The sequence below is a fragment of the Streptomyces sp. NPDC043878 genome (assembly GCF_056435735.1).
The window spans coordinates 1-47,847 of sequence record NZ_JBWKDW010000041.1; the positions used below are offsets into that span (position 1 = coordinate 1).

37 protein-coding genes, 1 tRNA gene and 1 pseudogene are annotated in these 47,847 nt (G+C 73.5%); 24 read left to right on the forward strand and 15 right to left on the reverse strand.

Annotated features, from left to right (window positions below):
• The 4 genes from AC07AZ_RS36045 to AC07AZ_RS36060 all read right to left on the reverse strand — a co-directional run.
• A partial coding sequence (locus AC07AZ_RS36045) for a homocysteine S-methyltransferase family protein (RefSeq protein WP_478854978.1) occupies positions 1-921 on the reverse strand: 921 nt, incomplete at its 3' end.
• Positions 918-1,901: a carbohydrate kinase family protein gene (locus AC07AZ_RS36050; RefSeq protein ID WP_478854979.1), complete on the reverse strand. Its 984-nt coding sequence runs from the start codon at positions 1,899-1,901 to the stop codon at positions 918-920. The genes AC07AZ_RS36045 and AC07AZ_RS36050, both read right to left, overlap by 4 nt.
• 1 nt (position 1,902) lies before the next feature.
• The gene (gene metK / locus AC07AZ_RS36055; protein ID WP_478854980.1) at positions 1,903-3,150 is read right to left on the reverse strand and encodes a methionine adenosyltransferase; all 1,248 of its coding nucleotides are present in this window, start codon (positions 3,148-3,150) and stop codon (positions 1,903-1,905) included.
• A gap of 393 nt (positions 3,151-3,543) precedes the next feature.
• Positions 3,544-5,334, reverse strand: coding sequence for an MFS transporter (locus tag AC07AZ_RS36060; protein ID WP_478854981.1), 1,791 nt, complete (start codon positions 5,332-5,334; stop codon positions 3,544-3,546).
• 131 nt (positions 5,335-5,465) lie between these two features.
• On the opposite strand from AC07AZ_RS36060, the gene AC07AZ_RS36065 reads away from it, so the two are divergent.
• Positions 5,466-6,149 carry an N-acyl homoserine lactonase family protein gene (locus AC07AZ_RS36065; RefSeq protein WP_478854982.1) on the forward strand — a complete coding sequence of 228 codons (684 nt, stop codon included), beginning with the start codon at positions 5,466-5,468 and terminating at the stop codon, positions 6,147-6,149.
• Between the two features lie 14 nt (positions 6,150-6,163).
• Positions 6,164-6,547, forward strand: a complete 384-nt coding sequence (locus AC07AZ_RS36070) for an antibiotic biosynthesis monooxygenase family protein (RefSeq protein ID WP_478854983.1) — start codon at positions 6,164-6,166, stop codon at positions 6,545-6,547.
• 227 nt (positions 6,548-6,774) lie between these two features.
• Here the strand turns inward: AC07AZ_RS36070 and AC07AZ_RS36075 are convergent, their stop codons facing one another.
• From AC07AZ_RS36075 to AC07AZ_RS36095, 5 genes are all read right to left on the reverse strand, one after another.
• Positions 6,775-7,188, reverse strand: coding sequence for a cupin domain-containing protein (locus tag AC07AZ_RS36075; protein WP_478854984.1), 414 nt, complete (start codon positions 7,186-7,188; stop codon positions 6,775-6,777).
• 4 nt (positions 7,189-7,192) lie between these two features.
• Complete coding sequence (locus AC07AZ_RS36080) at positions 7,193-9,052, reverse strand: acetate--CoA ligase (RefSeq protein ID WP_478854985.1); 1,860 nt, start codon at positions 9,050-9,052, stop codon at positions 7,193-7,195.
• Positions 9,052-12,375, reverse strand: coding sequence for an FAD/NAD(P)-binding protein (locus AC07AZ_RS36085; protein WP_478854986.1), 3,324 nt, complete (start codon positions 12,373-12,375; stop codon positions 9,052-9,054). Before AC07AZ_RS36085 ends, AC07AZ_RS36080 begins: the two co-directional genes overlap by 1 nt.
• Positions 12,372-12,827 (reverse strand): cobalamin B12-binding domain-containing protein, encoded by a 456-nt coding sequence (locus AC07AZ_RS36090; RefSeq protein ID WP_356042614.1) that lies wholly within the window; start codon positions 12,825-12,827, stop codon positions 12,372-12,374. Before AC07AZ_RS36090 ends, AC07AZ_RS36085 begins: the two co-directional genes overlap by 4 nt.
• Positions 12,828-13,112: 285 nt before the next feature.
• The gene (locus tag AC07AZ_RS36095; protein WP_478854987.1) at positions 13,113-14,060 is read right to left on the reverse strand and encodes a hypothetical protein; all 948 of its coding nucleotides are present in this window, start codon (positions 14,058-14,060) and stop codon (positions 13,113-13,115) included.
• A gap of 202 nt (positions 14,061-14,262) precedes the next feature.
• Here AC07AZ_RS36095 and AC07AZ_RS36100 point away from each other — a divergent pair, with 202 nt between their 5' ends.
• From AC07AZ_RS36100 to AC07AZ_RS36110, 3 genes are all read left to right on the forward strand, one after another.
• A complete protein-coding gene (locus AC07AZ_RS36100) occupies positions 14,263-15,018 on the forward strand; it encodes an SDR family NAD(P)-dependent oxidoreductase (RefSeq protein ID WP_478854988.1) in 756 nt (251 codons plus the stop codon).
• 248 nt (positions 15,019-15,266) lie between these two features.
• Entirely contained in the window at positions 15,267-16,706 is a 1,440-nt protein-coding gene (locus AC07AZ_RS36105) for a multicopper oxidase family protein (protein WP_478854989.1), read from the forward strand.
• A gap of 53 nt (positions 16,707-16,759) precedes the next feature.
• Positions 16,760-18,028: a cytochrome P450 gene (locus AC07AZ_RS36110; protein ID WP_478854990.1), complete on the forward strand. Its 1,269-nt coding sequence runs from the start codon at positions 16,760-16,762 to the stop codon at positions 18,026-18,028.
• Here AC07AZ_RS36110 and AC07AZ_RS36115 read toward each other — a convergent pair.
• On the reverse strand, positions 18,003-18,521 hold the full coding sequence (locus tag AC07AZ_RS36115; RefSeq protein WP_478854991.1) for a MarR family transcriptional regulator: 519 nt from the start codon (positions 18,519-18,521) through the stop codon (positions 18,003-18,005). The genes AC07AZ_RS36110 and AC07AZ_RS36115 overlap by 26 nt on opposite strands.
• 96 nt (positions 18,522-18,617) lie before the next feature.
• Between AC07AZ_RS36115 and AC07AZ_RS36120 the strand changes: the two genes are divergently transcribed.
• From AC07AZ_RS36120 to AC07AZ_RS36135, 4 genes are all read left to right on the forward strand, one after another.
• Positions 18,618-19,106 (forward strand): hypothetical protein, encoded by a 489-nt coding sequence (locus tag AC07AZ_RS36120; protein WP_478854992.1) that lies wholly within the window; start codon positions 18,618-18,620, stop codon positions 19,104-19,106.
• A 294-nt stretch (positions 19,107-19,400) separates the two neighbouring features.
• The gene (locus AC07AZ_RS36125) at positions 19,401-20,744 is read left to right on the forward strand and encodes a hypothetical protein (RefSeq protein ID WP_478854993.1); all 1,344 of its coding nucleotides are present in this window, start codon (positions 19,401-19,403) and stop codon (positions 20,742-20,744) included.
• A 41-nt stretch (positions 20,745-20,785) separates the two neighbouring features.
• On the forward strand, positions 20,786-21,580 hold the full coding sequence (locus tag AC07AZ_RS36130) for a hypothetical protein (protein WP_478854994.1): 795 nt from the start codon (positions 20,786-20,788) through the stop codon (positions 21,578-21,580).
• Positions 21,580-23,355: a hypothetical protein gene (locus tag AC07AZ_RS36135; RefSeq protein ID WP_478854995.1), complete on the forward strand. Its 1,776-nt coding sequence runs from the start codon at positions 21,580-21,582 to the stop codon at positions 23,353-23,355. The genes AC07AZ_RS36130 and AC07AZ_RS36135 overlap by 1 nt, the downstream gene beginning before the upstream one ends.
• A gap of 139 nt (positions 23,356-23,494) precedes the next feature.
• Here the strand turns inward: AC07AZ_RS36135 and AC07AZ_RS36140 are convergent, their stop codons facing one another.
• Both AC07AZ_RS36140 and AC07AZ_RS36145 read right to left on the reverse strand, forming a co-directional pair.
• On the reverse strand, positions 23,495-25,087 hold the full coding sequence (locus AC07AZ_RS36140) for an FAD-dependent oxidoreductase (protein WP_478854996.1): 1,593 nt from the start codon (positions 25,085-25,087) through the stop codon (positions 23,495-23,497).
• Positions 25,084-26,052: a methyltransferase gene (locus AC07AZ_RS36145; protein WP_478854997.1), complete on the reverse strand. Its 969-nt coding sequence runs from the start codon at positions 26,050-26,052 to the stop codon at positions 25,084-25,086. Before AC07AZ_RS36145 ends, AC07AZ_RS36140 begins: the two co-directional genes overlap by 4 nt.
• Before the next feature lie 392 nt (positions 26,053-26,444).
• Between AC07AZ_RS36145 and AC07AZ_RS36150 the strand changes: the two genes are divergently transcribed.
• From AC07AZ_RS36150 to AC07AZ_RS36180, 7 genes and pseudogenes are all read left to right on the forward strand, one after another.
• Positions 26,445-26,945, forward strand: coding sequence for an SgcJ/EcaC family oxidoreductase (locus AC07AZ_RS36150; RefSeq protein ID WP_478854998.1), 501 nt, complete (start codon positions 26,445-26,447; stop codon positions 26,943-26,945).
• A 210-nt stretch (positions 26,946-27,155) separates the two neighbouring features.
• Positions 27,156-27,650 (forward strand): MarR family winged helix-turn-helix transcriptional regulator, encoded by a 495-nt coding sequence (locus AC07AZ_RS36155; RefSeq protein ID WP_478854999.1) that lies wholly within the window; start codon positions 27,156-27,158, stop codon positions 27,648-27,650.
• 97 nt (positions 27,651-27,747) lie between these two features.
• On the forward strand, positions 27,748-28,317 hold the full coding sequence (locus tag AC07AZ_RS36160; RefSeq protein ID WP_478855000.1) for a DUF4865 family protein: 570 nt from the start codon (positions 27,748-27,750) through the stop codon (positions 28,315-28,317).
• 90 nt (positions 28,318-28,407) lie between these two features.
• The gene (locus AC07AZ_RS36165) at positions 28,408-30,588 is read left to right on the forward strand and encodes an MMPL family transporter (protein ID WP_478855001.1); all 2,181 of its coding nucleotides are present in this window, start codon (positions 28,408-28,410) and stop codon (positions 30,586-30,588) included.
• A 545-nt stretch (positions 30,589-31,133) separates the two neighbouring features.
• Positions 31,134-32,675 carry a peptide MFS transporter gene (locus tag AC07AZ_RS36170; protein ID WP_478855002.1) on the forward strand — a complete coding sequence of 514 codons (1,542 nt, stop codon included), beginning with the start codon at positions 31,134-31,136 and terminating at the stop codon, positions 32,673-32,675.
• 1,357 nt (positions 32,676-34,032) lie between these two features.
• Positions 34,033-34,752: pseudogene (locus AC07AZ_RS36175) on the forward strand (transposase); the annotation flags it as partial.
• The gene (locus tag AC07AZ_RS36180; protein ID WP_478855003.1) at positions 34,713-35,036 is read left to right on the forward strand and encodes a PIN domain-containing protein; all 324 of its coding nucleotides are present in this window, start codon (positions 34,713-34,715) and stop codon (positions 35,034-35,036) included. The pseudogene AC07AZ_RS36175 and the gene AC07AZ_RS36180, both read left to right, overlap by 40 nt.
• 50 nt (positions 35,037-35,086) lie before the next feature.
• Here the strand turns inward: AC07AZ_RS36180 and AC07AZ_RS36185 are convergent, their stop codons facing one another.
• The gene (locus AC07AZ_RS36185; RefSeq protein WP_478855004.1) at positions 35,087-36,217 is read right to left on the reverse strand and encodes a hypothetical protein; all 1,131 of its coding nucleotides are present in this window, start codon (positions 36,215-36,217) and stop codon (positions 35,087-35,089) included.
• Positions 36,218-36,418: 201 nt separating this feature from the next.
• Between AC07AZ_RS36185 and AC07AZ_RS36190 the strand changes: the two genes are divergently transcribed.
• A complete protein-coding gene (locus AC07AZ_RS36190; protein ID WP_478855005.1) occupies positions 36,419-36,808 on the forward strand; it encodes a hypothetical protein in 390 nt (129 codons plus the stop codon).
• Positions 36,809-37,174: 366 nt separating this feature from the next.
• On the opposite strand, the gene AC07AZ_RS36195 is transcribed toward AC07AZ_RS36190, so the two are convergent.
• Positions 37,175-37,250 (reverse strand) — tRNA-Arg (locus tag AC07AZ_RS36195).
• 322 nt (positions 37,251-37,572) lie between these two features.
• On the opposite strand from AC07AZ_RS36195, the gene AC07AZ_RS36200 reads away from it, so the two are divergent.
• From AC07AZ_RS36200 to AC07AZ_RS36230, 7 genes are all read left to right on the forward strand, one after another.
• Positions 37,573-39,177: a dynamin family protein gene (locus AC07AZ_RS36200; protein ID WP_478855006.1), complete on the forward strand. Its 1,605-nt coding sequence runs from the start codon at positions 37,573-37,575 to the stop codon at positions 39,175-39,177.
• Between the two features lie 3 nt (positions 39,178-39,180).
• A complete protein-coding gene (locus tag AC07AZ_RS36205) occupies positions 39,181-41,607 on the forward strand; it encodes a YfjP family GTPase (protein ID WP_478855007.1) in 2,427 nt (808 codons plus the stop codon).
• Between the two features lie 282 nt (positions 41,608-41,889).
• Positions 41,890-42,354 (forward strand): single-stranded DNA-binding protein, encoded by a 465-nt coding sequence (locus AC07AZ_RS36210; protein ID WP_478855008.1) that lies wholly within the window; start codon positions 41,890-41,892, stop codon positions 42,352-42,354.
• A gap of 265 nt (positions 42,355-42,619) precedes the next feature.
• Positions 42,620-44,026: a Cys-Gln thioester bond-forming surface protein gene (locus tag AC07AZ_RS36215; RefSeq protein WP_478855009.1), complete on the forward strand. Its 1,407-nt coding sequence runs from the start codon at positions 42,620-42,622 to the stop codon at positions 44,024-44,026.
• Positions 44,027-44,212: 186 nt separating this feature from the next.
• Positions 44,213-45,877, forward strand: coding sequence for an energy-dependent translational throttle protein EttA (ettA, locus tag AC07AZ_RS36220; RefSeq protein WP_478855010.1), 1,665 nt, complete (start codon positions 44,213-44,215; stop codon positions 45,875-45,877).
• A gap of 5 nt (positions 45,878-45,882) precedes the next feature.
• Positions 45,883-46,353: an acyl-CoA thioesterase gene (locus AC07AZ_RS36225; RefSeq protein ID WP_033951780.1), complete on the forward strand. Its 471-nt coding sequence runs from the start codon at positions 45,883-45,885 to the stop codon at positions 46,351-46,353.
• Positions 46,350-47,069, forward strand: coding sequence for a DUF8185 domain-containing protein (locus AC07AZ_RS36230; protein WP_033951782.1), 720 nt, complete (start codon positions 46,350-46,352; stop codon positions 47,067-47,069). Before AC07AZ_RS36225 ends, AC07AZ_RS36230 begins: the two co-directional genes overlap by 4 nt.
• A gap of 39 nt (positions 47,070-47,108) precedes the next feature.
• Here AC07AZ_RS36230 and AC07AZ_RS36235 read toward each other — a convergent pair.
• On the reverse strand, positions 47,109-47,847 hold a 739-nt coding region (locus AC07AZ_RS36235), incomplete at its 5' end, for an ABC transporter ATP-binding protein (protein ID WP_478855011.1).

The following is a 47,847-nucleotide window of genomic DNA, read 5'->3' on the forward strand; positions in this document are numbered from 1 at the left end:
CACCAGCTGCCGCAGGTGCTCCGGCGTCGTACCGCAGCAGCCGCCGACCAGTGAAAGGCCGTAGTCGCGGACGAAGTTCTCCTGCGCGTCGGCCAACTCCGCTGCGGGCAGCGGATAGTGGGCGCCGTCCCGGCCGAGGACGGGCAAACCGGCGTTCGGCATGCACGACAGCGGGATGCGGGAGTGGCGGGCGAGATGACGCAGGTGCTCGGTCATCTCGGCGGGCCCCGTGGCGCAGTTGAGGCCGATCATGTCGATGCCGAGCGGCTCCAGCGCGGTCAGCGCGGCGCCGATCTCCGAGCCCAGCAGCATGGTGCCGGTGGTCTCGACGGTCACCGACACGATCAGCGGCAGGTCCAGGCCGGAGATCTCCCGCGCGCGGCGGGCGCCCAGCACGGCGGCCTTCGTCTGGAGCAGGTCCTGCGTGGTCTCCACGATCAGCGCGTCGGCGCCGCCCGCGACGAGACCCTCGGCGTTGCGCTGGTAGGCGTCCCGCAGCACGCCGTACGACACGTGCCCCAGCGTCGGCAGCTTCGTCCCCGGCCCCATCGAGCCGAGGACCCAGCGCTGCCGGCCGCTCGACGCGGTGGACGCGTCCGCCGCCTCACGGGCGATGCGGGCGCCCGCCTCGGACAGCTCGTGGACCCGGTCGGCGATGTCGTACTCGCCGAGCGCCGAGTGGTTCGCCCCGAAGGTGTTCGTCTCCACACAGTCGACGCCCACCTCGAAGTACGCCTCGTGCACCGAGCGCACGATGTCCGGCCGGGTCACGTTCAGGACCTCGTTGCAGCCCTCCAGCTGCTGGAAGTCGTCGAGTGTGGGGTCCTGCGCCTGGAGCATCGTGCCCATCGCCCCGTCGGCGACCACCACCCGTGAGGTGAGGGCCGCGCGCAGCGCGGCCGCGCGGGCCGCCGCCGTCATGACCGGGCCCCCAGCCACGGAACGAGGTGCGTGAGCGCGCCGGCCCCGTAGGCGGTGGCCAGCCGGTCGAGGAGGTCGTCGCCGTCGAGCGCGTACGTCTGGGTGCCGCTGCTCTCCAGTACGACGGACGCGACGGCGCTGCCCAGCCGGGCGGCGTCCTCGTCGGCCAGGCCCCAGGACAGGGCGGCGAGGAAACCGGCGCGGTAGGCGTCCCCGGCACCCGTCGGGTCGACCGCGCCGCGCGCCTCGACGGCCGGGACGAGCGTGGTGGTGCGGCCCGCCCGGGTGATCCGGGAACCGCCGGCGCCCTGCGTGGTGACCCAGGTGCCGACCCGGCCCAGCACCTGCTGCTCGGTCCAGCCCGTGCGTTCCTGGATGAGCAGCGCCTCGTACTCGTTGGTGAACAGGTAGCGCGGGTGGTCGAGCAGGGCCCGCGCCTGGGCCCGGTCCAGCCGGGCGAGTTGCTGCGACGGGTCGGCGACGAACGGCAGGCCGAGCCGCGCGCACGCCCGGACGTGCCGGACCATGGCCTCCGGGTCGTCGGGGGAGACGACCACCAGATCGGCCCCACCGGTGCTCTCCAGCAGCTCCGCCAGGTCGATGTCCCTGGCCTCCGCCATCGCGCCCGCGTAGAAGAAGCCGATCTGGTTCTGGTCGGTGTCGGTCGCGCACACGAAACGCGCGGTGTGCAGGGTGTCGCTGATCCGCACGCCGGCGGTGTCGACCCCGTGTTCCTTCAGCCACACCTCCTGGGCGGCGAAGTCCGCGCCGGCCGCGCCGACCAGCAGCGGCGTCAGCCCGAGCGAGCCGAGCCCGAAGGCGATGTTCGCCGCGACGCCGCCGTAGCGGATCTCCAGGTCCTCCGTCAGCAGCGAGAGCGAGATCCGGTCCAGCCGTTCCGCGATGAGCTGGTCGGCGAACCTGTTCGGGAAGGACATCAGGTGGTCGTTCGCGATGGACCCGGTCACGGCGACGCGCATGTCAGTGTCCCCCCGTCGCCGTGGCGTCCGTGAGCCCGGCGGCCTTGCGCAGGGCGTCGACGCGGTCGGTGCGCTCCCAGGTGAAGTCGGGCAGCTCGCGGCCGAAGTGGCCGTAGGCGGCCGTCCGGGCGTAGATCGGGCGGAGCAGGTCGAGGTCGCGGATGACGGCGGCCGGGCGGAGGTCGAAGACCTCGTCGATCGCCTTCTCGATGCGGTCGGTGTCGACCTTGGCGGTGCCGAAGGTCTCGACGAACAGGCCGACCGGCTCGGCCTTGCCGATGGCGTAGGCGACCTGGACCTCGCAGCGCGAGGCGAGGCCGGCGGCCACCACGTTCTTGGCGACCCAGCGCGTCGCGTAGGCGGCCGAACGGTCCACCTTCGACGGGTCCTTGCCGGAGAACGCGCCGCCGCCGTGGCGGGCCATGCCGCCGTAGGTGTCGATGATGATCTTGCGGCCGGTCAGGCCCGCGTCGCCCATCGGGCCGCCGATCTCGAACCGGCCGGTCGGGTTGACCAGCAGCCGGTAGCCCTCGGTGTCCAGCTTGATGCCCTCGGCGGCCAGCCGCGCCAGCTCGTGGTCCACGACCTGCTCACGGACGTCCGGGACGAGCAGCGACTCCAGGTCGATACCGCTGGCGTGCTGCGAGGAGACCACGACCGTGTCGAGCCGGACCGGCTTGTCGCCGTCGTACTCGATGGTGACCTGCGTCTTGCCGTCGGGGCGCAGGTAGGGGATGGTGCCGTTCTTGCGGACCTCGGACAGGCGGTTCGCGAGGCGGTGCGCGAGGAAGATCGGCAGCGGCATCAGCGTCGGCGTCTCGTCCGTCGCGTAGCCGAACATCAGGCCCTGGTCACCGGCGCCCTGACGGTCCAGCTCGTCGTCGTCGCCCGCGGCGGCACCCTCGACCCGGCTCTCGTACGCCGTGTCGACGCCCTGCGCGATGTCCGGGGACTGCGCGCCGATGGACACCGACACACCGCACGAGGCGCCGTCGAAGCCCTTCGCCGACGAGTCGTAGCCGATGTCGAGGACGGCCTCGCGGACCAGGGTGGGAATGTCCGCGTAGGCGGACGTGGTGACCTCGCCGGCCACATGGACCTGACCGGTCGTGATCAGCGTCTCGACCGCGACGCGTGCCGTGGGGTCGTTGCTCAGGATCGCGTCGAGGATCGTGTCGCTGATCCGGTCCGCGATCTTGTCGGGGTGGCCCTCGGTGACGGACTCCGAGGTGAACAAGTGCAGGGACACGGACCCTCCAGGGGAAAGACAGCCGGACCTCGGTTGTCCGGCCAGCGTGGGACCCCCTTCTGCAAAGCGACTCGAAAGGCTCTACAGCCGACGCGACGCGACGCGACGCGGCGCGACGCGGCATGGCACGGCACACGCGGCACGGCACGGCACGGCATGGCACGGCACACGCGGCGCGACACGGCGAGGCCGCCGCACGCGTGGCGTACGACGGCCTCGGCCGGGTGTCTCCGGGGGCTGGTCGGGAGCGGCTCGGCAGCGCCCCGAAGGGGGCGCGGGGCCGCGTGCGATCTGCGGCTCCGCCGTCTGCGGGCGCGACCAGCCGCGACGCGCCCGCAGGCGGACTGCGTACCGGACCCCGCGGACCGCTGGCCGCGATCCTCCCGCCGTCCGCTATCCGCGATCCTCCCGCGGCCCCGCGGACACCTCCGGCCCCCTCTGCGAGGGCACGGCACCGTCGCCGTCGCCCTCGGACGCGCCGTCCTCACCGGCGGCCCACTCCGGCTGCCGCGGCCGCTTCGGCAGCATGAACGTCAGCAGGAACCCGAGGCCGATGATCCCGACCTCGTACCACAGGACGTCACCCGTGGCCTTCGCGTAGCCCTCCTTGCGGGCCTTGTCGGAGGCGTCGGCGAGCGCCTTGCCGACCTGCTTCTCCTGGCCGGCGGGCACCGCCCCCGCGGGGATGATCCGCCGGCAGGCGGCCGGCGGCGCACCGGCGTCCTCGTTCTTGCCGCTCTCCTTGGCGCAGACACGGAAGTTGGCGACGATCGTGTCCTGCGCGGGCGCCGCCACCCCCGCCGCGGCCAGGCTGCGGCGCAGCTCCGGCACCGCCGTGTCGGCGCCCGGCACGGCCTGACCGGCCAGCAGGTTGAAGAACAGCACACCGATGACGGCGACGCCGGCCGCGGCGCCGAGCTGGTCGGCGGTGCTGAGGACACCGGAGCCGGAGCCCGCGTGCTCCACCGGAACCCCGCCGAGCACGATGTCCACCACCGGCGAGATGACGAACCCGAGGCCGAGGCCGAGCACGCCCAGCGCGGGCGCCAGGTCCCAGCCGCCGACGCCGGAGCCGAAGTGGTCGATGGTCAGGATGAGGGCGACCATGCCGACGCCCATGATCACCATGCCGATGCTCAGCACCTTGCGCCCCATCTTGAGGGCCAGGACCGCCGAGAACGATGAGGTGATCATCGCGCCGAAGGAGAAGGGCACGGTCGCCAGGCCGGCCGCCAGCGGCGAGAAGCCGAGCCCCACCTGGAGATACAGGGTGAAGGGGAAGAACAGGCCCGCGATGATCGCGAAGAAGCTCAGCATCACCAGCAGGCCGGCCACGAAGGACCGTTCCTTGAACAGGCTCGGCTCCACCAGGGCGGAGCCGTCCCGTGCCGCCTTGCGCCGCTCGTACAGGCCGAACACGACGAACAGCGGCACCGAGCAGGCCATCGCGGCGAACGACCAGGTGGGCCAGCCGGCCTCCGCGCCCTGCACCAGCGGGTAGAGCAGGGACAGCAGGGCCAGGGTCACCAGGGCGACACCCACCAGGTCCAGGCGCTTGACGTTCGGCGAACGCGACTCGCGTACGAAGGCGCCCACCCCGAGCAGGGCGAGCAGGCCCACGGGGACGTTCACCAGGAAGATCGGACGCCACGACCAGCCGAAGAGGTCGGCGTCGACGAGCACCCCGCCGAGCACCGGACCGAGCATCGCGGCGACACCGGACAGGGCGCCGAACATGCCGAAGACCGCAGCGCGTTCCTTGGGCGGGAAGGCCACCTGGAAGATCGACAGGCCCTGTGTCATCACCACGGCACCGCCCAGGCCCTGAAGCACCCGGGAGGCGATCAGCATCTCCGTGCTCTGCGCCACCCCGCACAACAGCGACGCGGCCACGAACACGACGATGCCCACGCAGATCATCCGCTTGCGGCCCAGCATGTCGCCGATGCGGCCGACGGTGATCAGGCTCAGCGCGAAGGCCAGCGTGTAGGCGGCCGCGACCCACTGGAGCGCCGCCTTGTCGGCGCCCAGGTCGGTCTGCAGCACCGGAAGCGCCACGTTCACGATCGTCGTGTCGATGAGGTCGAGGGCGATGGCGACGAGAATCACTGCGGCGGCGCGCCACCGCTGCGGGTCCGGCACCCCCTCCCCTTCCAGGTACGTCTCCTCAGTTGCGTGCGTCACGGTGCTCTCTCCTCTGTCCGACGGCGCGCTTGCGCCGAGTGTGATCGGTTCCGCTTGAGCGCCGCTCGAGCGGGCCCGCCGACCATTCCGGCGGCAGCGGCACCCGTCGCGCCGGAAGGGAACGCGCAGACATGAGGCTGTACTTGCTGAGGCTGGGCACCGTCCCGGGGCTCGGGGCGCCGGTGCCCGGCTATCTCATCCGCACCGACGACGGGCGCACGGTGCTGGTCGACACCGGGGCCGCGCCCGGCGGCCCCCTCCAGGTGGAGGAGGGCCAGGACGTGGTGTCGGCGCTGGCCCGCGTCGGCGTGCACCCCGAGGACGTCGACCTCGTCGTGTGCTCCCACCTCGACCCCGACCACGTGGGCGGTCACGCCGCCTTCCCCGGCGCCGAGTTCGTGATCCAGCGTGCCCACCTCGACCTGGCCCGTTCCGGCACCGTGCCGAGGCTGGCCGCGTCCCGGCCGCTGTGGGACGTGCCCGGGCTGCGCTACCGCGCCGTCGACGGCGACACCGAACTCCTGCCCGGCATCGAGCTGGTGGCCTCCGGCGGACATGTGCCGGGCCACCAGTCCGTCCTGGTCCGGCTGGAGCGGACCGGTGCGGTGCTGCTCGCGGTGGACGCCATTCCGATGAGCGCGGCCCTGGACCCCGACGACCGTCCCGTCCTCCCCTTCGACCTGGACGAGAAGGAACTGCGGGAGAGCACCCGCAAGTTGGTGGAGCTGGCGCGCGCCGAGAACGCCCTGATCGTGCACGGCCACGACGCGCAGCAGTGGCGGACGCTGCGGGTCGCGCCCGAGTACTACGACTGACGAGAGGCACCCCGATGACGAGCACCGAAAGCCCCGCGAGCTCCACGAGCCCCGCGAGCTCCACGAGTCCCGAGAGCTCCCATCCCACCGAGCGCGTCCGCGTGGTCGTGTACCTGCGGGCCCCCGAGGACGGCACGGAACCGTTGGAGCGGGCGTACCGGGAGATCAGCTGGGTGCGGCCCGACACCGTTCCCGGCCTGCTGCGCAGCGAGCTGCTGCGGGACGTGGACCGGCCCGGCGAGTTCGCGCTGCACGGCGAGTGGGAGAGCCTGGAGGCGTACCGCGCCTGGCAGTTCGGCCCGGACCACAAGGACAACCCCTCGGCGCTGAGGACCTTCCAGGACCGCTCCCGCGGCCGCCACTACGCCGTCTACGGCATCACGTCCGAGGAGGTGTGAGGCCGGTGACCCCGGCCCCGACCCGCGACCCCGGCCCACGACCCCGGCCCACGACCCCCGCCCCTGACCCCCGCTCCCGACCCGCGACCCCCGGGCCCCGGCCCCTGACCCCGACCCCTGATCTCTGACGCGCCCGGCAGTCGAACACAGGACCGCCACCCCCGCCCGGTGTTCCGGACGGGGGTGGCGGCCGGTGTTCCGGACGGGGGCGGTGCCCGGCGTCCGGGTCAGCCCTCCGTCGCCGTCACCGCTTCCGCCGGTTCCACCGGCGCCTCCCACACCACCAGCATCAGCGCGCCCCGCTCGGTGCGCGGGGCGTGGACGCTGCCGGGGGCCATCACCAGCAGGGAGTTCTTCGGGTGCCGTCCGTCCTCGGTGATCAGTTCGCCGTCGAGGACGAGGATGATCTCGTAGCCGGTGTGGCGGTGCGGGTCGGCGCTCGCGCCCGGGTGGTACCGCACCAGCGAGGCCGCGGGCCCGGACGGGCCGGTCTGCTCGGTGCCGTAGAGCGGGAACACCTCGACACCGACGCGGCCGTCCGCGGTCAGCGGAGTGAACCGCAGGCGGCGGGCGAGTTCCTCGGGCCGGTCGAGCCCCTCGACGAGCAGCGGTGCCGCCACCGGCACCTGTTGTGCTGACATGTCGTCAACTCCTTGTCGCAGCAGGGGAATCAGGGGATACGGAGACGGGGGAGGGTCCGGCGGTGGTGGACGCGGGGCCGAACGGGGCGCCGTACTCAGGCAGCCGTTCGCGCACCACGCGCCGCTGGATCTTGCCGGAGGTGGTGTGGGGCAGCCGTTCGGCGAAGCACAGCCGCTCGGGGCGCCCCACCGGCGACAGGGCGCGTCCGGCGTGTGCGAGCAGCAGCCCGGCCAGCGCCGCGTCCGCCGTCCGGCCGGGTGAGGGGACGACGACGGCGAGCGGCAGCAGTCCGGCCCGGTCGTCCGGCACCGGCACCACCGCCACCTCGGCGACCGCCGGGTGGGCGCGCAGCGCGGCCTCCGCCTCGTACGGCGAGACCCGGTGGCCGTGGGACTTGAACACGTCGTCGCGCCGGCCCAGGACCCGTATCCAGCCGTCCGCGTCGCGTTCGCCGAGGTCGCCGGTGGCGTACCAGCCGCGTCCCAGGGCCTGTTCGGTGCGTTCGGGGTCGTCGGGGTAGCCGGCCATCACACCGACCGGCCGCCCGGCGTCGCCGCACGCGTCCGCCCCGGCGGGCCCGCCCGCGTCGAGTTCGACGCAGATCTCGCCCGTCCGGGACCCGTCCGGCGTCCCCGGCCCGCCCGGCAGGTCCTGGCGGGCCCCTGTCTCCGGGTCGCGCAGGGTGATGCGGTAGCCGGGCAGCGGGCGGCCGAGCAGCCCCGGGCGCGGTTCGGTGCCCGGCGTGGTGCCGATCAGCGCGGTCGTCTCGGTCTGCCCGTACCCGTCGCGCACCGCGACCCCCCAGGCGTCCCGGACCGCCTCGGCCAGGTCCGGTGGCAGCGGCTCACCGGCACTCGTGGCCTCCCTCAACCTCGGTGCGCGCGAGCCGAGATGGGGGCGCAGGGCCTGCCAGACACCCGGCGGCGCGCAGAAGGCGGTGGCCCGCAGGCGGTCCAGCAGGCCGGGCAGCCGGACGGCGTCGACGGGGCCCTCGGGCAGCGCGACGATCGTGGCCTCGGCGTTCCACGGCACGAACAGGCTGCTCCAGGAGTGCTTGGCCCAGCCCGGCGAGGAGACGTTGACCTGCCGGTCGCCGGGCAGCAGGCCGTTCCAGTAGAGGCTGGAGAGGTGGCCGGCCGGATAGCTGAGGTGGGTGTGCGCGACCAGCTTGGGTGCCGAGGTCGTACCGGAGGTGAAGTAGCAGAACGCCACGTCGCCGGCCGGGGTGGGGCGCTCGGGCACGAACCGGCCGGCGGCCCGCTCGCTGCCGCGGTAGTCCGTCCAGCCCGCCGGCACCGGGCCGTCCGGGCCGGGGACCGCGATCCGCGTCCCGGGGACGGTCAGGCCGGCGAAGGCCGGGGTCGCGGCGGCCCGGCACACCAGGTGCGTGAGCCGCCCGCGGTGCACCCGGTCGGCGGCCTGGGCGGCCGTCAGGTCCGGATGGCTGGGCACCACCACGGCCCCGAGTTTCAGCGCGGCCAGCAGCACCTCCCACAGCTCGGGCTGGGTGCCGAGGACCACCATCAGCCGGTCGCCGCGCGCCACCCCGAGGCCGGCCAGCCAGTTCGCCACCGTGTCGGAGCGGCGGGAGAGTTCGGCGTACGAGAACGAGCGCACCCCACCGTCCCGGCCGGCCAGTTCCAGCGCGGGCGTGTCGTTGCCGTGCGCGATCACGTCGAACCACTCCAGCGCCCAGTTGAAGTGCTCCGGCCGGGGCCAGCGGAACAGGGCCGCCGCGGTGTCCGGGTCGGTGCGGTGGCGCAGCAGCAGGTCGCGGGCCGCGCGGAACTCGTGGTGCGCGGGCGTCCACCGGGCCGCCCGGTAGGCGTCCCGGGCGGGTGCCGCCTGGGTGCGCGAGGGCATCAGCGGTCTCCTTCGTCGTCGGGCGAGCCGAGTTCGGCCCGCCACCGGGCGCTCAGCACCACACCGCTCAGGGCGGCGCCGCTCAGCGTCCGGCCGCCGGTGCCGGTGCGCACCCCGGCCAGGGCGTCCTCGGCGATCGCGTCGGCGTCGGCCGTGAACTCGCCCCACACGCCCGGGCGTCCACTGCCGACCTGGGTGAACCACCGGGTGAACTCGCTGGGGATGCCCAGCACGTACATCCCGTTCTCCGGGCGCCCGTCGGCCCGTACCGGATGGAACGGCGACCCGGTGACCGTCACGCCGCCGGTGGCGAACTCGGTGCCGTCCGCGCCCCGGTTGACGTACGGCGTGAGCAGGCCCTGGTCGCGGAGCCGGGCCGTCAGGTCGCCGTGCGCCCGCCGCAGGTCCGGCTCGGGTATCCGGGCGTCGATCAGCACGTCCAGCGCGGTGCGGCTGCCGGCGACCTGCGGCGACTCCACGAAGAACCGTCCGGTGTCCGGGTCGGCGCCGTACCGGGCGTCCGGGCCGGCGATCCGCAGCAGCCCGGTGTCCAGCAGGGCGAGGAGCTGACGCAGCCGCACCATGGGCGGTCCGGTGGTGAGCCGGGACACCGTCGGCACGAAGTCCCGCAGGAAGTCCTCGCGGTGCGAGCCGGGGGCGAGACCCGAGAAGTCCACGGCGGAGCGCAGCACCCCGCGCACGTCCCGGATGGTGTCCAGGCAGGCTTTCACGGGCCCCTCGGCATTGCCCTCCTCGGCCAGCTCCAGGTCCCGGCGCAGCAGCGCGGCCAGCTCCTCCTGGAAGGCCGCCCCGCCGGGGAAGCGGCGCCCCCGGAACGGCCAGGCCCACTCCTCCAGGTCCAGGGGGCGCAGCCCGCGCAGACCGCAGCGGGCCGCGGCCCGGAACACCGCCTCCCGCGGATCGGCGTCGCCGGCCCGTACCGCCTCCTCGGCCTCGTGCCGGAACCGCTCGGCGATGTCGGGCCCGTAGTCGCGGTGCAGCGCCGTCGCGCAGCGCACCAGTTCCACCTCGGCCAGCAGCCAGGGCTCGACGTCCGCCCGGAAGTCCAGCTGCCCGCGGCGGCGCAGCGCGCGGACCCGCTCCCGGGTGAACAGCCGCGGCCGGTAGGTGTGCTGCGGTCCCTTCTGGTTGCGGCCGCGGGCCAGCAGCGGCACCCCGCTGCGCGACCCGGCGACCAGCAGCGGCTCCCGGCCGCTCGGCTCGTACCGGAGGCCGTCCCCGGCCGGCACGAAGCGGCCGCCACGCCCGGTGGTGAGGGCGGCGACGACGTCGTAGAACGACAGGCCGAGGCCGATCACGCCGACGGTGCTGCCGGGTTCGACGTCCGCCAGCGGCATGTCGATCGCCGAGTCGCCGCGCACGTACCGCAGGTGCGGCCGCTCCGCGGCGAAGTCGGCCAACGCCCGCTGGTCGGGCCGCAGTCCGGGCAGCGGGTGGCCGGTGGTCAGCACCACCCGGTCCGCGCGCACCCGGCGTCCGTCGCCGAGGGTCAGCAGGTACCGTCCGTCGGACTCCCGGGTCAGCGTCCGGACGTACTGGCCGGACAGCCGGCGCAGCCGCAGCGCCCCGGCCGGCAGGCTCCGCTCGATGCGGTCCACGGCGTACGCGAGGTACTGGCCGTACAGGGCGCGCGGCGCGCAGGCGTCCGGGGCCGCCCGCTCCGGGTCGACGACCCGCCACCACTCGTACAGCGAGGGGCCCGCACCGGCGCGGGCCGGACCGCTGTCCGGGGGCCCGGAGAAGATGGTGACCTCGCCGGAGACGGTGTTCATCATCGACCAGTGCGGCTGGCCGGTGCGCCAGATGCGGCCCGGTCCCACCTCGGTGGCGTCGATCGCGCAGACCTCCACCGGGCGCGCGGCCGGCTCCTCGGCCAGCCGGGCGGCCAGCCGCTCCAGCACCGAGGTGCCGCGCGGGCCGGTGCCGACCACGGCGATCCGGTACGGCTCCGGCGGCGCCGCGTCGGGCGGCTGCCCGGGCAGAGCCTCCCAGCCGGAGTCCGGGGCGCCCTCCAGGGCCAGCAGGTCGTGCCGGTCCGCGGTGTAGCGCAGCATCTGCAGCAGCCGGCCCGCGGTGACGGAGCCCGGCGCGGAGCGCGCCGCCCCCGCGCGGCGGGGCAGCGGCAGCCGTCCGGTCCGGGTCCAGCGCAGCCGGCCCTCCCCGTCGACGGCCGCCTGGGTCAGCCCCCGGTTGTCCTCGTGCAGACAGAACGGCACGTCCAGGATTCCGGCCGCGAAGGCGCGGGTCAGCGCGGTGCCCACGTCGTCGTGCAGCTCCAGCGTCGCCTCCACCAGCGCCCGCGCCTCGGCCAGTACCTCACCGGGGTCCACCTCGTGGGCCCGCGGGATGCGGCTGTCACCGCGGGTACGCAGCGCGGTGCGGGCCGCCGACCGCAGCGCGGCGACGTTCTCGGCGACCGTCGGCAGCCGCACCGCCTCGACCGGCGTCTTCACGATGAGCCGCTGGGCGCCGCCGCGCACCGCGAGTTCCGCGCTGCGGTCCATCAGCAGCTGCGCGCCCTGGGGGCTGCCCGGGAAGACCCCCATGTACGTGTAGAGCACCAGGTGGCGGTCGACGTGGTCGGGCAGCCACTCGTCGGCGAGCAGCCGCAGCGCGGCGAGCGCCTCGACGTCCTGGCGGGCGTCGGTCTGCTGCGCGTAGCTCAGGGACACGCTGGTCGTGCCGTGCTGCACGAAGAACAGGGCCTCCAGCACGCTCGTCGCCACCAGCAGCGAGGGCGGGCACAGCTGGCCGAGCAGGCAGCCGCCGAACGTCTCCAGATGCGCCCGCAGTCCGCGGGCCCGGCTGAGCTCCGCGAACTCCGCCGTCGCCGTACGCCAGTTGGCGACGGACTCGGCGAGCGGGGTGCGGCCGTAGGGCAGGCAGTACGACACCGGGCCGCCCTCGCTCGCGGACAGACCGGCGGCCGCCATCGCGCGGAAGATGTCCCGCGGCAGAGCCGAGCCGTGCCGCACCTGCACCGCGCGGTCGGCGGCCGCCGCGGCGACCCGCGCGGTGACCCGCGGTCCGTGCGCCACCAGCGGGAAGCCGTTGAGCGCGTCGCCCGCGGCGAGCGCGGCCCGCGCGTGGTCGTGGTCGCCGACCCGCGTGTAGCTGTCGAGGGTGAGGGTGCCGACGGTCGGGTAGGGCAGCGAGCACACCGCGCGCAGCCCCGCCGCCATCGCGTCCGGGGCGGCCATCCCCATCCTGGGCTGCACCACGAGCAGGCCCATGGCGGCGGCCCGGCGCACCTGGGTGCCCAGATCGACGGACGGGCGGTCGCTCGACGACTGCCGGGTCATACCGCCCTGCCCTCCGGAGCCCGTTGCGGCAGCGCCCCGAGGATCCGGCCGATCAGCGCGGTGTCCGCGGTGTCCGTGAACACCGCGTCGAACCCGGCGTCGACCAGCGCCCTCGCGGTCGTGGTGCCGTCGTCGCCGGTGATCCCCAGTTTGCCGCCGATGACCGCGGGTGTGTCCCGGGCCACCGGGTCGGCGCGCAGCTTGCGGATCATCCGGGCCCCGTCGAGCTGCCCGTGACCGTTGACGGTGCTCACCACCAGCAGGTCGGGCCGGATCCGGCGCACGGAGTCGAGGAGCAGCCGGTCGGGTACGCACGGCCCGAGACTGACGACCTCGTGGCCCATCTCCTCCAGCAGCAGCCTGAGGAAGACCAGGTTCCAGGTGTGGGCGTCCGAGGAGACCGTGGACAGCAGGACGCGCCGCCGCCCGTCTCGATGGGCCACCGTCCTCATAGGTGTTCATCTCTCTCTCGTAGGACTGGCGTGGGATTGGCGCTGGACCGGCGTGGGACCGGCGCTGGACCGGCGGGGGACCGGCGTGGGATCGCGCTGGACCGGCGTGGGATCGCGCTGGACCGGCGTGGGAACGGTGCGGGTCCGGCGCTTGACCGTCCGCCGGACCGGTCCCTTCCCGGCTCGGACCGGTCCCTTCCCGGCTCGGACCGGTCCCTTCCCGGCCCCGACCGGCCCCTTCCCAGCCCCGGACCGGACCGGCTCGGACCGGCCGCCGAAGGGCCGTCAGCGCAGGGTGACCAGCTGCCACATGCCTTCGAAGGCCCGCTTGACCAGCGTCTGCCGGTTGCTGATGAAGGAGGTGAGGAGATAGCGGCCCGGCTGGAGGGAGTGCGCGAACACCGCGGACGAACCGGGCTGCAGCGGGGTCAGACCCGTGGGCACGCCGGTGAACGGGTAGACCGGGGGGTTCTCACCCCTGCCCAGCGCCTCCATGCACGCGGTGACGTCCGCGTCGGTGGCCCCCGCCACGGTCCGCAGGAACATCACCTCGTTGAGCTGCGCGGTGTGGTTCACGACCTGGAACACCCCGGCGGCGGGCAGGGTGCCCGCGGTGAGGTACCGGCCCCGGTCGCCGTCGTCGTACGGCGTGATGACGTGCGGCGCGACCCGGGGTCGGCCCTGCGGACTGGTGCCGGTCACCCGCAGCGTGCGCACCCGCTCCGGGTGCGCGGGGTCGACGGTGGTGTAGTCGAGCAGGTGGTAGGTACCGGGGGCGAGGATCCAGGTCACCTCCACCGCCCCGCCGGCCGCCGTCACGGCCGGTCCGCCGAAGTAGCGCGCCTCGCTGTCGATGAGTTCCAGTCCGGCCCGCCGCTCGGCCGGGTCCTTGGCGGTGGCGGCCTGCCGGTAGTGCGTCAGGAAGGCGTCCAGGGACACTCCGGGCAGCAGCCTGATCAGCCCGAGGGGGTGCTGCAGCGCGGGGTCCGGCGTGGTCGCGCGCAGGGTGACCACGCCCGCGGGCACCGTGTCGGCGCTCAGGGCCAGACCGTCGGGCGCGGCCACCGCGCCGACGACCGTCCCGGCCCGTGGTCCTTGGTGCCTGCCGGACTCCTGGGCCACCGCCGTGCCGGGCAGCAGCGCGGTCGCGCCGCCCGCCAGCCCGAACAGCACGCCGCGCCGCCGCGGACCGCGCCCGACGCCCGAGGGTCCCGCTGGGTTCGCGTCTCTCACCGGTTCCTCCTTAGTTCTGAGGCCCGGATGCTCCGCAGACCGGCTCAAGGGTGGCTTCAGGCCGTATCGAGAGGGCGCGTCCGCCGGTGGCCGGGAACGGGCGGCGGCACGTTCCCGCGCCGGCGGCCATAGGCGTATTCGAGCGGGACGCGGCACCCTGCCCCGGTCGTCCCGCCCAACGGCACCACCTGGAGGAGCCCTCATGGACACTGCTGTCGCCGTCGTCACCGGAGCAGGCAGCGGCATCGGCGCCGCGACCGCGCGCCGGCTGGCCGCGACCGGCCACCGGGTCGTTCTGACCGGCCGCCGCAAGGACCGCCTCGAAACGGTCGCCGCACAGATCACGGCGGCCGGCGGCCAGTGCTCCGCGCACCCCCTGGACGTCACCGACCAGCAGGCCGTACGGGACTTCGCCGACGGTCTGGAAAGGGTCGACGTGCTCGTGAACAACGCGGGCGGCGCGCTCGGCACCGAGTACGTCGCCGTCGCCGACCCGGCCGACTGGTCCGCCATGTTCGAGGTCAACGTGCTCGGCACCCTGCACGTCACCCAGGCACTGCTGCCCCTGCTGGTGGCGGGCGGCGGCGGCACGGTCGTGGTGCTGTCCTCCACCGCCGGGCACGTCGCCTACGAGGGCGGCGGCGGATACGCGGCGGCCAAGCACGGGGCGCACGCCCTCGCGGCCACGCTGCGGCTGGAACTGTGCGGCGAACCCGTGCGCGTCGTCGAGATCGCACCCGGACTGGTGCGCACGGAGGAGTTCGCCCTCAACCGTTTCCGGGGCGACGCCGACGCCGCGGCCCGCGTCTACCGGGGCGTCGAACAGCCCCTCACCGCGGAGGACGTCGCCGACGCCGTGACCTGGGCCGTGACCCGGCCGCCGCACGTCGACGTCGACCTCATGGTCGTCCGCCCGCGAGCCCAGGCGGCCCAGCACAAGGTCCACCGCACCGGCTGAGCGGCCACCGGCCCCGGTGTACCGCCGCTCAAGCGGGCGCCTAGCCCACTGCGGCTGAATGTGCGCGGACCCCGACCCACCGGACACGGACCCACCGAACGCGGGCACGGCCCCACCCGAGACCGACCCCACCGGACACGGCCCCACCCGACGCGGACACGGCCCCACCCGACGCGGACACGGCCCCACCCGACGCGGACACGGCCCCACCCGACGCGGATCCGGCCCACCGAACAAGGAGAGAGCGCGTGCTGACTCGCAGGCAACTCATCAGGGCGAGCGCTGCCACCGGTGTGCTGGCCGCCGCCTCCGGCGCGGGCGCGACGGCGCTCGCGACCGGGTCCGGCGGCGGGAACGCCGAGGAACTCTTCGCCGTACCGCTGCGGCCGGCACGGGTGCTGCGCCCGCTCGGCGGGGGACGCGGCCGGCACGGCGCGGGCTACGACGTCTACCGGCTGACCGCCCGCGAGGCGGACGTGTCCGTCCTGCCCGGCACCACGACCCGGATGCGCCTGTTCAACGGCGAGGTCGCCCCGGTCATCCGGGCCACCCGGGGCCGGCCGGTGATCATCGAGCAGACCAACGCCCTCGGCGTGCCCTTCTCCATGCACCTGCACGGCGGCCACGTCCCGGCCCGCCACGACGGGCACCCCGACAACGAGGTGCTGCCCGGCGGCACCCGCGTCTTCAACTACCCCAACGAGCAACGCGCCGCGACCATGTGGCTGCACGACCACTCCCACCACGCGCACGCCGAGAACGTCTACCTGGGCACCGTGGCCGGCTATCTGCTGACCGACGCGTTCGAGGAGAAGCTGCCGCTGCCCAAGGGGCGGTACGACGTGCCGCTGTACCTGCGGGACGCCAAGTTCGCCGAGGACGGCTCGCTCGTGTACGCCATGGACGGCTTCATGGACCGACCCACCGTGCTGGTCAACGGCCGTCCCCGCCCGTACTTCGAGGTCGCCGCCCGCAAGTACCGCATCCGCCTCACCAACACCTCCAACGAGCGCGCCTTCCTGCTCCGCCTCGGCCAGGGCGACGAGATGACCCACATCGCCACCGACGGGGGTCTGCTGCCCGCCCCGGTGCCCGCCCGGGTCCTGGAGATCTGGCCGGCCGAGCGGCAGGAGGTCGTCATCGACTTCTCGCGCTACCCGGTCGGCTCCCAGGTCGTCCTGAGCAACGCCATCGCCTTCCCCGGCGAACTCCCGGAGGTGATGCGCTTCGACGTGGTGCGCACCGCGCACGACCCCTCCCGGGTGCCGGACGAGCTGCGCCCGGTGCCGGACCTCGGTACCCCCACCGTGGAGCGGACCCTCGTCATGTCCTTCGACGCGGCCACGGGGCAGCACCTGATCAACGGCCGGCCGTTCGACCCCGAGCGCGTCGACCTGCGGCCCCGGCTCGGCACCACGGAGGTGTGGACCGTCCGCAACACCGACACGCGGTTCGGCATCCCGCACTCCCTGCACACCCACCTGGAGCACTTCCAGGTGCTGGACCGGGACGGCACGCCCCCCGCGCCGGGCGAGGCGGGCCTGAAGGACACCGTCACCGTCATGCCGGGCAAGAGCGTGCGCTTCAAACTCAGGTTCACCGACTACACCGGCAGGTTCATGTACCACTGCCATCTGCTGGGCCACATGACCATGGGAATGATGGGCCAGATGGAAGTCGTCGAGTGACCCGGGCTCCGCACCGCCCGCCGCGCCCTCAACGAGACTTCTGGAGGACCGTCTTGTCCGACGACATCTCCGACGACATCTCCGACGACATGCCGGACGCCCCGTCCGGCGACCACCCGGAAGCCGTGTCCGACGACCTCCCGGACGACGGCCTGCGCTTCCCCTTCGAACACCCCCGGCTGTTCGACCCGCCGCCCGAGTGGCGGCAGCTGCGCGGCGGGTGCCCGGTGGCCCGCGCCCAACTGCCCACCGGGGACCATGCCTGGCTGGTGACCCGGTACGAGGACGTGCGCGCGGTGCTCAACGACCCCCGGCTCAGCCGCGCGGCCGCCACCCGGCCGGACGCGCCGCGACTGGGCCCGGCCCGGCCCGAACCGGACTCCATCATGGCGATGGACCCGCCCGACCACACCCGGCTGCGCCGGCTGCTCGCGCCCGCCTTCACCGGCCGGCAGGCCGAGCTGTTGCGGCCCCGGATCGCCCGCACCACCGAGCGGCTGCTCGACGCCATGGCCGCGATCGGGCCGCCCGTGGACCTGGTGGAGCACCTGGCCAGGCCGCTGCCCATCATCACCATCTGCGAGCTGCTCGGCGTGCCGGACGGCGACCGGGAGTCCTTCAAGGAGTGGACGGACGCGGCACTGACCCTCGCCCCGCACGCGGCGGGCACGGTCACCGGCGCCCGGCAGCGGCTGGCCGACTACCTGCGGCACCTGATCGCCGAGAAGCAGCAGACGCCCGGTGACGACCTGCTCGGCACCCTCATCGCCGCCCGCGACGGGGACCGGCTGCGGCCCGCCGAACTGGTGACCGTGGCCGCCACGCTGATCACCGCCGGCTATCACACGGTCGCCAACTCCCTCGCCAACTCCGTCCTCGCGCTGCTGCGGCACCCCGGGCAGCTCGACCCGCTGCGGGGCGCCGAGTTCCCGGCCGCGGCCGTGGAGGAGCTGCTGCGCTGGACGCCGGGCCCGGTCAGCGGCGGCACCATCCGGATCGCCACGGAGGAGCTGAAGATCGGCTCCACGGTGGTACGGCCGGGGGAGGCGGTCATCCCGTCCACGGCCTCGGCCAACCGCGACGCGGACATGTTCCCCGGCCCCGACGTCCTCGACCTCGGCCGCACCGAGAACCGGCACATCGCCTTCGGCCACGGCATCCACCGCTGTCTCGGGGCGCCGCTGGCCCGGGTGGAGCTCCAGGTGGCGTTCGAGGCGCTGCTGCGCCGGTTCCCCGGGCTGCGGCTCGCGGTCGCCGAGGAGGAGCTGACCTGGGGGGCCGGGATGATCCGGGGGCTCAGCTCGCTGCCGGTCGCGTGGTGAGCGGCTGCCCGCCGGCCGCCGGTGTCCCGGGCAGCGTGCGGGTCAGGTCCCGCAGCAGCTCGTTGACGCGCAGCGAGAACCCCGCGATGACCTCCAGCTGGTCGTCGTCGTACGACTGCAGTACGGCGGTCATGGCGTCCGCGAGCGGGGCGAAGGCCGCGGCGAGTTCCTGCTCGCGGCGGCCGGTGGAGGCCACGATGACCCGGCGCCGGTCGTCGGGGTCGCGGACCCGCTCGATGAAGCCGGCCTTCTCCATCCGGTCCAGCACGGCCGTGGTCGCCGAGGTGCTCATGCCGGTGATCTCGGCGAGCCGGCCGGCGGTCAGGCGGGGCTCGCTGCGGGCCAGGTCGACGCACTTCATGTCGGTGGGGTTCAGCCCGAACCGCGCGGCGATCGCCTGGTGCAGCAGCTGTCCGCGGCCACCGTTGTCCCGCACCGCGTCCTCGATCGTGGCGATCAGTTCCGGCCTGCGGTGACCGTGCGGGGTTGACATGGCGTACCTCCGGGAGCAAAGTATTTCGACGTATCGAGATTTCCGAAGCATCGAGAATTCCTGTCTGTAGGACGAGCTTAGCGGTGAGGGATGGGCATGAACACATCTGCGGGTGACCGGGCCGGGTGGCGCGTCGAGGGAGTCGTCGAGGCGCCCGTGGAGCAGGTGACCGAGGCCCTGCTGAACGTGCGGGAGGGCGCGGCCGGGGTGGACGGCAACGCCCTGGTGCTGGCCGGCGACCACGTCCGGGACAGCGGCGCGGTGACCCTGGAGGGCGGCCCCGAGAAGTTCACCGGACGCTTCGGCACCTCCGGCGAGGACTATCTGGAGCTGACGGTCGACCGCGCGGCCGGCGCCGTCGGCGTGCAGACCTGGTTCGGCGGCACCTACACCGTCGAACCGGCGGACGGGGGCAGCCGGGTGGTGCTGCGGGTGCACAACCTGGTCCCGGGCGCCGGACGCCTGGGCCGCAGGGTCGCCGAGATCGGCATCGACGCCCGCCTCGAACGCCTCCTGCTCTCCGTCCTGACCGCCCTGTCCGCCCACCTCGGCGCCCCCACGCCCACCGGGGCCACCGTCAAGTAGCCCCGCCTCACCGGGCCGCCGTCAAGTAGCCCGCCCCGGCGTGGATCCGCGCAGTAGCCCGCCCCTGCGTGGATCCGCGCCTCCCCGAACCACAGCCACCCGGTGCCCCATCCCCCGCGGCCCCGGGTGGCTGTGCTGTCGCCGGCCGTCCGCGCGTGCCCCGGCCGTTTCCCCCGACACCGGTGCCCTTCAGGCCAGTTGGCCGGTTCGAGGCCCATTGGAGCAGTGCGCGAGGCGTGGGTGTGACCCTCTCCGCGACCGTGCGCCACCCGGCGCCGGGCACGAGGAGGCAACATGAGAACGGACCGAACGGCCCGTGCGCGGGCCACCCGCGGGGCGCTGCTGGGCAGCGCGCTCGCCCTCGTGGCGGTGGGCGCCGCGCCCGGCCCCGCCGGGGCGTCCACCGCCGGCGAGACCGTCCTGGTCAGCGTCGGCCTGGGCGGCGCACCGGCCAACGGCCCCAGCGAGCGGGCCTCCGTCAGCGCCGACGGCCGCCTGGTGGTGTTCACCTCGCACGCGAGCAACCTGGTCCGCGGCGACCACAACGACTGCAGCGACGTGTTCCTGCGCGACCTCCGGCGCGGCACGACGGTCCGCGTCGGCCGGGGCGTGGACGGGCGGGAGCCCGACGGCTGCACCGGCATCGACCCGACCATCAGCGCCGACGGCCACTACGCGGTGTACTCCGCCGACTCCACCAACCTGGTCCGCGGGGTCCGCGACGGCCGTTCCCACATCTACCGCACCGACCTGCGCACCGGCGCCAGCGTCCTGGTCTCGGCCGCCGCCGACGGCACCCCCGGCAACGGCGACAGCATGCGCCCGACCCTCTCCGCCGACGGACGGTACGTGGCCTTCGCGACCTCCGCCGACAACCTGATCCCGGGCGACACGCCGGCGAGCACCTGGGACACGGTCGTACGCGACATGGTGACCGGCACGACCGTCCGCACCAGCGCCGCCGACGACGGCACCCCCGGCAACGCCGCCAGCGACGGCACCCAGCTCAGCGCCGACGGCCGCTACGCCACCTTCTTCTCCAACGCCACCAACCTCGCCCCGGGCGACACCAACAAGAAGGTGGACGAGTTCCTGCGCGACCTCGGCACCGGCCGCACCACCCGGCTCAGCGTCTCGGCCGCCGGAATCCAGTCCGACCAGATCACCATCGGCGGCACCATCAGCGACGACAACCGTTACGTCGTCCTGAACTCGCACGCCACCAACCTCACGGCCGACAGCCCCACCACCGGCCAGAACCACATCTACCTCCAGGACCTCCAGGAGGGCACCCTGCGCCTCGTCGACAAGGGCGACGACGGCGTGCCCGCGCCGGGCGGCACGTTCTGGGCCAGCATCTCCGGCGACGGCCGGCACATCCCGATGGCGTCCGCGGGACCCCGTCTGGTGCCCGACGACACCAACAACGTGCGCGACATCTTCGTCGCGGACCTGCCCGGCGGCGAGCTGCGGCGGGTGAGCGTCGGCGCGGGCGGGACGCAGGCCGACGCCGCGAGCTACTTCCCCGACGCCGACCAGCACGCCGACACCGTGGTGTTCGCCTCGTACGCCACCAACCTCGTGACCGGCGACACCAACGGACAGCCCGACATCTTCGCGCACCGCGAGAAGCCGTGAACCGCCCGTCCGGGCAGCAGACGCAGAGAGGGAAGCACACCATGGGAATCACAGTCGGCCGCTACCGGCGCACGACGGCGCTCGCCGTGACCGCGGCGCTGACCCTGGGCGGACTCGCCCTCGGCGTCACCCGGGGCGCCACCGGATCGACGGCGGCCGACCGGACGGTGCCCGGCACCGTCGTGGTCGAGGAGAACGCGCACGGGCGGGTGCTCACCGCCGACCCGTCGGTGCGCGACAAGCGCGGACTCGTCGCGGCCGTCCACCAGGAGCGCCTGGCGCGGCAGCAGCCGGCCGGCGAGCCCACCCCGGCGCCCACCGCCACCGGCGGCGGCGGGCACGGCGACCAGTCCGGGTTCCCGGTCCGCGACCAGTGGCTGAACTCCTCGAAGCGCCGCCAGGTCGCGGTGTCCGGCGGACAGGGCGTGCTCGGCGCGGCCGGCGCCAGCTACGTCAAGGTGCCGTACATGGAGTACTACGCCCTGTTCACGGACACCTCCTCCGACGTGTCCTGGCTCGGCGACAGGCCGTTCACCGCCGACAGCATCGAGCACACGGACACCTGGGACGTCGGCTCCGTCGGCGCGCCCTTCTGGGTGGTCGGCGCGCCCCAGGGAGCCGCGGTCAAGAGCACCGGCAGTACCGCGGAGGCGTCCTGGACCACCACCGTCCAGGACAACTGGTACAGCGAACACGCCTACGACCAGGTCGCGTTCTACCCCCCCAGCCAGGACGACTACTCCAACGTGTTCCGCATCAGCCACTCGGTCACCGGCACCTTCCAGTTCGGCTCGTCCTTCTACACCGTGACCAGCCGCGACCGGGCCTACAGCTGATGCCCTGGCCCGCCCCGCGGCGCCCGGGCCGCGCGCACCGGGCAGGACGGCTGGCGGCCTTCACTGCGCTGCTGGCCATGGCCGGCGCGTGCGGCCCGGCCGCCGCCGGCCGGGCGCCCGGACCGGGCGGCACGTCCGGTCCGGACGCCGCGGCCGCGCCCGTCCGAGTCGACGCGCGCGCCCTGCTGCTCGACTCCTGGGTCACCGACGGACGGCGCGGCTGGTTCGTGGACGGCGCCGGCGCGGCCGTCCCCTCCGCCGGATCCGCCCCGGCGCAGTCGGCGTTCTCCCTGTACGAGACCGACTGGCGGCTGCGGATCGCCGCCCTCCCCGGCGCCCGCACCGATACGCGGGTCGACCCCGGCCGGCTGCGGGTGTGGGCCGCGTCCGCGGAGACCGGCCGGCTGGCCTCCTCCGGGCTGCCCGCCCTCGCCCAGGTCGACCTGGCGGTGGACGCCCTCCGTACGGTCGGCGGCACGGTCGACACTGCGGCCGTCGCCCGCACGCTGGAGTCGCTGCGCAGTGGCGGCGGCTACCGCACCGGGCCGTCCGCGCACACCCCCGACCCGGGCGGCACGGCGGTGGCCGTCCGCGTCCTGACCCGGCTCGGACTGCCCGTCCCCGCACCGGTACGGACCGCAAACTCCCGTGCCCTCAAAGGCCTTTCGACCCGGGACGCGGTCACCGCGCCCGGCGGGGTGGTGCCGGTCCTGGAGACCGCGGCCGCCCTGGGCGTGACCGGCGCGGACCGGGACCGCGCGGCCACACTCGCCGTGGCCGCCGAACGCGCCCTGACCCGCCTCGACATCGACCCGGTGCGGCTCGCGTCGGAGGCGGCGCTGCGCACCGCGGCGAGCCGCCTCGGGGCACGGCTGCCGCGCTTCGCGCCCTCGGCGTGCGACGGACGGACGCTGCCCGACGGCGGCATCGGACTGCCCGGCGCCGGACACGGCGACCCGCAGGCCACGTACTGGGCGCTGCGGCTCGGCTGTTCCGCCGTGCGCGCGCCGGCGGCCGGGGCCCACTCCCGGGCCGGCTGGCCGACCGCGGGCGCCCGCGAGTCGGCGCTGAGCGCCTCGGCGGCGGCCCTGGCGGTGGCCCGTTCCACCGGTCTGACGGCCGGGTTCGCCCGGCCGCTGGCCCGCCAGGTGCGCGAGGTGTGGCTGCCCCGGGTGGACGGCCCCGCGCCGTACGACACGGCGGACCTGGTGGACCGGGTGAACCTGCGGCTGATCGCCCGCGCGCTGGGCGGACCGGTGCTGCGCGACGTGGACCGTGGACTGCCGGCCCCGACGCCGCGCGCGGCGCGGCCCGGGGACGACGCGGGGCTCCTGCTGAGCTCGCTGGACGCCCGCGGTTCCACGGCCGCGGAAGGCGCCCTGTGCGCCGGGAGCTCACCGCTGCGTACGGCGGCCCGCCGCACCGGCGGCTCGATCCTCCGGGCGACCTGGCTCGCGGCCGCGGCCGACCTGTGCCACGACCCCGACCTGCGCGCCCGCGCCGTGGCCACAGCCCGCGCCCGGCGGGTCACCGGCGGGGTCTACCGAGCCGGCCCGGACCCGTCGTTCGAGGCGTCGGTCCTCGGTACGTGGATCGAGCGCCCCGCCACGGACGCGCTCACCGCCTGGACCCGCGCCGGCCTGTGCCGGGGTGACCGCTGCGCGGAGACGGCCCGTCTCCTGCCGGCCACGGACCGGACCCCGCTGCGTACCCTCGCCGTCCTCCTCACCGCCCGCACCGGCCACTACGAGGACCTGTTCCCGGTGTCCTTCTGACCGGGCGGGCACTGGGCGAGGCGAGCGGGGAGCGGGGAGCGGCCGAGCGGGAGAAGGGCCGATCACCCATCGCCGTGCACGCGAGCGGGGCCCGTCCACTTCGGTGGGCGGGCCCCGTGGGTGTGCGGGCGGGGAGCGGTCAGGCCAGGACCGCCGCCACATGCCGGTCGAGGGCCGCTCCGTCGCGGACCCCGCCGCGGAAGGAGACGTAGCCGTCGGGGCGGATCAGGAACAGGGCGCCGGCGTCCGCGCCGAGCCTCGCGCGCAGGGTGCCCGACCGGTCGGCGAGGGTGCCGTCCGAGCCCCGCCCGGCGGTGACCACGCGCACCGGCACCCCGGCCCGGCCGGCCCCCGCGGCGGCCTCCTTGGCGGCGACCTCGGCGGCGGCCGGGTCGGCCGGGTCCTCGGGGAACGCGAGCAGCGTCCAGTCGCCCCGGCCCAGCAGCCGGAACAGCCGGGCCGCGCCCCCCTCGCCCTCGACGTCCGGAACCCGCGCACCGGGACCGGGACCGCCGGCGGCGGGAACGCTCCCGGCACTGAGCGGACTGTCCGGGTAGGCCAGCGGCAACCCGGTGTGGCCCGCCCCCGCCTCCCCGGCGCCCCCGGCTCCGGTGAGGCGGGAGCGCAGCAGCTCGAAGGGCGGCACCGGCCCTGCCCCGCCCCAGTACGTACGCTCGTTGCGCTCGGCCAGCGCCAGGGCGATCGGCCTGCGCTCCGCCTCGTAACTGTCCAGCAGCCGCGCGGACGCCCGGCCCCGGACCACCGCCGCCAGTTTCCAGCCCAGGTTGAACGCGTCCTGCACGCCGGTGTTCATGCCCTGCGCGGTCACCGGCATGACGGTGTGCGCGCTGTCGCCGGCCAGCAGACACCGCCCGGCCCGGTAGCGGCCGGCCACCGCGTTGTACAGCCGTACGCGCCAGTTGAACCGTCCGTCGTGGAAGCGCAGGTCGGACACGCCGCTGACGCGCCGGACAGCGTCGAGCACCTCGTCGGCGTCCGGGTCGCCGGACCGGGTGGGATCGGGGTCGGCGACACCGGCGTAGAAGCGGTGCCGTCCGTCGGGCAGCGGGGCGGTGCCGAGGGAACCCGCCTCGCTGAGGAACAGGTGGCAGTGCGCCGGGTCGCCGGGCAGCGAGCCCGTCCAGCGGGCGTCGATCTGCAGCAGCTGCGTCCCCGGGCAGGGCCGTTTCTCCCAGCTCGCCCCGATCGCGTCCCGCACCGTGCTGTGCGGGCCCTGCGCGCCCACCACCCAGTCGGCCCGTACGGTGTGCGAGCCGCCGTCGGCACCGGCCAGCCGGACCGTGACCCGGGCCGGCCCCTGCTCCAGGGCGACCGCGGTCAGGCCCCGCTCGACCCGCACGCCGAGTCCGGCCAGATGCCGGGTGAGCATCTCCTCCGTCTGCGACTGCCCGATCAGCAGCGGCCGCGGGTAGCGCGTGCCCGGCTGCCCGGCGGCCCTGACCAGTGGCGGCCGGCCGGCGAAGTGGTGGGTGCGGTGGGTGTAGTCGACGCCGGAGTCCAGGTAGGCGTCCACCGGCAGGCCCATCAGGTCGAAGACCTCCAGGGTGCGCTGCCACACCGTGCAGGCCCGCGTCCCCCGCCGCGGCTCGGTGCGCCGGTCCACGATCCGCACCCGCACCCCGCGCCGGGCCAGCTCGATCGCCGTGCACAGGCCGACCGGCCCGGCACCGACGACCAGCACCTCGGGATCTGTCTCCACGGCCGTGCTCACGCGCGCTCCCACAGCAGCAGCGAGTGGTGGGACGCGAGCCGGGTGACGCCCGCCGGCCGCAGCCCGGCCGCGGCGGCGAGGGCGGTGAACTCCTCGACCGTGCGCTCGCGGCCCTTGTTGAACACCAGCATCCGCAGGTCGTACTCGGTGTTGAGCTGCTTGCCCTCGTCCTCGGCGATGACCCGCTCGACGACCATGACCCGGCCGCCCTCGGGCAGCGCCTCGGCGCACCGGGCGAGGATCGCCACGGACTCCTTGTCATCCCAGTCGTGCAGGATCTGGCTCAGCACGTAGACGTCGGCGCCCGCGGGCAGCGGGTCGAAGAACGACTGCCCGACCACCTCGGTGCGCTCGGCGAGCCCGGCGGCCGCGAACCGTCCGGCGCCGCCCTCGACGGTGCCGGGCAGGTCCACGAGCGTGCCGCGGGAGTCCGGCGCGCTCCGCAGGATCGCCTCCAGGAGGGCACCCGTGCCGCCGCCGACGTCCGCGATCCGGCGGGCCTCGTGCCAGGGATGGGCGCCGGCCACCTCGGGGGCGAGACGGCCCTGGACGGCGGCCATCTGGGCGTTGAAGGAGTCGGCCAGTTCGGGCCGGCGCTCCAGGTCGTCCCAGAAGGGGACGCCGAAGACCGCGTCGTAGCCGGGCTCGCCGGTGCGCACGGCGTGCAGCAGCCCGCCGCAGGCGGCCAGGTCGATACGGCCGCTGGCGCCCTCCAGGTCCAGCCAGTGCCGCATTCGTGAGGGGTGCGCGTCGAGCAGCAGGCGCGAGGTGGCGGTCAGGCCGTACACGCCCGGCTCGTCCTCGCTGAAGACGTCCCGGCAGGCGAGGAAACGCAGCAGTCGGCCCAGCGCGCCCGCCTCGGTCGACGTCTTCTCCGCCAGTTCGTCGCGGGTGCGCGCGCCCGCCTCGATGTGGTCGGCGATGCGCAGCGTGGCCGCCACGCGCACCGCGATGGGGGTGAACACGTCGACGAAGGCCGGACGCCCGCCCGGCCCCCGTCGCGTGGGCTGCTGCGTGTGCTCCGTGTGCGTGTCGATGGCAATGCACCTCTTCCGGAAGTCCCGTGTGCGGACCCGTGTGCTCCGCGGGCGGTGCGCCGATGGTCCTGACGACGCCTCGACGGGCGCTCAAGCGCGGCTGGGCGCCGCGGCTGCGGGGAGGGGCCGGGGACGGCCGGGGGCATCCGCGGCCGGGGACGGCGGGGGCATCCGCGGCCGGGGACGGCGGGGGCATCCGCTTGACACCTCCGCCATATCTCTCTAAATTAGAGATGCACGGAAAGAGAGAAGCACTAAATTAGAGCGTTCAAGCAAGGTGCCGCCGCACGCGGCCCACCGCCGACCGAAGGAGAACGGACATGAACACCACCCGCCAGACGCACGGGACCCGCGTCGCCGGCCTCGACGCCCGCGCCGTCCTGACCGGCCTCGCCGAGCGCTGGGACGCCGCCGACGGACCCGGCTACGGCGCCCTGTTCACCCCGGACGCCAGCTACGTGCAGTTCAACGGCGTCCTGCTCGACGGCCGCCAGGAGATCGCGGACATGCACGGCCTGATGTTCCGCACGATGCTCTACGGCACCCGGCTGGTGACCCACGAGATCGAGAGCGTCCGCCCGGCCGGCGAGGACCGCGCGATCGTCGTCTCCACCGGCGCGGCCCTCTACCCCTGGCAGAAGGAGGTCACGCCCAAGCGGTTGTCGAGGCAGACGCTGATCCTGGAGCGCGTGGACGGGCGGTGGCTGGTCGCCGGCTTCCAGAACAGCCGGATCAAGCCGTTCCCCACCAGCGGACCCCTCTTCGGGGTGGCGAGCAGGGCCGTCCGCCTGCGCGTCGACCGCTCCCGGCGCACCGCCTGACCCACGACCGGCGTCGGCACGGGCGACGGCGGACGCGACACGGCGGACACGCGACGTCAACGCCCGACCGCGGAACCCTGACGTCACCGCCCGACCTCGGAAGCGCCCCGCCCGACCGGGGAACCGTGACGGCGACGCCCACGCCGGACGCGGGACGGCACACGCGCCAGTACGCTGGCCGGAACCGAACGGCAGAGAGGCGACGCGACGATGCGACCGCACGGCGAAGAGGACCGCGAGGACCGCTCCCTGGGCACCCTCATGTCGCTGGCCACGGCCCTGCGGGTGCAGGCGGCCAGGACGGTTCTGTTCCAGTCCGCGGTGGCCCAGTCGGTCGGGCTCAACGCCACCGACTTCAACTGCCTCAGCCTGCTCGACCTGGAAGGCCCGATGACGCCCGGTCAGCTGGCCGAGCGCGCCGGACTGAGCCGCGGCGGAGCCATCACCACGGTGATAGACCGCCTCCAGAAGGCCGGCTTCGTCCGCCGCAGGCCCGACGCCGGGGACCGCAGACGCGTCATCGTCGAAACCGTCCCCGAGACCTTCGCCGAACGGGTCGACACCGTCTTCACCGACTACCGCGCGGCACTCGGCAAACTGCTGTCCGAACTGACCCCCGAACAGCAGGAACTGCTGCTCGACCTGACCAACCGCGGCAACGAGATCTTCCACGCCGAGACCCTGCGGCTCCAGACACGGGCCTGACGGCCTGCCCCACCGCCGCACTAGCGCGGCACGCCACACTCCGGGCGCCCGGCAGCACCACCAGCCGGACCACGCGACCCGGACGAGGTGACCCGCCGTGCTGACCGCCCACTACTCGATCCCGCTGCCCGCCGACTACGACATGAACGTCATCCACCGGCGAGTGGCGGACCGCTCGGCCCCCTGGGACACGCGGACCGGGCTGCTCCTGAAGGCGTTCTGCGTCACCGGCGCCACCGACGGCGACGGCCACAACAGCTACGCCCCCTTCTACGTCTGGGCCGAACCGCACGAGTTCGGCCGCTTCCTCACCGGCGCCGAGTACGCGGGACTCTGCGCCGCCTTCGGACCGGTGCCGGTACACACCGGCACCGTCCTGCAGTGCCACCTCGGCTCCGGCCCCGCCGGACACCTCGTCAGCGAGAGCGAGCCGCTCGGGCCCGTCACGGACCTGCGCGACACCGTCCACGCGGAGGCGGAGCGGCACCGGGCCGTCCTGGCCGACCCGTCCGTCCACTCGCACGTCGTGGACCTCGACCCGGCCACGATGACGCTCACCCGCCGCACCCTGCTGCGCGCCGGGGAGCAGACCCCCCGGCCGAAGAACGGCGAGCGGGTCCTGCGCGTACTGCACCTGTCCCGACCCCCGCACACCACCACCGGCTGACGCCCCGTCACACGGTCGGCTCCACCGCGGCTCCAGCCGCACCCGACGCCGTCGTGACACCTCTGGGCGCACTGTCTCAACAAGGAGTGCATGGTGACCACTACTCCGGTCCGGGGCGACACCCCCACCACGCCGCCACCCCCACACAGCCGCTCCGTCCTCGAGCGCACCGCCGGCTTCGCCCAGCACCACCGGTGGACGGCCCTGCTGCTCTGGGTCGTCGTCCTCTTCGGTGTCTGGGCCGCGGCCTCCGCCGTCGGCGACGCCTACCGCGACGACTTCTCCCTGCCCGGCACCGAGACCCAACAGGCGCTGGAGACCATGGAGAAGCACGGCTCGGCGCAGGCCGGCGACACCCTGGAGATCGTTCTCCACGACCGGCAGGGCATGACCGGCACCGACACCCGCGGCCGGGTCACGGCCATGCTGGGCAAGGTCGCGAAACTGCCCCAGGTCGCCGAGGTGCGCAGCCCCTACGACGACAAGCAGGCCGTCTCCCGGGACGGCACCGTCGGCTACGCCACCGTCGTCCTCGACGGCAAGTCCGAGGACATGGCCAAGGCGGACACCCAGCGGATCTACGACACCGCCCGCACCGCCCGCTCCGGAGCCCTCACGGTCGAACTGGGCGGCGACGCGGCCCGCAAGCTCGCCGAACCCGCGGGCGGCGCCGCCGAGGGCATCGGCATGCTTGCCGCGCTGGTCATCCTCGGCCTGATGTTCGGCACCGTCATCGCGGCCGGACTGCCCGTCATCGCCGCGGTGTTCGCCGTCGGCAGCACCCTCGGCGTGATCATCCTGCTGTCGCACGTCTTCACGATCGCCAGCTACACGCCGTACATCATGATGCTCGTCGGTCTCGGCGTCGGCATCGACTACGCGCTGCTGATCTTCGCCCGCTACCGGGCCGAGCTGGTGCGCGGCGCGTCCCCCGAGGAAGCCGGCCGGCGCGCCCTGGACCTCGCGGGCCGCACCGTGTTCTTCGCCGGGTGCACCGTGATCGTGGCCCTGCTGGGCCTGGTCGCCCTCGGCCTCGGCTCCCTCCAGGGCACCGCCGTCGCCGTGGCGCTCACCGTGCTGGTCACCATGATCGCCTCGCTCACCCTGCTGCCCGCGCTGCTCGCCCTGTTCGGCAAGCGCTTCGCCCGGCAGTTCACCGCCAAGGCGCGCAAGCGCACCGCGAAGGGCAGGCCGGTCGAAGGCGGGGACCGCTGGCGCGCCTGGGCCCGCCTGGTGCAACGCCGGCCCCTGGTCTCCCTGCTGCTGGCCGTGGCCGCGCTCGGAGCACTGGCCGCCCCCGCGCTCGACCTGCGGCTCGGCTTCGCCGACGCGGGCAACGACGCGGCCGGCACCACCAGCCGCAAGGCATACGACCTGCTCGCCGACGGCTTCGGCCCCGGCTTCAACGGCCCGCTGATCGTGGTCACCGAGGGCGGTGACACGGCGGGCGCGGCCCTCTCACGCAAGCTGAACGACACCGAGGGCATCGCCGCCGCCACCGGGCCCATCCCGTCCCGGGACGGCAGGGCGACCACCGTCATCGCCTTCCCCGACTTCTCACCGCAGGACGAGCGCACCACCGAACTGGTGCACACACTGCGCGACGACGTCCTCGTCCAGCTCCGCAAGGACACCGGCGCCCGCTACCTGGTCGGCGGCGCCACCACGGCCGTCATCGACTACGCCGACACCGTCTCCTCGCGGATGCCCCTGTTCATCGCCATCGTGGTCGGCCTGTCGCTGCTGATCCTGGTCCTGGTGTTCCGCTCGGTGCTGGTACCGCTCAAGGCGGCGCTGCTGAACCTGCTGAGCATCGGAGCGGCGCTGGGCGCGATGACGCTGGTGTTCCAGAAGGGCATGTTCGGCCTGGAACCCGGCCCGATCGAGGCGTACCTGCCGATCATGATCTTCGCGATCGTCTTCGGCCTGTCCATGGACTACGAGATCTTCCTTGTCTCCCGCATCCGCGAGGAGTGGACCCGCAGCCGGGACGCCACCGTCGCGATCCGCGAGGGTCTCGCCCACACCGGCTCGGTCGTGCTGGCCGCCGGCGCGATCATGGTCGCCGTCTTCGGCGCGTTCATCCTCGGCGGCGACCGGATGCTCCAGCAGTTCGGCTTCGGCATGGCCGTCGCGGTCTTCGTCGACGCGGTCGTCATCCGCTGCCTGATCGTCCCGGCCGCCCTCCAGCTGATGGGCCGCCACGCCTGGTGGATCCCGGCCTCCCTGGACCGCCGGCTGCCGAAGGTGGACATCGAGAAGCACGGCTGAGAACGGGCCGTAGGACACGGCCCTCCCCGCACCGGAGCCCGGACGCCCCTGACAGCGTCCGGGCTCCCGCGGTACCCGGCGGGCGAGTCCGCCGCGAGCCGGTCGCGAGGGGCAGGGCGTTGCCTGGGGGTGTGAGGCGGGACGGCCCCCGGTTCGAGGGCACCGGAGACCGGACCGACCCCCCGGGCCACGCGACGGCACACCGCCGTACGTCACCCGCGGTCCACCCCGTCCCCTCACCCCCGTGGCGCCCGGCGGCTCCCCCCTGCCGGGCGCCACGCGACGTCCGCGCGCGGGCCGTCCGCTGGAATGGCCGCGGTGGATGCGCGTGGGCGGGCCGTTGGCTGGTGTGGCCGTGGTGGATGTGCGTGGGCGGCCCGTTCGCCCGTGTGACCGCGGTGGATGTCCGCGCTCAGGCCGTCCGCTCGTATGGCCGCGATGGTGGCCAGGTCCGGCCGGGTCCGGCCCGAGTGGTTCTCGACCGGTCGTCGAAGGGGCGCGGCGAGCCTCACCCCGTGCCCGCCCGACGTCCGCACGGAGGAGTTATGGCCGCCCCGCCCCGACCGCCCGCCGCCGACCCGCGGCCCGCAACGACCGGCCCCGCACCCGGCGCCGCCGCCGGCCCGCACGCCAGCGCCGCCCGACGCACCGGCCCGCTGGGCCGACCACGCTGGTTCACCACCCTCTTCGGCACGGACATCTGGGAGCGCTTCAGCTTCTACGGCATGACCGCGATCCTCGTCCTGTACGCGACCGAGGACACCCGCCAGGGCGGCCTCGGCATGGCCAACGGCGACGCCACCCTCCTCTACGGCCTCTACATGGCCGCCGTCTTCCTGGCCTCCGTGCCCGGCGGCTGGATCGGCGACCGCGTCCTGGGCGCGCGGCGCGCCGTGCTGCACGGCGGCGTCCTGATCACGCTCGGCCATCTGTCGATCGCCGTGCCGGTCACCTGGTCCCTGTACCCCGGCCTGCTGCTGATCGCCTGCGGCACCGGACTGCTCAAGCCCAACATGGCCAGCCTGCTGAGCGCGTTCTACGACCGTGAGGACCGGGCCGGCCGCGACGCGGGCTTCGCCGTCTTCTACATGAGCGTCCAGGTCAGCGCCCTGCTCGCGCCGATCGTCGTCGGTGCGCTCGGCGAGGGCGTCAACTGGCACCTGGGCTTCGGCACCGCCGCCGTGGGCATGGCCGCGGGCCTCCTCCAGTACGTCCGCGGCTCCCGGCACTTCGGCGACACGGGCGCCGCTCCGGAGCGCTTCGCCACCCCCGCCGAGCGCACCCGGGTCCTGCGTACCGGCCTCGCCGCGACCGCCCTGGCCGTTCTCGGCTACGGCACCGACGCCGCGCTCGGCACCTTCCGCATCGCCCATCTCATGGCGCTGTTCGGCCTGTTGTGCGTGGTGGCGCCGGTGATCTGCTTCTGGCGGCTGCTGCGCAACCCGCTGCTGACCGCCGCCGAACGGCTCCGCGTGCGCACCTACGTCTGGCTGTTCCTCGCCTCGGCCGTGTTCTGGGCCCTGTTCCTCCAGGGCGGCTCGGCCTTCGCCCTGTTCGCCAGGCACGCCACCGACCGCGAGGTGCTCGGCCGGACCGTGCCCGCGAGCTGGTTCCAGGCCGCCGTGCCCCTGTTCGTGCTCGTCCTGGCCCCCCTGTTCGCGGCGGTGTGGACCCGCGCGGGCGACAGGGTGCCGACCGCGGTCAAGTACGCGGTCGGCATGGCCACCACGGCGGCCGCCTACCTGGTGATGGCCGCGGCCGCGACCCGAACGGCCGACGGCGCCCGCGTGTCACCCCTGTGGCTGCTGCTGGCCTTCCTGCTGCTGGCCGCCGGGGAGGTCTCCTTCGCGCCGGTCGGGATGAGCGCCTCCACGGCGATCGCCCCGGCCACCTTCGTCAGCCAGATGGTGGCCCTGTTCTGGCTGGCCGGCGCACTCGGCGGCGGCATCGGCGGCAACGCCCTGAAGATCTCCGGGGACCGGGTACCCGGCCCCGGCTACTTCCTGACCCTGGGCGCGGCTGCCCTCGTGACCACCGCGGCCCTCCTCCTGTGGCGCAGAACCCTCACCCACCGCCTCGGAGTCTGACCCGGCCGGCCCGGGGCGGCACGTGCGAGCCGCGGAACCGCCGGCGTCAGGGAAGTCGGCGGACACCCTCAACGAACAGGAGGCGGCCCGAAAGCCAGCCACGACGCCGGTTGCGACCACGCACGCGTGTGCCTTGCCGCACCCCAACCGGCCTCAGCCACCCCGCCGGTGTCGTCGACCGGAGAAGCTGTGACGGTCGGTTCAGGGCGCATCCCCTGAGCCGTCAGGTCTAGGTGATCGCTGGTGGCGGAGGCTGCCCTGTGCCCGCTTCGGGAGTTAGCGCGGCGGCCCTCGCCGCTTAACTGTCCGCCCTCGGGCTGCTCACGCGAGTGGAGGAACCCCCCCGGGGGGGACGGCGTCAACCCGCCAGCGGAGCTGGGTAACCCCTCTGAGTGGGGCGTGGTAAAGCGAGAAATCAAAGATTCGGCCGCTCAGCCGAAAGGGAATACCTGCGAGAATGTGACTCATGGCAAGTCGTGCTATGGGTGCGATCTGGTAACGGCTGGGAAGAAGCTGCTCGAACTACATCGCGGATGTGAAGCGCAAGTCAACAGTCAGGGTCCAGAAGGGCCATTACTCCGGGCGCACACGGGCCCGGAGTAATGCCGCATCAGGGCCGGAAGGGGAGAGAGTGAACTTTTGGGGTGCTCGGGCCGCGTCGTTTGCGGTGCCACTCGGGCTTGGCTTGTTGCTTGGCCTCATAGGTCCTGCCGCTGAGCATTGGGGCGGCCGTCCAGGTGCGGCCGTGGGTGCCGTTTTCACCGGTGGGTGGCCATGGGCCTGTTACGCGTTTCTGGTGGGTTATTTCTGCAGGTCCAAAATCGAATCGGCTGTTCTCGCGCCTGTGGGGCTGACTATCGGTGTCGTGACCTACTACCTCACTAAGGGAAGCCTGGCCTCCCTGGGTGGACTGGATTCCTCAGGTGCGGGATCATCCGGAATCGCCCTCTGGGGTGTGCTGGCATTCTTTTTCGGAGCACCCCTTGGGCTCCTGGGGAACCTCGCGCAGGTGCCGGGCATCGGTGGCCTGTTCTTCCGGCTGCTTATTCCTCTGGTGGCCTTTTACGAGACTTCCATGCGTCTGGAGAGGGAGTCGCGTGGGCCGAGTCAGGTTGTTCTGGGTACCTGGACCACCGTTCGGTTCACGGCTGTTGCCGTTGCGGTCGCTCTGGTGGGCCACACGGTCTGGGGTTGGTGGAGGTCTCGCCGTGTTCGTTCCGCCGGGGTGGGCGTTGGCTAGTGGGGTGTTTCAGTGTGGCCACTGATCGAGTGACGACGTAACCGTCCGCAACGGACAAGGCTCCCGTGCCGTTGAGGGAGGTGATCGACGTCTCAACTCGCTGGCGCAGGAGCCCTGTTGGCTTCATATCCTGCCGCACTCGACCTGCCCCGTGTGCCCTGGTCGAGTGGGTCACCATGCTCATCGTCACCCGCAAGGGTGACCGCCGCTGCAAGCTCCACCGCACCAGCGTCCTCTGGTCGGTCTGGTGTACCTGCGCCGGCACGACACTCTCGCGCAGCTCGCCGCCGGCTTCGGCATCTCCGTCGGCACCGCCCACGCACGCACGGCCGCGGTGATCGGCCTGCTCGCCGACCGCGCGCCCGGCCTATTGCGCGCGCTACGCGAAGCCGACCCCGACTACGTCCTGCTGGACGGCACCCTTGCCGAGGGCGACCGGGTCGGCGACAGCCGTGCCGATTACTCGCACAAGCACCGCCGGCACGGTGAACGCGCAGGTGGTGACCGACCCGGCCGGGCGATTGCTGATCTCACCCGCCCTGCCCGGCCGCGCCCACGACCTGACGGCGGCCCGCACCCGCCGGATCATCCGTATCTGTGAGCGCCAGGGCGCCCGATCCGCGCCGACCGGGCCTACATCGGAGCAAGCTCATGGGTGACGACACCCCTCAGACGCCCACCGGGCCGCGAGCTCACACCAGCCCATCAAACCGTCAACCGTGCGCTGTCCGCAGCACGGGCACCGGCCGAACGCGGCGTGGCGCGACTGAAGTCCTGGGCATCTTCCGCAGATCCCGATGCAGCCCGAATCGAATGACGTCAATCGCCGCAGCCGTCGAGAGCTGCTATCTGGTTGGGAAGTATCTGGGTGCGAGGCCGAGGTCAATCTGGTGGAAGCCGTCGTCGGCGGTGACCTGGTGCAGGTGTTCCCCGATAAGCGGGACTTGGCCCGGATTGCTGAGCTGATGCGCCGTTACCGGGGCTTTCCGCTCGGCGTCGCTGACGCTTCGGTGGCCGCTGTGGCGGAGCGGCTCAAGCGCACGGATGTCGCGACACTCGACCACCGGCACTTCCGGGCTCTCGTGCCCGACCACGTTCCCACGTTCACGCTGCTGCCCTGAGGCGGGGAGGGAGCAGTACGACGCGGCCTGGCGCCGAGGGCGAGCGGGTGTCATCGGAGGCCGCGGGAATCGAGGCGGTGGATCAGGCCGGGGCGGCGCTGATTGTCCTCGCGCAGGCGGGTCAGGTGCTGCTGGAAGTCCCTGTCCCGTCCGGTGTGCGCGTAGGCGTCGCGGAGTTCCCCGAGGAGGGCGACGGCCTGGTCGTAGGCGCTGGTCTTCTTGGTGGCAATGTGCGCCTGGATCTGTTGCCAGGAAGGTTCCGCCTCGTGGGCGAGGTGGGTCAGGCGCCGGCTGCGGGCTTCGGCCTGTTCGTGTTCGGCGCGCTGACGGCGTTCGCTGCGCAAGGTGTGTGCGGTGTCCAGGAGGTGGGCGGCGGACCGGCGTCCGGGCGCTGCGGCGGGCGTGGTGGTGCCGCGCAGACGCTGCAGGAGTTCGGTGCGCAAGCGGGTCTCGGGGCCCAGGGCGAGCCGCAGCAGCAGAGCGTCCTTCTCCTTCTCCGGCAGGGCGGCGATCAGTGGGGCGAGCTCCTTCTTCGCGGGCCGGGCCGGTTCCGCGGGCGCGGAGGGGCTGGCCTGGGCCGCGACTGTGAGCAGGTCGGCGTCGACGCGCAGGAAGTCGGCGAGCGCGCGCTGCGGGGCGGTCAGCTCCCCGAGTCCGGCCGGTACGGGCGGCTCGGGGGTGGTCTGGTACTCCTCTTCGTCGTCGTCCTCGAGTTCCCAGGCGGCGAGGGCTGAGAGCCAGGCGAGGTAGAGGGGGCGCAGGTCGCCGGCGGCGAGTTCGTCGCGTACGCCGATGAGGGCGGCCAGCGAGTCGTCGGCGCCCTCGACCCAGTCGCCACCCTCGTCCTCGCTGGTCAGGTCGAGGAGGAGGTGGGTGCGAGTCGTCCAGGCGTCGACGTGGTGATCCAGGCAGTACGGCTGCACCGTGCGCGGGGCCAAGGCCGACTTGGGCAGGCGGAGCATCAGCCGGTGGGTGCCCCAGTTGGTGACGTACAGGTGGGCGTCGAAGTAGCGCTCGGCCATGCGGCGCGGATTGCCGCTCAGGTCACCCCAGTTGTAGGTGTTGGTGAAGCTGGTCGCGGTGATCCGGGCCCGGGTGGAGATGGCCCGCAGCTGGTCCTGTTCCTCGCGGCTGAGCGGCCGGTCGAGGGCCTGGAACTCGTAGTACTGGTACTCGCTCACATGGCGGACATTACCGCCGCCGTGATGGAGGGACGGGGACGGGCGAGACGGCAGGAGCTGACCGGACGTCATACTCAATCGCCGTGGGGTGAGCCGAGGCGAGCGGTTCTGGGGAAGAGCGAGCTCTGGTGGTGCGGACCGAGCGGACGATGGAGCGGAGACGATGGAGCCCGCAGCGCACCCCGGCGTAGCCTTGCGGGCATGACCGAGGCATGGACCGCGCATGCCCTCAAGGCGCTCCGCGCCGCCTGCCACACCGCGGACGGCCCGTCCCTGCTCGCCCTGCTGCGTACGCGTGACCCCACCGACGTGCTGCAGCAGTGCGGAGACGCATTCACCGCAGCGGTCTCCAGAGGCGTGCCCGGCGCCCGGGAGACGGTGATCGCATGCACGCCCACCCTGCGTGAACGGGGCTGGCCCGGAGACGAGGTCCTCGCTGAACAACTCGACACGCTGGGCAGCGGTGCAGTCTCAGTGCTGCGGCCGCTGCCGGTCGACCTGGAGGAACTTTCCGGCCTGCTCGAAGGCGACCCGGTCTGGGGCGGTGGCCGCGTCGATCTCGACACCGAGGGCCGGTGTGCTGCCTGGTAGTGCGTCCGACTCCCCAGCACCCACTGCGGGTTCGCGCCGAGAGGGCCGCTGACTGCATGAACTTGTGCTGAGCAGGGGCCCCGACCGCCCGCTTGAGGCGCTTGAGTGTGTTGGTCGGGCAGGCCCCATGGCTCATGAGCAGGACACCAGCCATGTTTTGGGCCCCCGTAGGGCTCGAACCTGTGACCGGCCGCTCACAGATCGAGCCCTGGACGAGGGGCTGTGACCTGCGTTTCCTCAGCCTGGACGGGATTCCGCCGACGCGGCTGTTCCTCGATTCCCCAGGGGCGCACGACGACGAACGCTACTGACGAACAAAACAGACCGCTGACCTGCGACGATTCCCAGGCGGGACTGACCACGGGTTGGCGCCCCCGGCAGGACTCGAACCTGCGGCCAAGCGCTTAGAAGGCGCCTGCTCTATCCACTGAGCTACGGGGGCCGGGTGTGGTGGCCTCTGTCGTGGGTGCCCGGGTGTGGGCCGTTCCGTGACGTTGCCGGGGACAAGGATAGGGCTCCCGCGTACTTGTCCCTGATGCTTCGCCTCCGTGGCTTGATGTGGAGGTTCAGTGAAGCGGTCCTGATAATCGCAGGCAGGTGCGAATCGTGCACCGCTTTTGGCGCCCCGCGCGCCGGGTGTTGTGCACTCGTTATGCCTGGCCTGTGCCCGTGTCCCAGTCATCCCTTCCGCCCGTTGTGTCCTGTCGGCGCGCAGGCGTGCGCATATGCTTCAGAATTCCCCTAAAATTGGGCATTCTTCGCATGTGGTGACCTTGGACGTACGGCCTCAGCTGCTCGACGCACTCTCCGCCCTGCGCGACCGTGTCGCCGCCGCTCGCTTCCCGCTGCCCCTGCCCGGGGCCCCACGCGCGCGTGCCAACCGCGACGAACTCCTGGCGCAGCTCGACGACTACCTGGTCCCCCGGCTGAGAGAGCCGGACGCGCCGATGCTGGCCGTCGTGGGCGGATCCACGGGGGCCGGCAAGTCGACGCTCGTCAACTCCCTCGTGGGCCGGCGCGTCAGCGAGGCGGGTGTGCTGCGGCCAACGACACGGACACCGGTCCTGGTGTGCCATCCGGAGGACCATCACTGGTTCAGCGGGATGCGCGTACTGCCCGACCTCACGCGCGTGTGGGTGCCCCCGCAGGAGCCTGACGACGACCTGCTGCCCCCCGGCGAGGACCCGGGACGCGTGCTGCGTGTCGAGACCGCCGACACACTGCCGCCCGGCCTCGCCCTCCTCGACGCACCCGACGTCGACTCCCTGATCGCGGACAACCGGGTCCTCGCCGCGGAGCTGATCTGCGCGGCCGACATCTGGGTCATGGTCACGACGGCCGCCCGCTACGCCGACGCGGTGCCCTGGCATCTGCTGCGCACCGCCAAGGAGTACGACGTCGCCCTGGTCACCGTCCTGGACCGTGTACCGCACCAGGTGGTGTCCGAGGTCTCCCGGCAGTACGGCGCGCTGCTCACCAAGGCCGGGCTCGGCCACATCCCCCGGTTCACCGTGCCGGAACTGCCCGAGTCGGCCTGGGGCGGCGGCCTGCTGCCGGCCACCGCGGTGGCCCCGCTGCGGACCTGGCTCACCCATCAGGTCGACGACGCCGCCGCCCGGCAGGACACCCTGTCCCGTACGGCGTTCGGCGTCCTCGACTCCCTCAAGGCCAGGATGCCCGAGCTGGCCAGTGCGGCGGCCGCCCAGTACGCGGCCGCGCTCCGGCTGACCTCCGCCGTCGAGGCGGCGTACGACAGCGAGTACGCGCGGGTGCGCGGGCGCCTCCAGCGGGGGGCCGTGCTCGCCGGTGACGCCCTCAAGCGCTGGCGGGCCTTCCCCCTGGACTGCAGCGCGGCGGAACTCCTCGACGCCCTCATGGAGAGCTTCGGCGCCCTCCTGCTGTGCGCCGTCACGGCCGCCGACGAGCGCGTCGAGGAGGCGTGGCGGCGTGAACCGGCCGCGGGAGCCCCGGAGCTGTACCACGATCCGTCCGCGGAGGGCGTCGAGCACCGCATCGGGATGGCCGTACGGCGGTGGCGGCGGGAGCTGGAGGAGTACGCGGAGGAGGAGGTGCTCGACCTCGACCGCAGCGTCGCGCCGGATCCCGAGGTCGTCGCCGCGCTCGTCGCCACCGCGCTGCTGGGCGGCCGCAGGGCGCGGCCGGCCGGTGAGGGACTCGCCGAGCGGATCGGCGCCCACGGTGCGCTCAGGCTGCGGGACCGTGCCGGGCGGCTGCTCACCGACCACCTCGACCGGGTCCTGAACGCGGAACGCGAGCGCCGCCTCGCCCCCCTCGACGCACTGGAGGTCCACCCGGAACCGCAGGCCGAGCTCATCGCCGCGCTGTCCGTACTGCAGAAGGAGAGGTGACCGGTGACCGCCGTCACGGACCACGACCAGGACCACGATCAAGAGCACGACCAGGCCCACGACACGGGCCGTAACCACGATCAGGCTCGTGACCAGGCCCACGACAGGGGCCGGGACCAGAGCCGGGACCACGATCAGGACCGCAGGGAGCGCCGCGATCACGACCGCGATCGGGGTCCCGGCCAGGACCGCGACCAGGACCGCGACCAGGACCGCGGCCGGCACGCGGAATCCGCCGGTCACGGCGAACCCGCGGGTCCGGGGGAGGGCGCAGAGAGGGCACGCGCGGAGGCGAAGGACCGGACGGCCGGGACGCCCAGGGCGTCCGAGGCGACTGGGACGAACGGAGGGGCCGGCAGTAGGGCCTCCGCGGAGGGTGCTGCGGCCACCCCCGAGGAGAGGTCCTCCGAGCCCGCCGAGTCCACCGAGCCCGCCGCCTCCGGCGTGCATCGCGCGGAGCGGCCTCACGGGGCCGACGGGAAGTCCCCCGAGGCGCGGCAGCCCGGCGACGACCACGCGCGCGTGGACGGCGACGAGCACGCGCGCGTGGACGGCGACGCAGAGCGGAACAGCGCCCCCGCGCGCGGGGCCCGCGAGAACGCCCCCACGGGGCCGAAGGGTGACGGCGACCCGTCCGGTCGTACGGACACCGGGCGCACGAAGGCCGCGAACACCGGCCGTACCGGAACGGAACCGGAGCGCCCGGAAACGGGCCGCGCCGAATCCATCGGTGCCTGGGACGACGGGCTGATCGCGCGGCGGGTGACCGAGGGCACCCCCGTGGAGCACGTGCCGGTGGTGGAGAGCAGGGTGTCGAGCCCGCAGACGGTGACCCCGCTGGCGTTCGACGGGCCGCTGCGGTCGCGGCTCGACGCGCTGCGCGAGCTGGTGGGGCTGTCCCGCACCCGGCTCGACAGCAGTACCCTCGCCGAGGCCGGCCGGGTCCTCGACGAGGCACAGGCACGGCGCCGGCTCTCGGGACAGCACACCGTCGTCGCCATCGCCGGCGCCACCGGCAGCGGCAAGTCGCAGTTGTTCAACGCGCTCGCCGGGGTCACGATCTCGGAGACCGGGGTACGCCGGCCGACCACCGCGATGCCCATCGCCTGCAGCTGGAGCGACGGCGCGGCGAGCCTCATCGACCGGCTCGGCATCCCGGGACGCCTGCGGCGGCGCCCGGTGCAGAGCGCCGAGGCGGAGGCGCAGCTGCGCGGGCTGGTCCTGGTCGACCTGCCCGACCACGACTCGGCGGCCGTGCAGCACCGGGAGCAGGTCGACCGCGTCCTGGCGCTCGTGGACGCGGTGATCTGGGTGGTCGACCCCGAGAAGTACGCGGACGCCGTGCTGCACGAGCGCTATCTGCGGCCTCTCGCCGGACACGCGGAGGTCATGTTCGTGGTCCTCAACCAGATCGACCGGCTGCCCGGGGAGGCCACCGAACAGGTCCTCGACGATCTGCGGAGACTCCTCGACGAGGACGGGATCGCCCTCGGCGAATACGGCGAACCGGGCGCGACCGTGCTCGCCGTGTCCGCGCTGACCGGAGACGGCCTGGGTGAACTGCGCGAGTCGCTCGGCCAGTTCGTGACCGAGCGCGGCGCCCCGGGGCGACGGATCGCCGCCGACGTGGACGCGGCCGCCGGGCGGCTGCGGTCGGTCTACGCCACCGGCCGCCGCACCGGGCTCAGCGAGCAGGCGCGCGACGAGTTCGCGGCCCGGCTCGCGGACGCCGTGGGGGCCACCGCGGCGGGCGAGGCGGCCGAGCGCGCGTGGCTGCGCAACGCCAACCGCGCCTGCGGGACGCCCTGGCTGCGGCTGTGGCGGTGGTACCAGGACCGGAGCGAACCGCCCACGGGACGGCTCCAGTCGCGGACGCAGGCCGACGAGGAGGCCACGGCACGCCAGCGCGTCGAGCAGGCGGTACGGACGGTGGCCGACCGGGCCTCGGCCGGGCTGCCCGCGCCCTGGGCTCAGGCGGTGCGGGAGGCGGCCGTACGCGGTTCCCAGGGGCTGCCCGAGGCGCTGGACGAGCTGGCCACACGCGCGGGACTGCCGCCGGGGCGCCCGCCGCGTCCCGGCTGGTGGCCGGCGGCCGTCCTGGCCCAGGCGTCGATGACGGTCCTCCAGGTCGTGGGCGGCCTGTGGCTGCTCGGCCAGATCATCGGCTTCATGTCGCCGAACCTCGGAGTGCCGGTGCTGCTGATGGTGTGCGGCATCGTCGGGGGACCGCTGGTCGAGTGGGGCTGCCGGATGGCGGCGCGGGGCCCCGCACGGCGCTACGGCACGGAGGCGGAGCGGCGGCTGCGGGAGGCGGCCGCGGGATGCGGGCGGGCCCGGGTCCTCGACCCGCTGGCGGCGGAGCTGCTGCGCTACCGGGAGGTACGGGAGCAGTACGGCCGGGTCATCGGGGCGGGGGCGGCCGCGCGGTAGGGAGCCCGGGGGAGTTCCCTCGTCCGGGTGACGGAGTTGTCCACAGCCGGGCGCTGGTCCACAGCGCTCGGCGGGCTCGGCCCAGCGAAGGCAGTCTGGCCGTACGGCGATCGCGACGGACGCGATCACCGACGTGACGGCGGCGGGCGCGATGGCTCGTGGTGGTCACGGTGACCGCGGCGGGCGGCGCGTCCCGCCGCCGCACGGCGGACAGCAGCCGTACGGGGAAGGCCCGTACGGGTATCCACCCGGCGTGGGCGCCGGGCGAGGGAGGGGTTCACGATGAACGAGACGATGGTCTGCGCGGTGGGCAACGTGGCGACGCAACCGGTCTACCGGGAGCTGGCGTCGGGCGCGTCGGCGAGGTTCCGGCTGGCGGTGACCTCGCGCTACTGGGACCGTGAGAAGAACACATGGACGGACGGACACACCAACTTCTTCACGGTGTGGGCCAATCGGCAGCTCGCCACGAACGCGGGCGCCTCGCTGTCGGTGGGCGACCCCGTCGTCGTGCACGGCAGGTTGAAGGTGCGTACGGAGTCACGCGACAGTCAGAACCGGACATCGGCCGACATCGACGCGGTGGCGATCGGCCACGATCTGTCGCGCGGCACCTCGGCCTTCCGGCGCAGCACCAGGCCGGAGGCGGGCACCGCGCCACCACAGAACGAGCCCACCTGGGAGACCACGCCGGCGGATCCCGCGGACGCGACGGCACGGCAGCCGGAACCGGCGGCGGTGACGTGAGACGGGGTCCAGGACCGCGCTGACCGGATGCGGCTTGTCGGCGGGTACGTGCCGAACTCCCGTGGCACAGCATGGATTTGTCGACAAGCAGGCCGTCAGTGATCTTGGCGATAACGATTCCGAGTCGGATCGGCCATCCGACGGCATCACGGGGAAGCGCGGTGCGCCGCGTCCTTAGGATGCCCAACGTGGCTCCCGTGGCCTCTGATTCTGCTGGTGGGACCTCGCCCCCCACGTCAACGGGTCCTGCTCGAAGGGGAACTCTGTGCATTCTTCGTTCACTGCGCTGTCGGTGCGCGGGCGAGGCGCGGTCCGTCTCGCCGCGGTGACGCTGGTGTCCGGGCTCGTCGCCGCGGGTGTGCTGGCCGGTGCCGGCGCGGCCGCCGCCGAGGGGACGTCGCAGGACCAGGGCGGAGCGACCGCCACCGTAGGCGGCCTGAAGACGTACGGCGCGGCCGTGATCCACGACCCCACCGGTGATCTCCAGGTCTCGGCGGGACTGTTCGAGATGTCCGTCGATGGCGGTGGCACGCTGCAGACCTACTGCGTCGACCTGCGCAACCCCACGCTCAAGGACGCCAAGTACCACGAGACGCCCTGGAGCGGCAGCTCGCTGGGCGTCAACAAGAACGCGGGCAGGATTCGTTGGATCCTGCAGAACTCCTATCCACAGGTCAACGACCTCGCGACGCTCGCCGCCAAGGCGGGCGTCCGCAGCGGACTCACCGAGCAGGACGCGGCGGCCGGCACCCAGGTGGCGATCTGGCGCTACTCGGACGGCGCGGACGTCGACGCCGTCGACCCGCAGGCCGAGAGGCTCGCCGACTACCTCGAGAAGAACGCCCGGACCCTCACGGAGCCCGAGCCGTCACTGTCCCTGGACCCGCCCGCGGTCTCCGGTCACCCGGGTGACCCGATCGGCCCGGTCACCGTGCACACCAACGCGGACAGCGTCACCCTGACGCCACCGGCGGACGCCGCCACCAGCGGGGCGCGGATCGTGGACGGGAACGGGAAGCGCCTCACGTCGGCGTCGGACGGCGCCAAGATATTCTTCGACGTGCCCGAGGACACGGCGGCCGGCACGGCCGAGCTGACCGTGCAGGCCTCCACCACGGTGCCGGTCGGCCGGGCCTTCACCTCCGAGAGCCGCAGCCAGACCCAGATCCTGGCCGGTTCCAGCGAGTCGACCGTCTCCGCCACGGCGAGCGCCACCTGGGCGGAGCAGGGCGCCGTACCGGCACTGTCGGCGGCGAAGACCTGCACCGACGGCGGAGTGCGGATCACCGCCGCCAACGCCGGCGACACGGAGTTCACCTTCGAGCTCATGGGCACCGGGCACACCGTCCCGGCGGGCGCGACCCGGACTGTGACGATCCCGCTCCAGGAGGACCAGGCGTACGACTTCGCGATCACCGGTCCCAGCGGCTCCGAGACACGGTTCGCGGGCGTCCTGGACTGCCGGACGGAGGGCAGTGAGGCCGGCGACGCGGTCCAGACGCTCAGCGAGCCTAGCCCCGCGACGGTCGGCGGCATCGCGGCGGACACGAACCTCGCCGAGACCGGCGGCACCAGCGCGACCCCGCTGATCGCGGGCACGGCCATCGCCCTGGTCGTCATCGGCGGCGCGGCCCTGCTCCTCATCGGCCGAAAGTCCCAGTCCCAGGACTGAACCACCGCCCGCGCACCGTGCCCCGGCCCCGCATGATCCTTGGCAACTCAACAGCGAGCCCCGAACCCGACGACGAACCCCCAGCTCACAGCCCCCCGCCCATTCGGGTTAGGACCCGAGGGTGGACGTCAGGCAAGATGGGGTGTATCTGCCCACTGCCAGTTTCAAGCTGCCGGACGGTTTCTCTTGGCTGAGTTCATTTACACCATGCGCAAGACGCGTAAGGCGCACGGCGACAAGGTGATCCTTGACGACGTCACGCTGAGCTTCCTGCCCGGCGCGAAGATCGGTGTGGTCGGCCCGAACGGTGCCGGTAAGTCCACCGTTCTCAAGATCATGGCCGGTCTGGAGCAGCCGTCCAACGGTGACGCCTTCATCTCGCCCGGTTACACGGTGGGCATGCTCCAGCAGGAGCCGCCGCTGGACGAGTCCAAGACCGTCCTGCAGAACGTGCAGGACGGCGCCGCCGAGATCATGGGCAAGCTCAACCGGTTCAACGAGGTCGCCGAGCTCATGGCGACCGACTACTCGGACGCCCTGATGGACGAGATGGGCAAGCTCCAGGAGGACCTGGACCACGCCAACGCGTGGGACCTGGACACCCAGCTGGAGCAGGCCATGGACGCCCTGGGCTGCCCGCCCGGCGACTGGCCGGTCACCAACCTCTCCGGTGGTGAGCGCCGCCGCGTGGCGCTCTGCAAGCTGCTGATCGAGGCCCCCGACCTGCTGCTGCTCGACGAGCCCACCAACCACCTGGACGCCGAGTCCGTGCAGTGGCTGGAGCAGCACCTCGCGAAGTACCCCGGCACCGTCGTCGCCGTCACCCACGACCGGTACTTCCTGGACAACGTCGCGGGCTGGATCCTGGAGCTCGACCGCGGCCGCGCCATCGGCTACGAGGGCAACTACTCCACCTACCTGGAGTCCAAGCAGTCCCGTCTCAAGGTCGAGGGCCAGAAGGACGCCAAGCGGGCCAAGCGTCTGAAGGAAGAACTCGAGTGGGTCCGGTCCAACGCCAAGGGACGCCAGGCCAAGTCCAAGGCCCGCCTCGCGCGGTACGAGGAGATGGCCGCCGAGGCCGACAAGATGCGGAAGCTGGACTTCGAGGAGATCCAGATCCCGCCGGGCCCGCGCCTGGGCTCCATCGTGGTCGAGGTCAACAACCTCTCCAAGGCGTTCGGTGAGAAGGTCCTCATCGACGACCTCAGCTTCACCCTGCCGCGCAACGGCATCGTCGGTGTGATCGGCCCGAACGGCGCCGGCAAGACCACCCTCTTCAAGATGATCCAGGGTCTGGAGACGCCGGACTCCGGCTCGATCAAGGTCGGCGAGACCGTCAAGATCGCCTACGTCGACCAGGGCCGCGAGAACATCGACCCGAAGAAGACCCTGTGGGCCGTCGTCTCCGACGAACTGGACTACATCAACGTGGGCCAGGTCGAGATGCCGTCCCGGGCGTACGTCTCCGCCTTCGGCTTCAAGGGCCCCGACCAGCAGAAGCCGGCCGGCGTGCTCTCCGGCGGTGAGCGCAACCGCCTCAACCTCGCGCTCACCCTCAAGCAGGGCGGCAACCTGCTGCTCCTCGACGAACCGACCAACGACCTGGACGTCGAGACCCTGTCCTCCCTGGAGAACGCCCTCCTCGAGTTCCCGGGCTGCGCCGTGGTGGTCTCCCACGACCGGTGGTTCCTGGACCGGGTCGCCACGCACATCCTCGCCTACGAGGGTGACTCCAAGTGGTTCTGGTTCGAGGGCAACTTCGAGTCGTACGAGAAGAACAAGGTCGAGCGTCTCGGTGCGGACGCCGCGCGTCCGCACCGTGCCACCTACAAGAAGCTGACCCGGAGCTGACCGCAGTGGCCCGCCACCTCTACCGCTGCCCCCTGCGCTGGTCGGACATGGACGCCTTCGGGCACGTCAACAACGTCGTCTTCCTGCGGTACCTGGAAGAGGCGCGGATCGACTTCATGTTCCGGCTGGCGCCGGGGAACGGCAGCAAGTCGTTCTCCGGCGGCTCCGTCGTCGCCCGCCACGAGATCGACTACAAGCGCCCGCTCGTCCACCGGCACGAGCCGGTGCTCGTCGAGTCCTGGGTGACCGGCATCCGCGGCGCCTCGCTGACCATCGCCTACGAGGTCAAGGACCCCGACACCGAGGAAGGACCGGGCACCGTCTACGTCCGCGCCTCGACCGTCGTCGTCCCCTACGACTTCGAGACGCAGCGCCCGCGCCGCATCACCGAGGAGGAGCGGCACTTCCTGGAGAAGTACCTCCCGGAGGAGCCCGGTCCCGAGGACGCGGGCGTGCCGGGGGAGCGGACCGCGTGAGTACGGCACCTCTGCGCCCGGCGGACCGTGGGGAGGCGGCCGATCTGGCCGCCTTCCTGCGCCGCCTGGTCCACTACGACAAGGCCGCCGCCGTCCGCCTCCAGCTCACCGGGGAGCGGCTGGCGGTCTTCGGCCGACCCGCCTCGTTCGAGGTGCTGGCGGTCCGCACCGTCCTGCTCGACGACGCCCCGGCGGAGCTGGACCGCACCGTCTCCGCCGGTGAGCTGCTGGAACTGGTCCACGCGGAGCCCGAGCCGGGCGCCCCCTTCGGTGTCCCGGAAGCGGTCACCGGCCCGCCCTGGGCGGGAGTCCTGCCGCCCCGCACCGGCTGGCGGCCCGAACCGGGCCTGCCCGCTCCCGACGCGGTCCGCGCAGCCGTCGCGGCCGTCGTCGCCGAGTTCCGCACCCGCACCGAGGCGCTGGCGCCCGAGGAGCGGACCCGTACGGCGCTCGACGCGATCGGGCACGAGATCTGGTCGCGGCCGCTCGGCGACACCGCCCTGCCGGTCCGCGCCGCGCACGCCGCCCACGCCATGGGCTTCCTGCGCCCGGCACCGGCCCGCGTCCCCGCCGCCTCCGTCCCCGGCGACGGGGCCGCCCCGGCCGAGCCGGTCGCCCTGCGCTCGGCGGGCGCCTGGCTGCGGCTGCGCACGCCGTACGGCTCGGTGGCGGTACGCCGGGCCGGACTCGGGGCGTTCGGGGTCAGCGTCCGCTGACCCCGGGCCGCCGGGCGGGCCGTCAGGCGGCCGAGCCGGTCACCTCTCGCGCTGTTCCGGGTCCGGCCACACCCCGAGGTGGTCGCTCTCCAGCTCCAGCAGGACCCGGTCGCGCAGGTCGAGGGCGGCGACGTGGTCGGCGGGGAGCTGGAGGCGTCCGGCGCGGTCGAGCATCGCGTACTCCCGGGCCACCACCGCCTCCTGGCCGGTGGCCGCGTCGACCTCGGTGCGGCGCAGGACCTCGGTGGAGGTGCGGCCGTCGCGGATGGCGACGGTGCGGCGCACCTCGGAGGCGACGGCCTGGTCGTGGGTGACGATGACGATGGTGGTGCCCAGCTCCTCGTTGGCGGTGCGGAAGGCGGCGAAGATCTCCTCGGCGGTGTGCGAGTCGAGTTCACCGGTCGGCTCGTCGGCGAGGAGGACCGCCGGTTCGTTGGCGAGGGCCACCGCCAGCGCCACCCGTTGCTGCTGGCCGCCGGACATCTGGTGCGGCCGCCGGTCCCGGCACTGACCCACCCCGAGCAGGTCCAGCAACTCCTGGGCGCGGCCCGCGCGCTTGCGGGCGCCGCCGCGCAACTGCATCGGCAGTGAGACGTTCTGGGCCGCCGTCAGGTACGGCAGCAGGTTGCGGCCGGTCTGCTGCCAGACGAAGCCCACCACCTCCCGCCGGTAGCGCAGCCGCTCCTTGGCACCCATCGCCAGCAGGTCGCACCCGGCGACGGTGGCCGCCCCGGCGCTCGGCTCGTCGAGGCCGGCGAGGATGTTCATCAGCGTCGAC

Coding starts and splice junctions, on each gene's coding strand:
- AC07AZ_RS36050 (WP_478854979.1), bottom strand. CDS start 1,901: ATGCGCGTCGCCGTGACCGGGTCCATCGCGAACGACCACCTGATGTCC.
- AC07AZ_RS36065 (WP_478854982.1), top strand. CDS start 5,466: ATGAGGCTGTACTTGCTGAGGCTGGGCACCGTCCCGGGGCTCGGGGCG.
- AC07AZ_RS36070 (WP_478854983.1), top strand. CDS start 6,164: ATGACGAGCACCGAAAGCCCCGCGAGCTCCACGAGCCCCGCGAGCTCC.
- AC07AZ_RS36075 (WP_478854984.1), bottom strand. CDS start 7,188: ATGTCAGCACAACAGGTGCCGGTGGCGGCACCGCTGCTCGTCGAGGGG.
- AC07AZ_RS36080 (WP_478854985.1), bottom strand. CDS start 9,052: ATGCCCTCGCGCACCCAGGCGGCACCCGCCCGGGACGCCTACCGGGCG.
- AC07AZ_RS36085 (WP_478854986.1), bottom strand. CDS start 12,375: ATGACCCGGCAGTCGTCGAGCGACCGCCCGTCCGTCGATCTGGGCACC.
- AC07AZ_RS36090 (WP_356042614.1), bottom strand. CDS start 12,827: ATGAGGACGGTGGCCCATCGAGACGGGCGGCGGCGCGTCCTGCTGTCC.
- AC07AZ_RS36100 (WP_478854988.1), top strand. CDS start 14,263: ATGGACACTGCTGTCGCCGTCGTCACCGGAGCAGGCAGCGGCATCGGC.
- AC07AZ_RS36115 (WP_478854991.1), bottom strand. CDS start 18,521: ATGTCAACCCCGCACGGTCACCGCAGGCCGGAACTGATCGCCACGATC.
- AC07AZ_RS36120 (WP_478854992.1), top strand. CDS start 18,618: ATGAACACATCTGCGGGTGACCGGGCCGGGTGGCGCGTCGAGGGAGTC.
- AC07AZ_RS36125 (WP_478854993.1), top strand. CDS start 19,401: ATGAGAACGGACCGAACGGCCCGTGCGCGGGCCACCCGCGGGGCGCTG.
- AC07AZ_RS36130 (WP_478854994.1), top strand. CDS start 20,786: ATGGGAATCACAGTCGGCCGCTACCGGCGCACGACGGCGCTCGCCGTG.
- AC07AZ_RS36135 (WP_478854995.1), top strand. CDS start 21,580: ATGCCCTGGCCCGCCCCGCGGCGCCCGGGCCGCGCGCACCGGGCAGGA.
- AC07AZ_RS36150 (WP_478854998.1), top strand. CDS start 26,445: ATGAACACCACCCGCCAGACGCACGGGACCCGCGTCGCCGGCCTCGAC.
- AC07AZ_RS36155 (WP_478854999.1), top strand. CDS start 27,156: ATGCGACCGCACGGCGAAGAGGACCGCGAGGACCGCTCCCTGGGCACC.
- AC07AZ_RS36165 (WP_478855001.1), top strand. CDS start 28,408: ATGGTGACCACTACTCCGGTCCGGGGCGACACCCCCACCACGCCGCCA.
- AC07AZ_RS36170 (WP_478855002.1), top strand. CDS start 31,134: ATGGCCGCCCCGCCCCGACCGCCCGCCGCCGACCCGCGGCCCGCAACG.
- AC07AZ_RS36180 (WP_478855003.1), top strand. CDS start 34,713: ATGCAGCCCGAATCGAATGACGTCAATCGCCGCAGCCGTCGAGAGCTG.
- AC07AZ_RS36190 (WP_478855005.1), top strand. CDS start 36,419: ATGACCGAGGCATGGACCGCGCATGCCCTCAAGGCGCTCCGCGCCGCC.
- AC07AZ_RS36210 (WP_478855008.1), top strand. CDS start 41,890: ATGAACGAGACGATGGTCTGCGCGGTGGGCAACGTGGCGACGCAACCG.